This is a genomic window from uncultured Roseibium sp. (genome assembly GCF_963675095.2).
In the GTDB taxonomy this organism is placed as follows: domain Bacteria; phylum Pseudomonadota; class Alphaproteobacteria; order Rhizobiales; family Stappiaceae; genus Roseibium.
The window spans coordinates 57672-106645 of record NZ_CAXXSJ010000041.1 but is presented as its reverse complement, the minus strand read 5'-3'; the positions used below and the strand labels follow the sequence as shown (position 1 = coordinate 106645).

Annotated in this window: 54 protein-coding genes and 1 pseudogene (1 of these 55 only partly in view); 38 read left to right on the top strand and 17 right to left on the bottom strand. The window is 60.0% G+C overall.

Annotation, left to right across the window (positions count from 1 at the left end; genetic code table 11):
• Positions 1-397: PAS domain-containing protein (locus ABIN98_RS15785; protein ID WP_346911496.1), on the bottom strand; the 397-nt coding region annotated here is incomplete at its 3' end.
• A gap of 328 nt (positions 398-725) precedes the next feature.
• Between ABIN98_RS15785 and ABIN98_RS15780 the strand changes: the two genes are divergently transcribed.
• The 12 genes from ABIN98_RS15780 (at position 726) to ABIN98_RS15725 (ending at position 12597) form a co-directional block, all read left to right on the top strand.
• Positions 726-1028 carry an STAS domain-containing protein gene (locus ABIN98_RS15780; protein WP_346911494.1) on the top strand — a complete coding sequence of 101 codons (303 nt, stop codon included), beginning with the start codon at positions 726-728 and terminating at the stop codon, positions 1026-1028.
• Entirely contained in the window at positions 1029-1394 is a 366-nt protein-coding gene (locus tag ABIN98_RS15775) for a response regulator (RefSeq protein ID WP_346911492.1), read from the top strand.
• A 21-nt stretch (positions 1395-1415) separates the two neighbouring features.
• Positions 1416-3632 (top strand): chemotaxis protein CheA, encoded by a 2217-nt coding sequence (locus ABIN98_RS15770; protein ID WP_346911490.1) that lies wholly within the window; start codon positions 1416-1418, stop codon positions 3630-3632.
• Between the two features lie 13 nt (positions 3633-3645).
• Positions 3646-4167 (top strand): chemotaxis protein CheW, encoded by a 522-nt coding sequence (locus ABIN98_RS15765; RefSeq protein WP_346911488.1) that lies wholly within the window; start codon positions 3646-3648, stop codon positions 4165-4167.
• Between the two features lie 72 nt (positions 4168-4239).
• Complete coding sequence (locus tag ABIN98_RS15760; protein ID WP_346911486.1) at positions 4240-6522, top strand: methyl-accepting chemotaxis protein; 2283 nt, start codon at positions 4240-4242, stop codon at positions 6520-6522.
• Between the two features lie 66 nt (positions 6523-6588).
• Positions 6589-7455 (top strand): protein-glutamate O-methyltransferase, encoded by an 867-nt coding sequence (locus ABIN98_RS15755; RefSeq protein ID WP_346911484.1) that lies wholly within the window; start codon positions 6589-6591, stop codon positions 7453-7455.
• On the top strand, positions 7455-8096 hold the full coding sequence (locus ABIN98_RS15750) for a chemoreceptor glutamine deamidase CheD (RefSeq protein ID WP_346911482.1): 642 nt from the start codon (positions 7455-7457) through the stop codon (positions 8094-8096). The genes ABIN98_RS15755 and ABIN98_RS15750 overlap by 1 nt, the downstream gene beginning before the upstream one ends.
• Positions 8097-8107: 11 nt before the next feature.
• A complete protein-coding gene (locus ABIN98_RS15745) occupies positions 8108-9178 on the top strand; it encodes a chemotaxis response regulator protein-glutamate methylesterase (protein WP_346911480.1) in 1071 nt (356 codons plus the stop codon).
• Between the two features lie 99 nt (positions 9179-9277).
• A complete protein-coding gene (locus tag ABIN98_RS15740; RefSeq protein ID WP_346911479.1) occupies positions 9278-10417 on the top strand; it encodes a methyl-accepting chemotaxis protein in 1140 nt (379 codons plus the stop codon).
• A 15-nt stretch (positions 10418-10432) separates the two neighbouring features.
• Positions 10433-10738, top strand: coding sequence for an STAS domain-containing protein (locus ABIN98_RS15735; protein WP_346911477.1), 306 nt, complete (start codon positions 10433-10435; stop codon positions 10736-10738).
• 6 nt (positions 10739-10744) lie between these two features.
• Complete coding sequence (locus tag ABIN98_RS15730) at positions 10745-12028, top strand: fused response regulator/phosphatase (RefSeq protein WP_346911475.1); 1284 nt, start codon at positions 10745-10747, stop codon at positions 12026-12028.
• Positions 12025-12597, top strand: a complete 573-nt coding sequence (locus ABIN98_RS15725) for an ATP-binding protein (protein WP_346911473.1) — start codon at positions 12025-12027, stop codon at positions 12595-12597. Before ABIN98_RS15730 ends, ABIN98_RS15725 begins: the two co-directional genes overlap by 4 nt.
• Before the next feature lie 108 nt (positions 12598-12705).
• On the opposite strand, the gene ABIN98_RS15720 is transcribed toward ABIN98_RS15725, so the two are convergent.
• From ABIN98_RS15720 to ABIN98_RS15700, 5 genes are all read right to left on the bottom strand, one after another.
• A complete protein-coding gene (locus ABIN98_RS15720; protein ID WP_346891964.1) occupies positions 12706-13554 on the bottom strand; it encodes a class III extradiol dioxygenase family protein in 849 nt (282 codons plus the stop codon).
• Positions 13555-13566: 12 nt separating this feature from the next.
• Positions 13567-13923 carry a protocatechuate 4,5-dioxygenase subunit alpha gene (locus tag ABIN98_RS15715; RefSeq protein ID WP_346911471.1) on the bottom strand — a complete coding sequence of 119 codons (357 nt, stop codon included), beginning with the start codon at positions 13921-13923 and terminating at the stop codon, positions 13567-13569.
• A gap of 260 nt (positions 13924-14183) precedes the next feature.
• The gene (locus ABIN98_RS15710; RefSeq protein WP_346911469.1) at positions 14184-15053 is read right to left on the bottom strand and encodes an amidohydrolase family protein; all 870 of its coding nucleotides are present in this window, start codon (positions 15051-15053) and stop codon (positions 14184-14186) included.
• A 63-nt stretch (positions 15054-15116) separates the two neighbouring features.
• Complete coding sequence (locus ABIN98_RS15705; protein ID WP_346911467.1) at positions 15117-15809, bottom strand: 4-carboxy-4-hydroxy-2-oxoadipate aldolase/oxaloacetate decarboxylase; 693 nt, start codon at positions 15807-15809, stop codon at positions 15117-15119.
• The gene (locus ABIN98_RS15700; protein WP_346911466.1) at positions 15809-16543 is read right to left on the bottom strand and encodes a PIG-L deacetylase family protein; all 735 of its coding nucleotides are present in this window, start codon (positions 16541-16543) and stop codon (positions 15809-15811) included. The genes ABIN98_RS15705 and ABIN98_RS15700 overlap by 1 nt, the downstream gene beginning before the upstream one ends.
• A 154-nt stretch (positions 16544-16697) precedes the next feature.
• Here ABIN98_RS15700 and ABIN98_RS15695 point away from each other — a divergent pair, with 154 nt between their 5' ends.
• From ABIN98_RS15695 to ABIN98_RS15670, 6 genes are all read left to right on the top strand, one after another.
• A complete protein-coding gene (locus ABIN98_RS15695; protein WP_346911464.1) occupies positions 16698-17951 on the top strand; it encodes a LysR family transcriptional regulator in 1254 nt (417 codons plus the stop codon).
• Positions 17952-18386: 435 nt separating this feature from the next.
• Entirely contained in the window at positions 18387-18776 is a 390-nt protein-coding gene (gene ligA / locus ABIN98_RS15690; RefSeq protein WP_346911462.1) for a protocatechuate 4,5-dioxygenase subunit alpha, read from the top strand.
• A complete protein-coding gene (locus ABIN98_RS15685; RefSeq protein ID WP_346911460.1) occupies positions 18776-19630 on the top strand; it encodes a class III extradiol dioxygenase subunit beta in 855 nt (284 codons plus the stop codon). Before ligA ends, ABIN98_RS15685 begins: the two co-directional genes overlap by 1 nt.
• Positions 19631-19714: 84 nt before the next feature.
• Positions 19715-20659, top strand: a complete 945-nt coding sequence (locus tag ABIN98_RS15680; RefSeq protein ID WP_346911458.1) for a Gfo/Idh/MocA family oxidoreductase — start codon at positions 19715-19717, stop codon at positions 20657-20659.
• Positions 20660-20775: 116 nt separating this feature from the next.
• Positions 20776-21786, top strand: coding sequence for an aldo/keto reductase (locus ABIN98_RS15675; protein ID WP_346911456.1), 1011 nt, complete (start codon positions 20776-20778; stop codon positions 21784-21786).
• A 71-nt stretch (positions 21787-21857) separates the two neighbouring features.
• Positions 21858-22544 carry a hypothetical protein gene (locus ABIN98_RS15670; RefSeq protein ID WP_346911454.1) on the top strand — a complete coding sequence of 229 codons (687 nt, stop codon included), beginning with the start codon at positions 21858-21860 and terminating at the stop codon, positions 22542-22544.
• A 16-nt stretch (positions 22545-22560) separates the two neighbouring features.
• Here ABIN98_RS15670 and ABIN98_RS15665 read toward each other — a convergent pair whose 3' ends face one another.
• The gene (locus tag ABIN98_RS15665) at positions 22561-23463 is read right to left on the bottom strand and encodes a helix-turn-helix domain-containing protein (protein ID WP_346911452.1); all 903 of its coding nucleotides are present in this window, start codon (positions 23461-23463) and stop codon (positions 22561-22563) included.
• 125 nt (positions 23464-23588) lie between these two features.
• Here ABIN98_RS15665 and ABIN98_RS15660 point away from each other — a divergent pair, with 125 nt between their 5' ends.
• Complete coding sequence (locus ABIN98_RS15660) at positions 23589-24752, top strand: cytochrome P450 (RefSeq protein WP_346911451.1); 1164 nt, start codon at positions 23589-23591, stop codon at positions 24750-24752.
• Positions 24753-24845: 93 nt separating this feature from the next.
• Positions 24846-25169 carry a 2Fe-2S iron-sulfur cluster-binding protein gene (locus ABIN98_RS15655; protein ID WP_346911449.1) on the top strand — a complete coding sequence of 108 codons (324 nt, stop codon included), beginning with the start codon at positions 24846-24848 and terminating at the stop codon, positions 25167-25169.
• Positions 25170-25205: 36 nt separating this feature from the next.
• Here the strand turns inward: ABIN98_RS15655 and ABIN98_RS15650 are convergent, their stop codons facing one another.
• Positions 25206-26108 carry a LysR family transcriptional regulator gene (locus tag ABIN98_RS15650; RefSeq protein WP_346911447.1) on the bottom strand — a complete coding sequence of 301 codons (903 nt, stop codon included), beginning with the start codon at positions 26106-26108 and terminating at the stop codon, positions 25206-25208.
• Positions 26109-26350: 242 nt separating this feature from the next.
• On the opposite strand from ABIN98_RS15650, the gene ABIN98_RS15645 reads away from it, so the two are divergent.
• From ABIN98_RS15645 to ABIN98_RS15605, 9 genes are all read left to right on the top strand, one after another.
• Positions 26351-27160 (top strand): cyclase family protein, encoded by an 810-nt coding sequence (locus ABIN98_RS15645; RefSeq protein ID WP_346911445.1) that lies wholly within the window; start codon positions 26351-26353, stop codon positions 27158-27160.
• A gap of 33 nt (positions 27161-27193) precedes the next feature.
• Positions 27194-27985 (top strand): cyclase family protein, encoded by a 792-nt coding sequence (locus tag ABIN98_RS15640; RefSeq protein ID WP_346911444.1) that lies wholly within the window; start codon positions 27194-27196, stop codon positions 27983-27985.
• Between the two features lie 15 nt (positions 27986-28000).
• On the top strand, positions 28001-28804 hold the full coding sequence (locus tag ABIN98_RS15635) for an SDR family oxidoreductase (protein ID WP_346911442.1): 804 nt from the start codon (positions 28001-28003) through the stop codon (positions 28802-28804).
• A 3-nt stretch (positions 28805-28807) separates the two neighbouring features.
• A complete protein-coding gene (locus ABIN98_RS15630) occupies positions 28808-29737 on the top strand; it encodes a 3-hydroxyacyl-CoA dehydrogenase NAD-binding domain-containing protein (protein ID WP_346911440.1) in 930 nt (309 codons plus the stop codon).
• Positions 29737-30093: a cupin domain-containing protein gene (locus ABIN98_RS15625; protein ID WP_346911438.1), complete on the top strand. Its 357-nt coding sequence runs from the start codon at positions 29737-29739 to the stop codon at positions 30091-30093. Before ABIN98_RS15630 ends, ABIN98_RS15625 begins: the two co-directional genes overlap by 1 nt.
• 109 nt (positions 30094-30202) lie before the next feature.
• Positions 30203-31255: a TRAP transporter substrate-binding protein gene (locus ABIN98_RS15620; protein WP_346911436.1), complete on the top strand. Its 1053-nt coding sequence runs from the start codon at positions 30203-30205 to the stop codon at positions 31253-31255.
• Positions 31256-31398: 143 nt separating this feature from the next.
• On the top strand, positions 31399-31959 hold the full coding sequence (locus tag ABIN98_RS15615) for a TRAP transporter small permease (protein WP_346911434.1): 561 nt from the start codon (positions 31399-31401) through the stop codon (positions 31957-31959).
• Entirely contained in the window at positions 31952-33253 is a 1302-nt protein-coding gene (locus ABIN98_RS15610) for a TRAP transporter large permease (protein WP_346911432.1), read from the top strand. The genes ABIN98_RS15615 and ABIN98_RS15610 overlap by 8 nt, the downstream gene beginning before the upstream one ends.
• Positions 33254-33347: 94 nt before the next feature.
• Positions 33348-34943 carry a GMC family oxidoreductase N-terminal domain-containing protein gene (locus ABIN98_RS15605; RefSeq protein ID WP_346911430.1) on the top strand — a complete coding sequence of 532 codons (1596 nt, stop codon included), beginning with the start codon at positions 33348-33350 and terminating at the stop codon, positions 34941-34943.
• A gap of 18 nt (positions 34944-34961) precedes the next feature.
• On the opposite strand, the gene ABIN98_RS15600 is transcribed toward ABIN98_RS15605, so the two are convergent.
• The 5 genes from ABIN98_RS15600 to ABIN98_RS15580 form a co-directional block, all read right to left on the bottom strand.
• Positions 34962-35204, bottom strand: coding sequence for a DUF2798 domain-containing protein (locus ABIN98_RS15600; RefSeq protein WP_346911428.1), 243 nt, complete (start codon positions 35202-35204; stop codon positions 34962-34964).
• Between the two features lie 508 nt (positions 35205-35712).
• Entirely contained in the window at positions 35713-37929 is a 2217-nt protein-coding gene (locus tag ABIN98_RS15595) for an NADP-dependent isocitrate dehydrogenase (RefSeq protein WP_346911426.1), read from the bottom strand.
• A gap of 441 nt (positions 37930-38370) precedes the next feature.
• On the bottom strand, positions 38371-38601 hold the full coding sequence (locus tag ABIN98_RS15590; RefSeq protein ID WP_346911424.1) for a hypothetical protein: 231 nt from the start codon (positions 38599-38601) through the stop codon (positions 38371-38373).
• Between the two features lie 179 nt (positions 38602-38780).
• A complete protein-coding gene (locus ABIN98_RS15585) occupies positions 38781-39179 on the bottom strand; it encodes a transposase (RefSeq protein WP_346911422.1) in 399 nt (132 codons plus the stop codon).
• A gap of 140 nt (positions 39180-39319) precedes the next feature.
• Positions 39320-39499, bottom strand: coding sequence for a hypothetical protein (locus tag ABIN98_RS15580; protein ID WP_346911420.1), 180 nt, complete (start codon positions 39497-39499; stop codon positions 39320-39322).
• A gap of 53 nt (positions 39500-39552) precedes the next feature.
• On the opposite strand from ABIN98_RS15580, the gene ABIN98_RS15575 reads away from it, so the two are divergent.
• Both ABIN98_RS15575 and ABIN98_RS15570 read left to right on the top strand, forming a co-directional pair.
• On the top strand, positions 39553-39858 hold the full coding sequence (locus ABIN98_RS15575) for a hypothetical protein (RefSeq protein ID WP_346911419.1): 306 nt from the start codon (positions 39553-39555) through the stop codon (positions 39856-39858).
• 106 nt (positions 39859-39964) lie between these two features.
• Positions 39965-40501, top strand: a complete 537-nt coding sequence (locus ABIN98_RS15570) for a hypothetical protein (protein WP_346911417.1) — start codon at positions 39965-39967, stop codon at positions 40499-40501.
• An 8-nt stretch (positions 40502-40509) separates the two neighbouring features.
• On the opposite strand, the gene ABIN98_RS15565 is transcribed toward ABIN98_RS15570, so the two are convergent.
• From ABIN98_RS15565 to ABIN98_RS15550, 4 genes and pseudogenes are all read right to left on the bottom strand, one after another.
• Positions 40510-40830 carry a hypothetical protein gene (locus ABIN98_RS15565; protein ID WP_346911416.1) on the bottom strand — a complete coding sequence of 107 codons (321 nt, stop codon included), beginning with the start codon at positions 40828-40830 and terminating at the stop codon, positions 40510-40512.
• Position 40831: 1 nt separating this feature from the next.
• Positions 40832-41599 carry an integrase domain-containing protein gene (locus tag ABIN98_RS15560; protein WP_346911414.1) on the bottom strand — a complete coding sequence of 256 codons (768 nt, stop codon included), beginning with the start codon at positions 41597-41599 and terminating at the stop codon, positions 40832-40834.
• Positions 41600-41711: 112 nt separating this feature from the next.
• Positions 41712-42107 (bottom strand): annotated as a pseudogene (locus ABIN98_RS15555) (LD-carboxypeptidase); the annotation flags it as partial.
• Positions 42108-42230: 123 nt separating this feature from the next.
• On the bottom strand, positions 42231-42941 hold the full coding sequence (locus ABIN98_RS15550; protein ID WP_346911412.1) for a GntR family transcriptional regulator: 711 nt from the start codon (positions 42939-42941) through the stop codon (positions 42231-42233).
• Positions 42942-43092: 151 nt separating this feature from the next.
• Here ABIN98_RS15550 and kynU point away from each other — a divergent pair, with 151 nt between their 5' ends.
• The 7 genes from kynU to ABIN98_RS15515 form a co-directional block, all read left to right on the top strand.
• A complete protein-coding gene (kynU, locus tag ABIN98_RS15545; protein WP_346911410.1) occupies positions 43093-44313 on the top strand; it encodes a kynureninase in 1221 nt (406 codons plus the stop codon).
• A 2-nt stretch (positions 44314-44315) separates the two neighbouring features.
• Positions 44316-45161 (top strand): tryptophan 2,3-dioxygenase, encoded by an 846-nt coding sequence (kynA, locus tag ABIN98_RS15540; RefSeq protein ID WP_346911408.1) that lies wholly within the window; start codon positions 44316-44318, stop codon positions 45159-45161.
• The gene (gene kynB, locus ABIN98_RS15535) at positions 45158-45784 is read left to right on the top strand and encodes an arylformamidase (RefSeq protein WP_346911406.1); all 627 of its coding nucleotides are present in this window, start codon (positions 45158-45160) and stop codon (positions 45782-45784) included. The genes kynA and kynB overlap by 4 nt, the downstream gene beginning before the upstream one ends.
• 64 nt (positions 45785-45848) lie before the next feature.
• Positions 45849-46619: an ABC transporter ATP-binding protein gene (locus ABIN98_RS15530; RefSeq protein WP_346911405.1), complete on the top strand. Its 771-nt coding sequence runs from the start codon at positions 45849-45851 to the stop codon at positions 46617-46619.
• Positions 46616-47323, top strand: a complete 708-nt coding sequence (locus ABIN98_RS15525) for an ABC transporter ATP-binding protein (protein ID WP_346911403.1) — start codon at positions 46616-46618, stop codon at positions 47321-47323. The genes ABIN98_RS15530 and ABIN98_RS15525 overlap by 4 nt, the downstream gene beginning before the upstream one ends.
• A 9-nt stretch (positions 47324-47332) precedes the next feature.
• Entirely contained in the window at positions 47333-48205 is an 873-nt protein-coding gene (locus tag ABIN98_RS15520; RefSeq protein WP_346911401.1) for a branched-chain amino acid ABC transporter permease, read from the top strand.
• 15 nt (positions 48206-48220) lie between these two features.
• On the top strand, positions 48221-48974 hold the 5' portion of the coding sequence (locus tag ABIN98_RS15515) for a branched-chain amino acid ABC transporter permease (RefSeq protein WP_346911399.1). Its footprint extends 209 nt past the window's final position; 754 of the gene's 963 nt are visible here — the first part of the coding sequence; its start codon is at positions 48221-48223; its stop codon lies off the right edge, out of view.

Sequence of the window (48974 nt, the reverse complement as noted above, 5' to 3'; positions counted from 1 at the left end):
AAGCAGACGTTGTCCGGCTCAGCAGCCAAAGCCAGCGGCCGTCGGCATGGCGCATGCGATAAATCCAGTCGATGGGTCGCTGGATTTCTCCCGATTTCGCGAAGTCAGACAGACTGGTCAGGAACGTCTGCTGAATGCGAGGCCAGTCATCCGGATGAACCAGGTCGTGCCAGCCATCGACTTCCGTTCCGAGCGATCCGGGCATTCTGCCCAGCAGTTTGAAAAACGTGTCGGAGTAGGAACATCGGTTTTTCGCTAAATCGATTTCCCAGATGCCGATGCCGGCGGTATCGAGCGCGGCCTGCCAGCGGTTGCCGGCGATGACGGATTCGGTGTCGATGAAGTCCGGACTGGTTTCCAGGTCTTGTCCGCCAGCTTTTTCGTTCGCGTCGACCATGAATATCCCGCCAGCGCTATGTTTAACGCAATAATTCATTAATGCACTTAAAGCGTGCGTATACGCTATTTTCTGAAGGTATTCTGTGAAGAAATTGTAAAAAATTCTCTTTATTGGTGTCTATTATTATTAATTGACATTGATTTAAGGATAAATACGATAATTTACTGATGCATTGTAGAAAATAACAATGACTAAATTCGGTCATTAACACATTGTAAACCCTATAGTGTTTGTATTCGCTGAATTCCTTCTAGGGAATCTCGATGTATTTACATGGTAAATATTGACAGGTTTTCCTGGTCTCAATTCCTGGGAGGTCTCTGAATTGAGCAGCGGTTCTGACGAAAAGCCATGTGCCTATGTGTTGCCGGAGGTTCTCGATATCGGCGCGGCTTCTTCCCTAAAGGAAGGCCTGATCGAGGCCGGTTCGGCGAGCGATCTGATCGCTGTCGACGGTAGCAAGGTGGAGCGGGTCTCCACTCCGGTTGTGCAGGTTTTGGCGGCTGCCGGGCGCGACTTTACCGCTGAGGGGCGGTCCTTCCAGCTTCGCGATGCGTCCCAGCCACTGGTTTTTGCCTTTGAAGATCTCGGGCTGGCCGAAGATCTCAAGCGTTGGAGTTCTCATTAAATGGCAAAGAAGATTCTTACGGTCGATGATTCCAAGACCATGCGCGACATGGTCAGCTTCACGCTGAAGGGAGCCGGCTTCGAAGTCGTGGAAGCCGAAGACGGCGTGGATGCGCTGTCGGTTCTCGACAAGACCAAAGTCGACCTGATCATCACCGACATCAACATGCCGAATATGGACGGGGTGACCCTCGTCAAGCGGGTGCGCGGTGGCGGCGCCCATCGCTCGGTGCCTATCCTCGTGCTGACCACGGAAGGCGGTGAGCAGAAGAAAGCCGATGGACGTGCTGCCGGGGCGACCGGCTGGATCGTGAAGCCGTTTACGCCGGACAAGCTTGTCCAGGTCGTCAACAAGGTCTGCCCCTGATTGGCAACGGGATACCCCTAGATGAGCGGTGGCAAGATAACCGGCGATGAATTCGCACAGTTTCGCAAGACATTCTTCGATGAATGCGATGAACTGCTGACAAATCTGGATGAACGGCTGAGCTGTCTGCAGGAAGAAACCGCGGACAGCGAGGCGCTGAATTCGATTTTCCGCGCCGTTCATTCGATCAAGGCGGGGGCGGGTGCTTTCAATTACGCCCGTCTGGTGGCTTTTTCCCACAAGTATGAAGCGCTTCTGGACCTCCTGCGAGAGGGGCGGATCGAGCAGAGCGAACGGGTCATCACCGCGCTTGTCAATGCAGGCGACATCCTTGCGGTTCTGGTCGAGGCCGCGCAGATGGAACAGGATCTCGCCGACGACTACGGCGCGGATGTGCTCGACGAGCTGGAACAGATCATGGAAGAGGACGGGGGCGTCGAAGGCGCTTCGGCCGGTGACCAAGATCAGGCGGAAGTGGAGGTATCCAACGGCGATGACGGACCGTCCCGTTTCCGGATCAGCTTCAAGCCCCATGCGGAATTGTTCCGCCATGCGAACGAACCGCTGCTTCTGGTCCGCGAACTCAAGACCCTCGGCGATCTGACTATCACCTGCGACCTGTCGGGTCTGCCGCCGCTTCGAAGCCTGGAGCCTGAAGACGCCTATCTTTCCTGGACGTTCGAGCTGGCAACCGGCAAATCCCGGGACGATATCGCGGAAGTTTTCGAGTTCGTTGAAGACGATTGCGATCTGGAAATCACCAGGCTGGATACGGCGCCGGTCTCCGGCGATCAGGAGAAGGGTTCGCCGAACGAGGCCGAAGCCCCCGTGGAAGCATCTGACGCAGCTGCGTCTTCCGCACAAAAGACATCTGCTGTGGCCGAGCAAGCCTCTCCCAAGCCGACGGCGAAGGTGGTGCCGGCGCCGCAAAATACGAAAGGACCGGCTTCCGGAACGACGGGGGTCACCTCCATCCGGGTCGATCTCGATCGGGTCGACAGGCTGGTGAATGTTGTCGGCGAGCTGGTCATCACCCAGTCCATGCTGGCGCAGGAAGCCGCGGAGCGGAACGAGGCAGGCGGTCTCCAGGCAGCGCAGGGTCACGAGGAAATGGCGACCCTGATCCGAGAGCTGCAGGAATGCGTGATGGCGATCCGGATGCAGCCGGTCAAATCGGTCTTCGCCCGGATGCCGCGTCTGGTCCGTGAGGTTTCCGCGAAGGTCGGCAAGCAGGTCAGGCTGCTGACGACCGGCGAGCAGACCGAAGTCGACAAGACGGTGATCGAGGAACTGGCTGATCCCCTGACCCACATGATCCGCAATGCGATCGATCACGGGCTCGAGGATGGCGAAACCCGCAAGGAGAGGGGCAAGGCGCCGGTCGGCACGATCAAGCTCGCGGCCAAACATGCCGGCGGCAACATCCTGATCCAGGTGACCGATGACGGTGCCGGCATCGACCGCAGAAAGCTGTTCGACAAGGCCGTCGAGAAAGGCATTGTCGCGGCCGACGCGAAGCTGGGTGACGATGAGATCGACGACCTGATCTTTGCTCCCGGATTTTCGACAGCAAAAGCGGTGACCGATGTTTCCGGGCGGGGTGTCGGCATGGATGTGGTGCGCCGGAACATCAACAATCTCGGCGGGCGCATCAGCGTCCAGTCCGTCCTTGGCAAGGGTACCCGTTTCACGCTGACGATCCCGCTGACGCTTGCGGTGCTCGACGGCATGATGGTCGCGGTCGGCCGGGAGAAATACATCCTGCCTCTGACCAGCATCGTGGAAAGCTTCCAACCGGAACGCGGTCAGGTGCGGGCGCTGGCCGGCGGCGGCGAAGTCGTGTCGATCCGGGGAGAATTCATCCGGCTCATTTACCTGCACCGCCTGTTCAATGTCCCGGGCGCGATCACGGAGCCGTGGAACGGCCTGGTCGTGCTCCTGGAAACCGCCAACGGCGGAAAGATCGGTGTCGTGGTCGACGAACTGATCGGACAGCAGCAGGTGGTCATCAAGAGCCTGCAGGAGAACTTCGATCCCGTGCCGGGTGTCTCGGGGGCGACGATCCTCGGCAACGGCAAGGTCGCGCTCATTCTCGACATCGAGCAATTGCGGAATATGCCGGGCCGCAGCGACGGTTCGCGGCCGAACGGAAAGCATCACATACCCGAAACGTCATCACATGCGCCGGACGCCCCGCCAAACGACGGGCAGCCTGCGGCAATGGCGCAGACCGGATAGGGAAGGGGGAGAAATGGACGACCACATCGACGGAATAGACCAGGAAACCGATGCCTCCGAAGCCGCGGAAACAAACCAGCCGAATACACGGCAGTTCATCAGCTTCAGGGTCGGCGACGAGGAATTCGCCATCGACATCATGGCTGTCCGGGAAATCAAGGGATGGACGGAAACGGCACCGCTGCCGAACCAGCCCGATTACAATCTCGGCGTGATGAACCTGCGCGGAACGATCGTGCCCACCTTCGACCTGCGCCGCCGGTTCGGCATGGGCGGGACGGTGGCCACGCCCTATCACGTCGTGATCATCGCCAGCGTCAAGGAACGGACCATCGGTCTCCTGGTGGATGCGGTGTCCGATATCCTGACCGTCCATGAAGACCAGATCCGGCCGGTGCCCGACATGGAGCGCATCGCCGCGGCGGAGTTCCTCTCCGGGATCATCACCGTCGAGGAGAACATGGTCGTTCTGCTTTCACTCGAGAAACTGTTCCAGCGCGGCGACGTCACCGCGTCGGGGGACATGGCCGCTTAACCGAATTCCGGCGTCATTGCGCCGAAACGCTTCCAGAACGGGGGTTCGAAAATGCCCAGGATATTTGCCAAAATGAGCATCATGAAAAGACTCATCACCGGGTTCGCGGCGATTGCCGTGATCCTGGTCGGTTCGACCATTGCCACGGCAATCGCAAACGGAGCCCACGGGTCCGAGATCTTTGTGGATCTGGGTATCGTGGTCATCGACCTGCTTCTGGCCGGCGTCGTTGCCTATGTCACGGTGCGGTCGATCACCGGGCCACTTGGGCGCATGTCGGAAGCGATCGGGCGGATCGCGGAAGGTCAAGCGAATGTAGAGATTCCGGGCATAGACCGGACCGACGAATTCGGCGTTCTGGCCCGTCATATCCAGACCATCAAGGAACGCGGTTTCGGTTTCCAGCGGATCAAGGTCGCGCTGGACCGGTGCACGACCAACGTGATGGTCGCCGACGATAACTACAACATCGTCTATCTGAATGAATCCCTGGGCAAGATGCTGGGCGAAGTGGAAACCGAGCTGCGTCAGGAACTGCCCCAGTTCGATTCCAAGAAGCTGATCAGCGCCAACATCGACATCTTCCACAAGAACCCCGCGCATCAGCGCCGGCTTCTGGACGGTCTGGTCAAACCCTACCAGACGACGCTGAATATCGGCGATCTGATCTTCGATCTCATCGCGACGCCTGTCTTCGACGACGACGGCGCGCGTATCGGCACCGTGGTCGAATGGGCCGACCGGACCCACGAGGATGCGCGGGACCGGGAAATGAAAAAGGCCTTCGAGGACAACATGCGCATCAAGGTGGCGCTGGACAATTGCACCACCAACGTCATGGTCGCCGATAACAACTACAACATCGTCTACATGAACGACAGCGTCACGGAGATGATGAAGGAAGCGGAAGTCGATCTGCGCAAGGAACTGTCCCAGTTCGATGCCAGCAGGCTTGTCGGCACGAACATCGACGTGTTCCACAAGAACCCGGCCCATCAGCGCGGTATGCTGGAGCGGCTGTCGTCCACCTATAATACGAGCATCTCGGTCGCCGGGCGCAAGTTCGACCTGATCGCCAACCCGGTCATGGACGCGAACGGCAGCAGGCTCGGCTCTGTGGTCGAGTGGAAGGACGTCACCCAGGAACGGGCGGTTGAGACCGAAATCGACAATATGGTCACCGCGGCTGTGAACGGCAACTTTGCCGAACGGATTTCTCTGGACGGCAAGACCGGCTTCATGCGCAACCTTGCGGAAGCCATGAACCGCCTGTGCGAAACCACCGGTGAGGCACTCGATGACGTGAACACCAACCTGGAGGCCATCGCTTCCGGTGACCTGACCAAGCGGATCACGCGTTCCTACGCGGGCAGCTTCGAGGACCTGAAAAACCGCCTCAACCGGACCGCGGAGCAACTGAGCGAGATCGTCACCGAAGTCAGTGTTAGTGCAAATGAAGTCACCAACGCATCGGCCGAAATCACCTCCGGCACCAACGACCTGTCGCAGCGCACGGAGCAGCAGGCGTCCAACCTGGAGGAAACGGCGGCTTCGATGGAAGAGATCGCCTCGACGATCAAGCAGAATGCGGACAACGCCCAGCAGGCGAACCAGCTTGCGATCAGCGCCCGCACGGTTGCTTCCGATGGCGGAGAAGTGGTCGGCAAGGCGGTGACCGCCATGTCCCAGATCGAGGATTCTTCCCAGAAGATCTCCGATATCACCGGCGTCATCGACGAAATCGCCTTCCAGACCAATCTGCTGGCCCTGAACGCGGCGGTGGAAGCCGCCCGTGCCGGCGATGCGGGCAAGGGCTTTGCGGTCGTGGCCTCTGAAGTGCGCTCTCTGGCGCAGAGGTCGTCCGAAGCGGCGAAAGACATCAAGGCGCTGATCGTGGCCAGCGGGTCGCAGGTGAAGGACGGCGTGACCCTGGTCAACAACGCCGGCACGTCGCTGACGGAAATCGTGGAATCGGTGAAGCGTGTGACCGACATCGTTTCCGAAATCGCGGCCGCCAGCCGCGAGCAGGCAACAGGTGTTGAGGAAATCAACAAGGCCATCAGCCAGATGGACGAGATGACCCAGCAGAACTCGGCCCTGGTCGAGGAAAATGCCGCCGCCTGCCGGATGCTTCAGGAACAGGCTTCCAGCATGCACCAGAGGATGTCCTTTTTCCGTGCCGGTTCCACGGCAGGACTGGCGCCCAGCCGTCCCGCCGCGCAGCCGCAACGCCCCGTTGCCGTCCGGCAGGATCGGCCCATGCGGGTGGCCGGTGGCGGAGCCGCGGCAGTGGCCTCCATGCAGGCCGACCTCCAGTCCGCCTTCGAAGAAGATGACGACTGGAAGGAATTCTAAGGCCAGAGCCTAACGGCAGGCATCTCCGGCCGGCGTGGCCGGGGATGCCGTTTCATGAGGTGTCGTATGTCTGCAGTCACGGCAAGGGATGAACAGTCCGGCCAGGAATTCGCCTTCGGCGACAAGGATTTCCGGTTTCTCTCCGCAACGGTTTACGAGAAAACCGGCATCGTTCTGAAGGACCACAAGAAGAACATGGTCTATTCCCGTCTGGCGCGGCGCCTGCGGGAACTCAAGCTGAGCAGGTTTTCGGATTACTGCACCCTGCTGAAGAGCCGGGAAGGTGCCGATGAAGTCGGCTTCCTCATCAACGCGATCACCACCAACCTGACGAAATTCTTCCGCGAAATCCATCATTTCGAGCATCTGAAGGATGTGGTCATTCCCGAGGTGAGCCATATGGCGGCGTCGACCGGGCGCAACCGGCTGCGGATCTGGTCGGCGGGATGTTCCTCCGGCGAGGAACCCTATTCGATTGCGATGACCCTGACCCAGGCGATGCCTCGTTTGGCAACCTGGGATGCCAGGATCCTGGCGTCGGACCTGGATACCACGATGGTCGCCAGGGGTAAGGCTGGTGTCTATCCGGCATCGGCCATCGCCGACCTGCCCGGCGGATACCGCGGTCGCTTCTTCGGCAAGGCGCCGGGCGCCGGCGACAGTTTTCAGGTGACGGGTGGTCTCAAGGATCTGATCGCCTTCAAGCAGCTCAATCTGCTTGGTCCCTGGCCGATGCGGGGGCCGTTCGACGCGATCTTCTGCCGGAATGTCATGATCTATTTCGACGAGCCCACCAAGGCAAAGCTGATCGATCGGTTTTCCGGAATGCTGCGACCGGGCGGCTGGCTTTACATCGGCCACTCGGAAACGCTTCTCGAGGTCCAGTCCCTCTTCGAGCTGAAGGGCCGTACGGTCTACCGGAGGAGGGGATAATGCACGCTCTGAGCCAGGCCCATCGAAAAGACGCTCCGATCAATGCCCACGACGGGCCGAACGTGAGCCGAACGTTCGACGCGAAGGCCAATCTGTGGGCCGTCCGCGTGCTGCCGGGCGCGTACTACGTTACCGATGCGAAGGACGAGATGATCGTGACCGTTCTCGGGTCCTGTGTGGCGGCCTGCGTGCGTGATCCGCATACCGGTTTCGGCGGCCTGAACCATTTCATGCTGCCCAACAACCAGACGGCCGACTGGAACGGTATCAATGCCGCGCTCAGGTACGGCAATTTCGCAATGGAAGCGCTGATCAACGAGGTTCTGAAGTCGGGCTGCCGGCGCGAGGACCTGGAAATCAAACTGTTCGGCGGTGCCAATCTCAATATCGGGCCGACACTGATCGGCACCAAGAATTCCGAGTTCGCCTTGCAGTATCTCGACCAGGAAGGGCTGAGGCTGACAGCACAGGACCTGGGCGGATCCCGCGGCCGGCGGATCCACTATTTTCCGGAAACCGGAGCGGTGAAACGCCTGCTGCAGAAACCGACGGCGGAACGCAACTTCATTCGTCAGGAGCAGGAATACGTATCGACCCTGCAGGTCGAGCCTGTGGAAGGCGATATCGAACTGTTTGGCTGAGGAGCCCCTGGATGACTGTGAAACCTGTCCGTGTCCTCATCGTCGATGATTCAGCGCTGATCCGGCAAATGCTGACGGAAATGCTTTCGAGCGACCCGGGGATCGAGGTGCTTGGGGCGGTTCCCGATCCCCTTGTGGCGCGCCAGAAAATCAAGGAACTCAATCCGGACGTGATCACGCTGGATATCGAGATGCCGCGCATGGACGGTATTGCGTTCCTGAAGAAGATCATGAGCCTGCGGCCGATGCCGGTGGTCATGGTGTCGACCCTGACCCAACATGGTGCGGATGCAACGCTGCATGCGCTTGAAATCGGTGCGGTCGATTATGTCGCCAAACCGACCCAGGACATCCAGGTCGGCCTGGAAGACAAACGTGCCGAGCTGGTCGCAAAGGTGAAGGCAGCGGCCAGGGCGAATGTCATGGCCAGCGTGTCCCGGGCCCCGGCCGGACCGCGTCTCGAAATTCAGGGTCCGGGATATTCGTCGACGGAGAAGATCGTCGCGATCGGAGCCTCGACCGGCGGCGTGGAAGCCTTGACGACAGTGCTGAGCGCCCTGCCGGCGGACAGTCCGGCTATCCTGATTACACAACATATGCCGGCCAGTTTCACCTCGACCTTCGCCCGGCGTCTCGATCGCACATGCGCGATCCAGGTATCGGAAGCGCAGGATGGCGTGCGCGTGCTGCCGGGGCATGCCTATCTCGCGCCCGGGGACCGGCACCTGCGGCTGGCTCGAAGCGGCGCGAACTACATCTGCAAGGTTGGTGGACAGGAGCTGGTGTCCGGCCATTGCCCGTCCGTCGATGTTCTGTTCGATTCCGTGGCCAAGCAAGCAGGACAAAACGCGGTCGGCGTCATCCTGACCGGCATGGGCAAGGACGGCGCCATCGGCCTTCAGACTATGCGTGCGTCGGGTGCGCGGACGCTGGGTCAGGACGAGGCGTCCTGTGTTGTCTATGGAATGCCCAGGGTTGCCTTCGAGGCAGATGCCGTAGAGGTACAGTTGCCTCTTTCAAAAATATCTAGAGAAATTATTGCTATTTGTACCAATGATAATAAAGTCAGGACAAGAGTATAGTAATATATGATAGTACTTATGAATAATATTTTTCAAATATACGAATTTTAAATATCAAGAGTGTAATTTTTTCTCGTTCTTCAATTTAGGGAAGAAGTTGTGTTTGAGTTTGAGCAGATCGAAGACTTTGATCCTCCGGCTTCCGAACCGGATGCACAGCTTCCGTCTTCACGGGCCGATGCCCTGGAGCTTCTTCAAGACTGGCTCGGTTTCAGCGACGCCCAAAGAGTTGCCTTGCGCGCGCTCGTCGGGGAAATCGAGGGAGCCTGCAGTGTCATCGACACGAATATCGGCGATGTCACCGGGCGGTTTCAGAATATTGCAATCCGTTCACGCGACCAATCGCAGACGGTACAGAACCTGTCCGAAATCGCCCAGTCGGTTGAGGTCGACGGAGAAAAGGTCGCGTTGCCTGCCTTGGCCGCGGGATTGAACGATATCCTCTCGGAACTGATCGAGAAGATCGTCCACCTGTCCTCCAGAGGCATGTCGATGGTCTACAAGCTCAACGACATCAACGAGGATCTGGTCAACGTCGAAGGCAGTATCGGCAAGATCGAGAAGATCAACAGCCAGACGAACCTGCTCGCCCTCAATGCGAAAATCGAAGCCGCGCGTGCCGGGGAAGCCGGACGCGGGTTCGCTGTTGTCGCCGATGAGGTGCGTGAACTGGCCAAGACGGTGGATTCCCTTTCAAACGACCTGAAGGAGCAGATCGGCGGAATCGCTCACGGGCTGAAAGGGACCCAGGCGCTCGTCGAGGAAATCGCCCAGATGGATCTGGCGAACGAGAACCTCGAGGTCAATGCCGGGTTCACGAAGATGGTGGATTGCCTGGTCAGGCAGAACAACGAAATGTCCGAGGTGCTGCACAAAACCGCGGTCACGACCGAGGAAATCACCAACGACATTTCGGCGGCCGTCATCGGCCTGCAGTTCCACGACCGAACCACCCAGACGCTTGAAAACATCAAATGGGCGATCGAGGAAATGGCCACGGCCGCGGATGAGCTTGATGGGCAGTCCGCTGATCTGTCTCCGGACGACCGGAGAGAGACGGCAAGGGAAACGCTCGCCCATCGCATCCTCGACCAATTCCGTCTTGAGGACGTCCGGCGCCGGATGGCTGCGGAGCTTTGTCCCAACGAACCGATGGCGCCTGTGGCGGTCGCGGTGATCGAAGGCGGCGGCAGCGGGCCGACAGCACAAGATGACGATGACGAAATCGAGTTGTTCTAACAAAGAGCGGGCACAATGAAACTGAACACCAGCCTGGATGGCAATATCTTTCTGGCAAAGCTCAGTGACCGGATGGAGTTTTCCGATCACACCATGTTCCGGACCCTGATCGAGGATGTCAGCAGTTCCGGTGCAAAGAAATGTGTCTTTGACCTCTCCGACCTCAATTCGATCGATTCCTCCGGCCTGGGCATGTTCATGGTTGCCCACGACACGGCGAAAACGAACGGTTGGTCCCTGTGTCTCAAGGCGCCGAGAGGACATGTGAAAACCCTCCTCGAACTGGGCAAATTCGACAAGATCCTGGAAATCGTGGAGTAGGCGGCCGTGTCGCAGGTACCTGAGGCCGGGGTCGCAAGCGCGGTGGGCAATAGCCCCAATTATCGCGTGACATCCTCCAACCGCGTAGCCGACGCGCGGATCCTGGTTGTCGATGACAGTCCGTTGATGCTGACGGTCATTGCCCGCCATTTGCGCAACTACGGTTTTACCAATATTTCCGAAGCCGCCGACGGCCGGGAAGCCCTGGCCATTGCGCTCGAATGGCGGCCGGATATCGTGCTGACCGATCTGATCATGCCGAACATGGACGGCTTTGAATTGTGTCAGAGGCTGAGGGGCAATGCGTCCTTCAAGGATATTCCGATCCTCGTTCTGACGGGCATGGACAAGTCCGACGACCGATCCGCCGTCTTTTCGGCCGGTGCGACGGACCTGATCACCAAGCCGATCGACCGGCTTGAACTCATCGGCCGGATCCGGGTTCATCTCGACCATCTCTATCTGATCAAGCGCCTGTCGGAATTTCAGAAGAACATGGACCAGGAGCTTCGGCTTGCGCGGTCCATGCAGGAATCGCTGCTACCTTCGAAAGCGGTCATCGCGGAAATCGAGGCCGCCTACCCGGTTGCGATCGGCAGCCATTATGAAGCCTCCCAGGGCCTGGGCGGCGACCTTTGGGGGCTGGTGCCTCTGGAGAACGGCAAGTTGAAGGTGTTTAGTGCGGACTTCAGCGGACATGGCGTGGGATCTGCGCTGAATACGTTCCGGTTGCACACGTTCATGTCCAACGGTACCGGGCAGGCGGAATCTCCCGCCGCCTGGATGGCGCAGCTGAACGAATACCTGTGTTCCGTCCTGCCCATCGGCCAGTTCGCGACCATGTTCTGTGCCGTGATCGACTTCGATGCCGGTGAAGTGGTTCATGCATCGGCGGGTGTTCCCTCGCAGCTTCTGTCCGGCTCGGCCGCGCATGAGCCTTTTCACCTGATCGACGGCACCGGCTATCCTCTGGGCCTGATCGGGGATGCAACCTACGAAGAGGAACGCAGCCGGTTTGCGCCGGGAAGCGGCCTGATCATGTACAGCGATGCGTTGATCGAGACGCCGGACCCGCCCAGGCAGGTGTTTACCCCGGAAGGGTTGGCGGAGTTCGTCAACCTGAAAGGGCGCGACATGGATTGCCGTCTGATTCCGTCGGAAATCGTGTCCTACCTTCAAAGCAAGGCGAAACAGAAGCCGGATGACGATCTGACGATCATCTCATTGTTCCATCGCGCCGCCAATACGGGTGGGGACCATCTCCAGCCCGCTGACGGAGAGGCATCGTGACCACGGTTGTGAAAGTGCAGAAACCTGAAACAGGAGTGTCGTCCATGGAGGACAAGCCGGACCCGGTTGAAGCCATTCAGCAATATGTATCGCAAAACAAACCTGTCATCGGCCGGCTGGTCTCCGGAGAGTTCGAGATAACGACGCTCAACGAGGCTGAAAAGCTTTCCACCATGCTGGCGGCGAACACGCCGTTTCCCGAAAAGGCGTCGCTTGGCATCTGGGAGCTGCTTTCGAATGCGGTCGAGCACGGCAATCTGGAGATCGACCAGCAGACCAAGGCGGAGCTGGTGATGAGTGGGAAGATCGAGGACGAAATTCGGCGGCGTTTACAATCGGGGTCGTACCGCGACCGCGTCGTGCGGGTGTTCTTCAAATGCTCAGGATCGCATGTCTGGCTGAAGGTTCAGGACGAGGGCAAAGGGTTCGACTTCGAAAAGGTCCTGAACTCCGAAATGCCTCTGGATCAGCCGAACGGGCGTGGCATTCTTGTCGCAAGAAACCTGTGTTTCGACACGATCGAATACCATGGTTGCGGCAACGAAGTCGTCGCCACCATAAGACTTTGATTTCGTGAATTTTTCGATGTGGTGCCGGCGCGTTTCGCGCCGTCTCCTGATGGTGCAAAAACGCCCGGAAAGAATTCCGGGCGTTTTTCCTGTCGTAAGTCCGACGTGTCAGGCGGCGCATTCCAGCAGCAGCGTGCCGGCCGCGGTATTGGAAATCGGAATGTGATAGTTCCGCGTGATCTCCGTGACATTATCGCCGAGCGCGCCGCGCATCATCATCCACATCAGGAACTCGGTGCCCTGGGCGCCGGCCTTTTCGACCAGCTCCATGCGGGTGATCTTGGTCAACTCTTCCGGATTGTGGACGATGTTTTCCAGGCAGTACTGGTCGAACTCCTTGTTGATGAAGCCCGCCCGCTGGCCATCGAGCTGATGCGACAGACCGCCGGTGCCGAGAACGACGATCTTAGCGTCTTCCGGGAAGGACCGCAGGGCCTTGCCGAGTGCCTTGCCGAAGTTCAGCGCGCGATTCAATGTCGGGATCGGATGCTGCACGGTGTTGGCCGAAATCGGCACGCACCGCGGCATGTCCGGATGGTGCGGAGCACCGGGCCAGAACAGCTGCATCGGCACCACAAAACCGTGGTCGACGGCCAGTTCCTGGCACGAGGTGATGTCGAACTCGTCGGCCACCATGGATTCGATGATGTGCCAGGAGAGTTCCGGTGCGCCCGGGAACGGGTCGAGCGACGGCAGACCCCAGCCCTCATCCTCGTTCTTGTATTCGTGCGCCGCGCCGATGGCGAAGGTCGGCATCCGGTCGAGAAAGAAGCCGAGGCCGTGGTCATTGTAGATATTGATCACGTAGTCTGGCTTGTGTTCCTTGATCCAGGCATGGACCTTGGGATAGCCGTCGAAGAAAGGCTTCCAGTAGGGATCGTCGTAGAGCTCCTTCTGGATCGCGTTGCCGACGGCGGGAATGTGAGAGGTGGTGATGCCACCGAGAACCTTAGCCATGATCTGTCCTCCTCATGCCTGGCTGGCGAGGAATTCCTTGAATTCCTCGGTGGTTTTTCCGGTCTGCAGACCGCCAACGTCCTGCACCGACAGCTTGAAGATGCCGGCGAACTTGGCGAGGTAGTAGATGTTCCCGCCGGCTTCGATCAGTCCGAGCACGTCGCGTTTGCGGATCGCCTCTTTCTGCTGTTCGTTCAGGCCGTATTTTTCCATGAAGGCTTCTTCATCAGCCTGGAACGCTTCCCGGTTCTCGGCCTTGTTGAACGAGTAGCACATCTTGTTGAGCGCATAGCCTTTCATGGCCTGCTTGCCGTCGAAGATCGTCGTTCCCGGAATGTCGATGTGATAGTCAAATCCTGGTTGGTCCATGACCTTTTCCTCCTACACTTTCGTTATGTATACACGGGGGGGAAGAGGGGCGGATTTGACCTAAATCAAGTGGCTTGGGTGCGGGTATGAGAATGAATACCCTTTACGCAAAACTTATACCTCAATGCCGGACCCGTTTCGGCGGGAAATTGGCGGAAACTCAGGCCTCATTACCAAAAAAATTAGCCCGGATCGCAGAGCGACCGGGCTAAAATGCTTCTCGTGTTCGTTATAGCGGATACGGCGTGGGCTCCGAGGGCTCAGCCCCAGTAAAGACGCATCGGATTATCGATCAGAAGGGCCTTTTGTTGCGCTTCAGTGGGGGCGATGCGCGGAATGAAATCGACCAGCAGGCCGTCGTCCGGCACGTGGGATTTCATGTTCGGATGCGGCCAGTCGGTGCCCCAGATCACCCGGTCCGGGAAGCGCTCGACGAGCGCCTTGCCGTAGGGAACGACATCGTCATAGGGCGGGCCCGCGACGGTCAGCCGTTCCGGACAGGTGACCTTCGTCCAGATGTTCTCATTGTCCTGGAGAAGATTGATGAACCGCTGGAAATCGGGGTGATCGACACCCTTGGTCACATCCGGACGGCCCATGTGATCGACGACGATGGTGGTCGGCAGCTGTTTCAGGAACGGAACCAGATCTTCCAGGTCGGGCGCCTCGAAATAGACGACGATGTGCCAGCCGAGTGCCTTGATCTTTTCCGCGATGCCGAGAAAGACGTCCTTCGGCGTGTTGTCGACCAAGCGCTTGACGAAGTTGAAACGGACACCGCGAACGCCGGCCTCATCCATTTCCGCAAGTTCGGCTTCGGTGATGTCGGGGCCGACACTGGCAATGCCGCGGGCCTTGTCGCCGGCGGCCTTGAGCGCGTCGACCAGAGCGCGGTTGTCCTTGCCGTGACAGGTGGCCTGCACGATCACGTTGCGCTCGAAGCCGAGATAGTCGCGCAGCTCGAACAGCTTTTCCTTGGGCGCGTCGCAAGGGGTGTACTTGCGTTCGGGCGCGTATGGGAACACATCCGCCGGGCCGAAGACGTGACAATGGGCGTCAACGGCACCCGCCGGCAGCTTGAAGGCCGGCTTCGACGGGTTGGGATGGAACGGAAGATAATCTTTATCCATTGGAACGTTTGTCCTGTGATTTTTCAGATTTGAAGACGTCCGAGAAGCGAGTAGGCGCTCAACTCAGATATACTTCAATCCCTTTTCGGCGAGGCGGCCGCGCATGTTGTAGATGTCGAGACCGAGTTCGCCGGCGGCCAGGCGCTTGCGCTTATCCTCTTCGGCAGCCTCGCGGGCACGGGCCTTTTCCAGAACGGCTTCAGCCTCTTCGCGGCGAACCACGCAGACCCCGTCATCGTCGGCGACGATGATGTCGCCCGGGTTGACCAGCTGGTTGGCGCAGACCACCGGCACGTTCACCGAGCCAAGCGTTTCCTTCACCGTGCCTTGGGCGAACACCGCCTTCGACCACACCGGAAAGCCCATCTCCGTCAGGTCGCGCACGTCGCGCACGCCTGCGTCGATCACAAGGCCGATACCGCCGCGCGCCTGCATGGAGGTGGCCAGCAGGTCGCCGAAATAGCCGTCTTCGCATGGAGACGTCGGCGCCAGAACCAGCATGTCGCCGGCCTCGACCTGCTCGATCGCCACATGCACCATCCAGTTATCGCCCGGAGGCGCGGAGATGGTCACGGCGGAGCCGGCAATCCGGACGCCGGAATAGATCGGCCGCATGAAGGACGCCAGAAGGCCCTTGCGCCCTTGTGCCTCATGCACGGTCGCAACCCCGCAGGCGCCAAGGGCCGCGATCACATCCTTGTCGGCGCGCTCGATGGTCTGAACGACCACGCCCGACTGGGTTACCGCGCCGGCCATCAGAGTTCGTCCACCGTGCGCGGATAGATCGACTGGAAGCCTTCCGCATAGCGGCAGTCGCGGCCGCCGGCCTGGCCGCCGGAATTGCGGCGGAAGTGGTTGCCGCGGTTCTCGGCCACGTTCTCATAGAAGTGCCACAGGTGCTCCTGGCCCTGCATGCACTGGATCGCTGCCCACTTCTTGTCCCACACCGGGGTGATGTCCAGGAATACGTCCGGCTTCCATTCCATCTGCTCGGTCTGGTGCGGCTCGAACAGGTAGAGCTGCGGCGCGCCGAGCACCTTCTGGCCCGGGTTGTGGCCCCAGGCCTGGGCGATCATCCGGCACTCAATCGCAAATTGGGTCGTTGCCATGTGGTCGGTGTTGTAAGGATCCCACTTGGAGTGGCTCAGCATGAAGGACGGCTGGACTTCGCGGATGACGTCGACCATGCGGTCCTTGGCGTCCCGGTCCAGGTTCAAGGGATAGTCGCCGAGATCGAAGAAGCGGATGTCGGAGGCGCCAAGGGCGGCGGCCGCATTCTCGGCTTCCTTGCGCCGTTCGGTCTTGACCTTCTCCAGCGTCATGCCTTCCTGCTTCCACAGCTTCGCGCTCTCGCCGCGTTCGCCGTAGGACAGGCACACCACCGTCACGTCGTAGCCCTTGTCTTGATGCAGCGCGATCGCGCCGCCGCAACGCCACACAAAATCTGCCGAATGCGCACTGATCACCAATGCCGTTTTCTTCGATGCCATATTAAATTTTCCGCCCTGAATGTCTCGTTTTGCCCCTCGAGCGCCGAGGATTCGGGCGCACGATGCTTCAGATTTCATAAAAATCCCATTTCAAAAGGGAACGCTTGCTATAAAATTTTGCTATAACGAATTCCAAACAGGAAACGGTCACTGAATGAGATTGAAGGTTCCCAACATCCGGCATCTGAGGGTGTTCCGGCGCGTCGCGCAGTGCCACAGTGTCAGTGCGGCCGCGGAAAAGGAACATCTCTCCCAGCCGGCCGTGACCCAGGCGATTTCGAAGCTGGAAGACGAACTCGATATCCAGCTGTTCGAACGGCGTGCCGACGGCATGTTTGCCACGGATGTGGGCGGTCGCCTTCTGGAACGTGTCGAGCGTGCGCTGGACCATCTGCAGGCCGGCGCGAAGGAAGCTTCCCGGCTCGGCGCGAAGCAGAAGGAACGCGGCTTTACCCATTTCGACCGCCTGGTGACGGCGGCCCAGCTCAGGGCCCTGATCGCCATGTCGGAAGCGAATAACTTCAGTATCGCAGCTAGAAATATCGGAATTTCCCAGCCTTCGATCCATCGCGCGGCGCGCAACCTGGAGCGGCTCTCGGGGATCAAGCTGTTCAATCCGGCCCAGGAGGGGATATCGCTGACCCCGGCGGCCCAGGTTCTGGCGCAACGGACCAAGCTCGCGCTTTCCGAACTGCAACAGGGCTTCGATGAGGTCGACGACTTCCTGGGGCGGGATTCCAGCCTTATCGTTGTCGGCTCGCTGCCGCTGGCCAGAACCTATCTTCTGCCGATGGCGATCGATCGCATGGTACGGGCGCGCGACCGGGTGCAGGTGCGGGTTCTCGACGGGCTTTATGCCGAACTCCTGCAGGGCGTACGCCAGGGGGATGTCGACTTTCTCGTCGGCGCCCTGCGCAAGACGCTGCCCATAGATGACGTTGTGCAGGAGACCCTGTTCGACGATCCGCTGGCCATTGTCGTGGGGGCCAATCACCCGCTTCTGAAGAAAACAAGCGTGACCCTTGAGGATACGCTGGCCTATCCCTGGGTCGCGCCACCCAAGACGACACCCGCCGGAAGCTATCTTTTCGATACCTTGCGGATCGACGCGCTGCCCGAGACGCCGGTCAGGGCGGTGTCCAGTTCGCTCATCCTGGTGCGGGGGCTGCTGACGGCGGGGGACTACATCACGATCATCTCGCAAAGCCAGATCCGGGACGAACTGGAGCGGGATCTTCTGAAGCCGTTGCCGATCGAACTCAGCAACAATACCCGGCCGATCGGCCTGACCTACCGCGCCGACTGGCGGCCGACGGAAACGCAGAAACAGTTTCTCACTTACTTGCGCGAAATCAGCGCATCGGACCTCTCTGGAACGGTCGAGGAAGCGCTCCTATTGAAAAAATGAATAACAGCCTCTTCGATTGAATACCCGCTCGGCGTTATTGAATGATAGGAAAACAGGCTGTATCGGTCATGTATACATGCTGTTGAAGCGAAACGTGAGGAGGGGAAAGCTTCGCCGGCCGGCCGGGACGCCCGAAACCGGGCGCCTGAAAAAGGCCTGTTTCGTCCGGAGGGGTGAAGCTGATTTTATGATAAGGTGAACCATGACGCACGGCATTGGACGGGCCGCCGGAATGCGTAGACCAAAATCGACCATCGAAGCGCCTGGGCTGAATGCCAAAACGGACGTGCGCCGCGCCTGAACAGCCAGAAGAGGAAAGACCTCGGCTGTGTCATGCCGGCGTTGTCGCAATTGGAGGGTGCCGGGTTCCCGGTTTTGCCCCGTGGGGGCTACAGGAAGTTGGCAGCAAACGGAATTCACAGGAGAAACTTGGCCATGGAAAAGGAATATGAAGATATTCCTGGAACCTTCGTGTTCGATGCTGATCGGTCGCGTGAAGGCTACCATTTGAACCAGTTCTGCATCTCGCTGAGACTGCAGAAGAACCGCGACGAATTCAACGCGAACGAAGAGGCCTATCTGGATAAATTTCCGATGAAGCCGGAACAGCGTGAAGCGGTGCTGAAGCGGGACTGGAACGGGCTGCTCGAGCTGGGCGGCAACATCTACTACACCTCGAAACTTGCCGCCAATGACGGCATCAATTTCCAGAATCTCGCCGGGCTGATGACCGGCATGGGCGTGGATGCCTACCGGGACATGATGCTGCATGGCGGCCGGTCCATCGAAGGCAATCGCTACAAATCGGAATGGAGTGAAGATTAATGGCCCGTATCACCGCAGGCGTCGGTTGTTCCCACGTGCCCGCCATCGGCGTGGCCATGGACACCAAAATCACCGATCAGCCCTACTGGCAGCCCGTTTTCAAGGGCTTCGAGAAGTCGCGCGAGTGGATGAAGGAAAAGAACCCGGACGTCATCTTCCTCGTCTACAACGACCATTGCACCGCCTTCGATGCGTCGTGTATCCCGACCTTCGCACTTGGAGCTGCCGCCGAGTTCAAGCCGGCCGATGAAGGCTGGGGACCGCGTCCGGTGCCGGTGGTCAAGAACCACCAGAAGCTGGCGAGCCACATCGCCCAGTCGCTGGTCCTGGACGAGTTCGACATCACCATCATGAACGAGATGGAAGTCGACCACGGCCTGACCGTGCCGCTTTCGGTCATGTACGGCGATATGGGGCCGGACGACGAGTGGCCGGCCCTGGTCATCCCGCTCGCCGTCAACGTGGTGCAGTATCCCGCACCCACCGGCAACCGCTGCTACAACCTGGGCAAGGCGATCCGCCGCGCTGTCGAGTCCTTTGAAGAAGACCTCAACGTGGTCATCTTCGGTACCGGCGGCATGAGCCACCAGCTGCAGTACAAGCGGGCCGGCCTGATCAACGCCGAATGGGACAAGCGCTTCCTCGATCTGCTGACGGAAGACCCGGTTTATGCCAGCAAGATCCCGCATGTGGAATACCTGCGTGAAGCCGGCTCCGAAGGCGTGGAAATGGTGATGTGGCATGTCATGCGCGGTGCGCTCGACGACGAGGTCGTCGAAGTGCATCGTCACTATCATGTTCCGGCGTCCAACACGGCGGTCGGCCATATCATCCTGGAAAACAAAGCTGCCTAAAGCGAATGTCCCCAAGTTTGGGTTCAGGACCCGATCCTGACCCATTCCGGGGGCATCTCATCTCGAACGGAGAGGAATTGTCACATGAGAGTTTGTGTTGCCGGCGCCTACGGCGCATTCGGTATGAAGCATCTTGATGCCATTGCAAACATCGAAGACGTCCAGGTCACATCGGTGATGGGGCCGACCAAGGAGAAGATCGAAGCATTCGCGGCAGAACGCGGGATCGGCCATGCCGGCGCCACGCTTGAGGAATGCCTTGAGCGCGACGACGTCGATGCGGTGATCCTGGCAACCCCGACCCAGATGCACGCCGACCAGGCCGTCGCCTGCATGGAAGCCGGCAAGCATGTACTGGTCGAGATCCCGATGGCCGACAGCCTTGCCGACAGCCAGCGCGTCGTTGCCAAGCAGAAGGAAACCGGTCTGGTAGCCATGGCCGGTCAGGTCCGCCGCTTCAACCCGAGCCACCAGTGGATCCATAACAAGATCAAGGCCGGCGAGCTGAAGATCCAGCAGATGGATGTCCAGACCTACTTCTTCCGCCGGACCAACACCAACGCAAAGGGTGAGGCGCGCAGCTGGACCGACCACCTCCTTTGGCACCACGCCTGCCACACGGTCGACCTGTTCCAGTACCAGGTGGGCGAAACGGTTTCTGAAAGCTTCGGTCTCCAGGGCCCGATGCATCCGGATCTCGACATTGCCATGGACATGGCGATCGGCATGAAGACGCCGAGCGGTGCGATCTGCACCCTGTCGCTGTCGTTCAACAACGAAGGTCCCTTTGGCACCTTCTTCCGTTACATCTGCGACAACGGCACCTACCTTGCCCGTTATGACGATCTGTTCGACGGCTACGACAAGCCGATCGACCTGTCCGGCGTTGCCGTGTCCAACAACGGCATCGAGCTGATCGACCGCGAGTTCTTCTCCGCGATCAAGGAAGGCCGCGAGCCGAATGCGAGCGTTGCCCAGGTCCTTCCGGCCATGGAAACCCTCGACACGATCGAGCGCTCTTTCCGTTAAGCGGACTACCGCACATCAGGATGCCCGGGCATTTGCGCCCGGGCGTCTTTTTTTTGTAATCTCCGATCGTCAGATTTCGTCCCGCCCGCACAGTCAGATTTCACGAAAGCAGTCTCATGAAGCAACGCAAGCTTGGTCCCTTCACGGTTTCGGCAGTCGGTCTCGGCTGCATGAATTTCGCGCATGGCTACGGCAATGCCCTCAACCGGGAAGACAGTGCGACCCTTCTCCTGAAGGCGCTCGACCTTGGCTATACCCACTTCGACACCGCGACCATGTACGGCGCCGGCAAGAGTGAGGAAATCATCGGCGAGACGATCGGCGGCCGCCGGGACGAGTTTTTCCTCGCCAGCAAGTGCGGTCTCTATCCGGGCAAGGACGGCAAGCCGCGCGACATCGACGGCGATCCGAAGCGGATCAAGCAGGCCTGCGAGGATAGCCTCCGCCGCCTGAAGACCGACGTGATCGATCTCTATTACCTGCACCGGTTCGACCGCAATATACCGATCGAGGACAGCGTCGGCGCCTTTGCCGAACTGATCCAGGAAGGCAAGATCAAGACCTACGGCCTGTCGGAAATGTCGGCCGAAACGATCCGGCGCGCTCACAAGGTGCACCCGGTCACGGCCCTTCAGACCGAATATTCGCTCTGGACCCGGAACGCTGAAATCGCGGTGCTCGACACCTGCCGCGAGCTGGGCATTTCCTTCGTCGCCTTCAGCCCGCTGGCCCGTGCCTTCCTGACCGGCAAATTCGGCATGGACAATGTGCTCAATCCGAACCCCGGCGACCTGCGGCGTAACATGCCGCGCTTCGAGCCGGAGAACTATGCGCGCAATCTGAAGCTTCTCGACGATTACAAACTGGTTGCCGACGAGGTCGGTTGTTCGATGGCGGAACTGGCGCTTGCCTGGGTGCTTGCCAAGGGCGACTTCATCCACGCCATCCCGGGCACGACCAGCCTCGATCACCTGGCCGAAAACGCCCGCGGCGCGGACGTGGAAATCGATCCCTCGATCGTCGACCGCCTCGATGCGATCATCAATCAGCAGACGGTTTCCGGCCCCCGCTACAGCGCGGCCCAGCAGCCGGACATCGACACGGAACAGTTCCCGCAGGAGCATTGAACTGGTATCGTTGGTGACCGTGTCGGAAAATATCAGGTTTTTCTTTTCTCGAACGCGACACGATCAGACCAATGGATGTTGACGAATTGATGAGGGTCGCACTCGATGGAGATGCGCCCTCAAGGGAAAGAATTGACGCTCAAGATGTCCTGATACGCCGGTGGCGCGTCGGCGAAGAACTAGAGCCGCTGATTGCGCTTCTGGAATCCGAAAAGACACTTGAGCGGGAATTTGGCGCTTATTTCCTCAGGGAAATCATGGGGCCCGTGGAAGGATTGAGAGCTGCCGCCACGAAGCTCAGCGAAGACCCTCTTTCGGAATGTCGCCGTGCCTTTGTGGATTTCATGTCGGATTCGTTGTTTTACGACGATCAGATCGCAAAGGGACTGTTCGATTGCTTGTGCGATAGGGACCTCGGTGTCCGTTACTACGTAATTCTATGGGCGGTCGGGGCAAGTAACCGCCATTTCCGACATTTCTGGAAATTTTCACAGTCCGAGATCGACAAGATCGACCCCAAATTAACGGGTGCTGACAGAAACAAAAGGATCGCGGAGCAGAATGAATTTTGGAAGAATTCAAACCGCAACCGGGCGCGGCGCGGTCTGGAAATAATCAGCCGGTTACGAGCGTCGGTTCCGCTGGAAGACATCAGAGCGGACCTGCCCGGGGAAGATGATTTCGTCTACGATACTCTCAAGTTTGCAGAACCCCGTTTGCGAAATTATGTTGCGAGAAATTCTCGTATTCATGACTGATTTTTGAGTCCTCTTATTATCCGGTCTCGATCGGCGCCGTGCGGAACTGGCTCGGGGTCTTGCCCGTGCGTTTGCGGAAGAAGCGGGTGAAGTAGGCCGGGTCCTGGAAGCCGAGTTCATAGGCGACCATGGCCGAGGTGGCGTTGGTGTAGGTCAGGAGCCTCCTGGCTTCCAGCGCCACGCGGGCGTGGATGATGTCCTGGGTCGGCTTTCCGGCGAAGCTCTGGCACAGGCGGTTGAGCCTGGCCGGGCTCATGGCCAGGGCCTCGGCATAGTCTCCGATCGACCAGTGGTCGCGGTAATGATCTTCCACCAGGCTGGTGAAGCGGGCGAAGGTCTCATGCGCATAACCGCGCGCGCCGGTGGCCACGGCCACCGTTTCCGCCCGGCGGGCGACCGCCATCATCACCACCCGCAACAGCCAGTCCAGCATGGAACTGCGGCCCGGCTGGGTCTGGCTGAATTCCCGGGCCATCTGCATCAATGACGTATGAATGAAATCCGCATCGTCGGGGGCATCGGAAAAGTCCAGGATGTGCGGCTTCTTCATCAGCGCCTCGAAAAACTTCCGCGCACGGCGGAAGCGGGCGTCCAGGACGACCGTATCGGCGGCGGTGACCACGTAGCCGACGGTGCCTTCGGAAAAGGTGAAACTGTGCACCGCGCCGCCCGGGATGGTGATCGCGCACGGACCGTCCAGAGATTGCGACCGGTCCTCCAGATGCACCTGCACCGAGCCTTCGGCGACGAAGACGATCTGAAGCATGCGCCGGTGGACATGAGGGGTGATCCGCCACTCGTAGAGACGGGACCTGGTCCGGATATCCTCAATGTGGATGAACTCGGGGTCTTCTCCGGCCAGCTCTTCACCGAAGAGCGCGTAGCGGGTGACGCCGATCTGACTTACGGGTTTCTTCATATGGGGCTCGCAAAATTTGGATTAAAAGTACCAGAAATGCTGCGAATACTCCATTATATTGCGTGATTTTCGGACTTATTGTCCTGTCCAAGGCCTGAGGAGAGCCTTTGGAGGACAGAGCGACAATGTTTCAATTCAATCCCTATTCGCCGGCTGTCGATGCGGATCCGTTTCCGTTCTACAAGCGGTTGCGCGACGACTATCCGGCCTTCTGGAGCACAGAGGCCAATATGTGGGTCCTGTCGCGCCATGCGGACATCATGACCGCGCTCAACGACTGGGAAACCTATTCCTCGGCGAGCGGCAACCTGATGGACGAGTTTCCGGGCCGCGCCGGGGCGACGCTCGGGACCACCGATCCCCCCCGCCACGACCGGCTGCGCGCCCTGATCCAGAAGGCCGTGACCAAGCGGGCGCTCGACCACATCGTTGAACCGACACGGGCCGTGACCAACGCCCATCTCGATGCCATAGCGGGTGAAGAGACTTTCGATTTCGTCACCGATGTGTCGTCGAAGATCACCGTCGACCTGATGGTCTACCTGTTCAACCTGCCGAAGGAGGGACAGGACGTCATGCGCGACAAGGCGGTCCTCATGGTGCAGTCGGATCCGACCACCCGCAGCAAGGGGCCGGAGCATATGGCCGCCTACAAGTGGATGACGGAATACGCCGCCAACCTGATCGCAGAGCGCAAGAAGGCCCCGGGCGAGGATCTCATGAGCCAGTTCATCACCGCGGAAATCGACGGCGAGAAGCTGGACGACCGGGAAGTGCAGATGACGGTGACGACACTGATCATGGCCGGTATCGAATCCCTGTCCGGCTTCCTGACCATGTTCGCGCTCAATCTGGCGGACCATCCGGAAGCGCGGCGCCAGCTCGTCGCCAATCCGGAGCTGATCCCGGACGCGATGGAGGAGAGCCTGCGCTTCAACACATCTGCCCAGCGGTTCCGGCGCTGCCTGAAAAAGGATGTCGAGCTGCATGGTCAGACGCTGAAAGCGGGCGACTTCGTCTGCCTGGCCTACGGGGCCGGCAATCGGGACGAGCGCCGGTTCGAGGATCCGGACACCTATGACATCACCCGCAAGCCGAAGGGGCATCTGGGGTTCGGCGGCGGCGTGCACGCCTGCCTCGGCACGGCGATTGCCCGCCTTGCCACGAAGATCATCTTCGAGGAATTCCTGAAGCGGGTGCCGGACTATTCCCGGGTCCAGGAGCAACTGCCGTGGATGCCGTCGACCACCTTCCGCAGCCCGACCCGGCTCGATCTGAAAATCGGCTGACGACGGGAAGCCTGCCGGCGGCATTTCCCTCTGCCGCCGGCATTTTCAAAAGAAAGACAGACGGCCCCATCGCATTAAAAGGAGGAAACATCCATGTCCAAAGTGACCTATGTCGAACATGACGGCACGGCGACCGAGATCGACCTGCAGGACGGCTGGACCCTGATGCAGGGCGCGACCATGAACGGAATCGACGGCATCGAGGGCGAATGCGGCGGCTCCTGTTCCTGCGCCACCTGCCATTGCTACGTTGAAGAGGGCAAGCTCGGCCTGTTGCCGCCCATGGGCGAGATCGAGGACGAGATGCTGGACTGCGTGGTCTCCGAACGGCGCCCGAATTCCCGTCTTTCCTGCCAGATCAAGATGAGCCCGGCTCTGGCCGGTATTGTCGTGGAGCTGCCGGAGGCGCAGAGCTGATCCCGCAATGCCCTCCGCTCAAATCTTGCTCGCCCCTCACGCCGGCAGGGCAGGTTCGAAGGCGGTGCGCATGGACTTGATGAACTGTTCCAGGGCGGGCATGCGGTGCTCGCTCTGGCGATAGATGATCCCGGCCGGCGTTTCCCAGAAGGTGCCCTTGAGCGGCAGCGGCACGACGCCGAATTTCTCCGCATGGGGCAGCAGGGACTTGGGGATGTGGCACAGGTAATCGCCGAGATTGAGCAGGTCGAACATCGCCGGTGTGGAGGATGTCTCCAGGGCGATCTGTGGTGGCTGCAAATCGTAGGCCGCGAAATAGGACAGGATCCGCCCGGTGCCGACCTGGTCCTTGGCGAGCGCGATCCACGGGTATCCGGCCAGATCCTTCGCCTCGATGTCGGACTTTCCGGCGAGCGGATGTTTTTCCGAGGCGACGACGATGTGCTCGATGTTGACCAGGGCTTCCTTTACGAGATCCGGTTGGTTGGGAAAGTCCAGTGACGCGCAGACCAGATCGAATTCGCCACGCTGCAACTGGGGAATGAGCGTGTCGATCACGCCGCTTTCCATGTAGATGCGCACTTCCGGGCGCTGCTTCTGGTAGCCGGCGACGATGGCCGGCAGGTAGCGGGTGATCCAGACCGGTCCGGCGCCGATCCGGATCTGACCTTCCTTGCCGCCGCGCATGGCCTCGATCTCGGCGACCGCATGGCGGTATTCGATATCCATCAGGCGAACCCTGCGGGCGAGCACCTCGCCGTAGCGGGTCGGCGTTACACCCGAAGCAATCCGGTCGAACAGCTTGACACCGAACTCCTGTTCCAGGGTCTGCAGGCTTTTTGTCAGGGCGGGCTGGCTGATGCGATGGGCAGCGGCCGCAGCGCTGAGGCTGCGGGCGTCGTAAACCGCGAGAAAGTGGCGCAACAGGCGGGAGTGCATGGGTCGGTCCTGATGTCGAAAATCGGCGAAATTACCTCAAACTATAACCAATGCGTATGAAATACGAGAGAATATGCGGCTTTTTGGTATTCCAATTAGTTATATGAAGTCGTTCCTTTTGTATTGGTCAGCCACGGCAAAGACGCTCACACTCTTCCCATAACAAAAAGGCGCAGGGCCAAAGCCCGCGCCGGTTGCAGCACCCGAACAGGGTGCTCCGCAGGGAGGATATTGAAGCGGTCATGACTTTTCCAAGCGATCCCGCGACCGGTCTGCAGTTCGTCGAACTCAGCCACGAATGGGGGCACGGCACCCCGTCGATGCCGGGCGACGACGACGTCATCCTGTACCGGTCCGTCAAGCATGCCCAGCACGGCGTGATGGCGCACCGCATTCGCATGGTGATGCATTCCGGCACCCACATGAATGCGCCGATCCACCTGATCCAGAAGGGCATCGGCATCGGCGAGGTTCCGCTGGACCAGCTGTTCGGCAACGGCGTCGTGCTGTCGATCCCCAAGGCTCAGTGGGGTCTGGTCGAGCCGGCCGATCTTGAAAGCGCCTCCCCGAAGATCCAGGAAGGCGACTTCGTCGTCATCGTCACCGGCTGGCATGAAAACTATTCGGATGCTCTTGAGTATTTCGGCGATGCGCCCGGCCTGTCGAAGGCGGCGGCCGACTGGCTGATCGCGAAGAAAGTCAAGCTGGTCGCAATCGACACGCCGCAGATCGATCATCCGCTGGCAACCTCGCTCGCCGAACACCGCGGCGGGCCGCTGATGAACCGTCTGGCCGGCAAATACCGCTCCGAGACCGGGCGGGATCCGAAGGCGGATTTTCCCGACTGGAATATCGCGCACAAGACGCTGCTGTCCGCAGGCATCCCGACGATTGAAAACGTCGGCGGGGATGTGGCCGCGGTGGCGGGAAAACGCGCCACGTTCCACGCGGCGCCCTGGAACTGGCACGAGGGCGACGCCTGCCCCGTGCGCTTCGTCGCCATGCTCGACCCGACCGGTGCGTGCCGCGTCGAATCCGGTACCGGCGAATAGTCCCAGCGAACGATACTTCCAGGAATAAGACCTATGACCTTGCAGTTTTACGATCTGTCCAATCGTTGGGGCCACGGCATGCCCCAGTGGCCCTCAAGCCCCGGCATCAACGTTAGCGTGCGCAAGTTCCATGCGCGCCATGGCGTCTACCAGACCGAGTTCGAGGGCATCATGCACCGCGGTACCCATATGGATGCGCCGCTGCATGTGACCGAGAACACGCCCGACCTCATGGGCTATCACATGTCCCAGTTCTTCGGCACCGGCGTCGCCGTCTCGATCCCGAAGGGGAAATGGGAGGTGATCACCGCCGAGGATCTCGAGAACGCCCGTCCGAAGATCCGGGAAGGCGACATCGTGATGATCAACACCGGCATGCATCACAAGTTCGGCGACACCGACGAGTATTACGCCTATTCGCCGGGCCTCTATAAGGACGGTGCGGAGTGGCTTGTCGAGAAGAAGGTCAAGCTGGTCGGGGTCGACGTTCAGGCCAATGACCACCCGATGGCGACCAAGCTGGTCGATCACGGTCCGGGTCCGACCCACCCCCATCTGATCCAGGAATACAAGGATTATACCGGCCGGGACGTGAAGGACGATTTCCCCTACTGGGAGGCGGCCCACAAGGTGCTGATGGTCAAGGGCGGTATTCCGGGCGTGGAATGTGTCGGCGGCGATCTGGAGAAGGTCACCGGCAAGCGCTGCACCTTCATGTGCTTCCCGTGGCGCTGGCCGGGTGGCGAGGGCTGCGGCGTGCGCATCCTGGCGGTGATCGATCCGGACCAGAGCTTCCGGTTCGAGACCGGCAACGTGAACGGTTGAGGCAGGGAGAGCCCCATGATTTCCGAAACCCTGCGCAATCCCCTGTCCATGTTCGACACCAAGGACAAGGTCGCGATCATCACCGGCGCGTCCGGGGCCTTCGGCCGCGCCTGTGCCCTGACGCTCGGGTCCATGGGCGGCAAGCTCCTGCTGGTCTCCGGATCGAAGGCCGAGCTTGAAGAGGTTCTCCAGGAAGTGAAGGATGTCGGCGGCGAGGCCCGGATCCTCGTGCGTCGGCCGGACACGCTGGAAGATGCCGAAGCGATCCGCGATGCCGCGCTCGAGGCCTATGGCCGGATCGACCAGCTGGTGATTGCCTCCGGCTACAACAAGGCGGGCTTCATCCAGGATCTTCCGGTGGAGGACTGGGAAGCGGTCATGAACGCCAACGTGCGCGGTCCGTGGCTGATGGCCAAGGTCGTCGGCACCTATTGGATCGAGAACGAGATCAAGGGCAAGATGCTGATGATGTCGTCCGTTCGCGGCCGGCACGGCAACTACTCCGGCTACACCGGCTACTGCACCTCGAAAGGCGCGACCGACGCGCTGACCCGGGTGCTGGCGACCGAATGGGCCAAATACGGCATCACCGTCAACGCCATCGCGCCGACCGTGTTCCGCTCCAAGCTGACCGCGTGGATGTGGAGCGAGGACGAGGTCGGCCAGGCGACCCGCAAACGCTCCCTGTCCCGCATTCCGCTCGGCCGGCTCGGCGAAGCGGAGGATCTCATGGGGATGGCGCTTTATCTGCTGACACCTGCATCCGATTTCTGCACCGGACAGGTTATGTATGTGGATGGTGGATACACAGCAGGATAAGCGATGACGGAACATCTGAAGACAGCGGTGATCGGTGCGGGCCTCATGGGTCATGGCATTGCCTGGCTCCTGGCCGAGGCCGGACATGAGGTCAAGGTCTATGACAGCTCGCAGGAGGCGCTCGACAGCCTGCAATCCCGGCTGGCCGGGATAGAGAAGATGTTCGGTGCAGGGCCGGAAGTCCGTGCCCGCGTGACCGGTGTCGCTTCTCTGGCCGATGCGGTCAGGGACGCGTCCTTTCTGGTCGAGGCGGTGATCGAGAACGTTCCGCTGAAGCAGTCTATCTTCGAGGAGCTGGAAGGTTATGTCTCGCCGGAGTGCATCATGGCCTCCAACACGTCCTCGATCCCGACCCGGATCATCGCGGAAAAGGTGAAGACCAAGCACCGGGTGGTCGGGACCCATTTTTGGAACCCGCCGCATCTGGTGCCGCTGGTCGAAGTCGTCCAGATGGCGGAGGAGAACCTGCCCGCCGTTGAACGGACGATCCAGATCCTGGCCGACGCGGGGCGCAAGCCGGTGCATGCCAGGAAGGACGTTCCGGGCTTCATCGGCAATCGGCTGCAGCACGCGCTGAAGCGCGAGGCGATCGCCATGGTCGCGAACGGGGTCTGCGATGCGGAGACCATCGACGACGTGGTCAAATACGGCTTCGGCCGACGCATGGCGGTGCTTGGACCGATGGAACAGTCCGATCTGGTCGGGCTTGACCTGACCCGGGCGATCCACGAGACGATCATGCCGGATCTCGACAACACGGCCGTGCCGCATCCCTATCTGGTCGAATGCTGCGAGGCCGGCAAGCTGGGCATGAAGTCCGGCGAAGGGTTCCGCAAATGGACGCCGGAGTCTGCCGACGCGGTCAGGGCGCAGCTGCGCGATTTTCTGGCCGAACAGGCCCGCGACGGCAAGACGCAGAAAGGGGAGGGCTGATGCACGTCACCCGCATTGAGAATGCGAAGCCTTACGAGGCGCCCGGCCATTTCGACATGGTGGGCTTGCGGCTTCAGGGCTTCGATGCCTCGCCAAGCGAGAACTTCTGGACCGGCCTGTCGCATTTCCTGCCGGGCGGCGGCGCCGGGTCGAGCGCGTCACCGGTCGAGAAAGTCTATGTGGTCCTGAGCGGAGAGATCACGGTGATCACCGATGACGGGGAAACTGTTCTCGGACCAATGGATTCCTGCCTGCTTGCCGCAGGTGAGAGGCGGGAGATCATCAACAGGAGCAACGCGCCCGCATCCATGCTTGTGCTGATGTCCTACCCGGACAAGGCGGGAAGCGGGCGTTGACGCAACGGTTCTGGCGGATTCCGATTGATTGAAGGGAATGTGCTAGTTACAAATGAAACCAAATACAAAAACAGAAACAGAAATAAACTGATCGATTGGGAGGAAAACAATGATCAGCAAATTCAAGACAGTTCTGAAAAGCTCGATTTTCGGAATTGCGGCCGTGTCGGCCGTCGCTGCTATGGGTTTCGGCGGGACCGCCGCGGCCCAGGACAAGATCAAGATCAAGCTTGCGCATTTCCTGCCGACGGCGAACGGCATGCACAAGGACTTCATGGAGCCCTGGGCCCGGGACCTGGAAGCCTGCACCGACGGTCAGGTGGAAGTGACGATCTATCCGGGCGGCACCCAGCTCGGCAACATTGCCAAGCTGCATGACGAGGTCCGGGCCGGGATTGTCGACATCGCCCATGGCCTGTCCGGTATTCCCGGCGGCCGCTTCGAGCGCACCCGCATCATCGATCTGCCGTTCACGGCAAAATCGGCCGATGCCGCGACCCGCACGCTCTGGTCACTCTACCCGGACTATCTGGCTGAAGAGTATGACGGCCTGAAGGTTCTGGCGCTCCACGCGCACAATCCCGGCCAGATCCACACCACCACCAAGAAGGTGGCGACCATGGACGACATGAAGGGGCTGCGCATCCGCTTCCCGTCCGGTGCGGTCAAGTCGATGCTGGAAGCCCTGGGCGCGACGCCGCAGGGCATGCCGCCGGGCGCCGTTTATGAAAACGCCGAAAAGGGCGTGATCGATGGCGCTGCCTTCACTTGGGACACGATGGCGTCGTTCAAGCTTGCCGAAGTCATGAAGCATCACCTGGATGCCAAGGCCTATGTGGTCTCGTTCTGGTTCGCGGCCAATGAAAAGAAATACAATTCCTGGCCGCAGAACGTGCGCGACTGCGTCGACAAGCTGTCGGGCGACAACCTGATCCCGAAATTCGGTCCCTGGTGGAACGACTGGGACAAGGCCGGCTATGAGGCGGTTCAGGGTCCGGACCACGAGATCATCACGCTCAGCGATGAGCAGCGGGCGGAATGGGCGGCAGCCCTGCAGCCGATGACCGATGCCTATCTGGCCGACCTGGAAGGCAAGGGCATCGCCAATGCGCGCAAAATCCACGACAAGATGCTGGAACTCGCCGCGAAGTACGCCGAGTAGCAGCGGCTCGGCGACTGATAAACTGTGCTCAGCGGGCCACCCGCTCGCTGGGCGTCTTTTTCGCCGGTGATCCCCGGCAGACTTGATTTGCGGAAGCGGCCTGATCGCTTTCCGGCTCCGTTCTTTCCCGGACCAGGGTTCCCATGACGAAGCTTGCGAATTTATACAGCTGGACAGTCGGCCTTCTGATGCGGATTGCGGTGGTGATTGCCTTTGTCAGCATCTGCGTCGCCGTCGCCATCACGCTGGTCGATATCGTTCTGCGCTCCATGAGCCGCCTTTCCGTCGCGCTGACCGGTGAAGGCCTCACCTGGGCGGTGCCCGGTCTTGTGGACTTGACCCAGCTTCTGGTGATGATTGCCGCCTCCATGGCGATCGCGGTCGCGTTTCACCGGGGCGCCCATGTGGCGATCGATCTGATCGACAACATGTTCCCGCCGCTGATGCGCAAGTTCAACGCATTGCTCGCCGTCGTGATCGCCGTCTGGTTCCTGGGCGCCTGCCTTTGGTACGGCATCGGCGAAATGCAGGGGCAGCTTGAACTGAACACGGCTTCGTCGACCTTGAGTATTTCCTATCTCTGGTACTGGTTGCCGCTGATTGCAGGAATGGCCCTGTCGGTGCTGGGGGCTTTGGACGCCTTCCTGGGCAGCCTGTTCGGACACCGGCCGGTGTCTTCCGAAGCGGAGCATTACGATGTCTGATCCGCTGATCGGTGTGGCCGGCTTTGCCGTTTCCCTGCTTCTCGTCGCCCTGCGTGTTCCGATCGCCCTTGCCATGGCCGTGACCGGCGTCGTCGGCTTCGGGATCATCAACGGCTTTTCGACCATCGGCTTCATCCTGGGGTCGGGGCCGTTTGAATCCATGTTCCCCTATTCGCTGTCGGTCATCCCGCTGTTCCTGCTGATGGGGGTCTTCGCCTCTCATTCGCGCATGTCGTCAGACCTGTTCGGCGCGGCCAATGCGCTGGTCGGGCACTTGCGCGGTGGACTGGCGATTGCTTCGATTGGTGCCTGTGCCGGTTTCGGTGCGATCTGCGGATCGAGCCTTGCCACGGTCGCCACCATGGGGCGGGTCGCCCTGCCGGAAATGCGGCGGGCTGGTTATGACGACCAGCTGTCGGCGTCGAGCATCGCTGCAGCGGGTACGCTCGGCGTGCTGATCCCGCCGAGCATCCTGCTGGTGATCTACGGGCTTTTGACCGAGCAATCGATCGGCCAGCTGTTTTCTGCCGCCATCATCCCGGGCCTGCTGGCGACCTTGCTCTATTCCCTTGCGGTGACACTCGCCGTGCGGCTTCGCCCGGACCTGGTCCAGGTGTCCAAACGCAGGCCCTGGGCAGAGCGGTTGCCGGAGCTTCGCTCCGCATGGCCGGCGGCGCTGCTGTTCATTGCCGTGATCGGCGGTATCCAGGTTGGCCTGTTTTCGCCGACGGAAGCGGCTGCCGTCGGGGCGGGAGGTGCGATCCTGATCGCCGCCATCCGCCGGGTGTTGACGCGCCGGGTCGTCGCCTCGGCCATGTGGGAAACAGTCAGCATGACCGGCATGATCTTCTTCATCATGGCTGGCGCGGGCCTCTTCAACTATTTCATCGAGACCACGGGCCTGCCCCAGTTCCTGATTAGCCTGATCGAGGCGTCCGCCCTGCCGCCTTTGGCGGTGCTGTTCCTGATCATGCTCTTCTATATCCTGCTCGGCTGTTTCATGGATGCGCTCTCCATGATCCTCTTGACCGTGCCCTTCATCTATCCGGTGATCGTCGCCATGGGCTTCGACCCGATCTGGTTCGGGATCCTGATCGTGACCGTTGCCGAACTGGGCCTGATCACGCCGCCGATCGGCATGAACCTGTTCGTCATCCAGGGGATCGCACCGGACATCCCGTCGTCCAAGATCGTGCGCGGCATGGTACCGTTCCTGTTTGCCGACTGTGTCCGGCTGGTAGTTCTGATCGCCTTCCCCGGCCTGGTTCTGTGGCTGCCCAGCGTGTTTTTCTAGGCGGGGTTCCGCACTGGTTGCACTGGTAACTTAACATGTTAAACTAATTGCCGGGAGGCGATTGGAGGATGGCCTCCCCTTGGGGAGGACAGGCATGAGTGAATACGACTACGTCATCGCCGGCGGAGGATCGTCCGGGTGCGTGCTGGCCGCAAGGCTTTCCGAAGACCCGGGCAACCGGGTGCTGCTGATCGAAAGCGGGCGCAAGGATACCAACAGGTTCATCCATATCCCGGCCACCTTCTTCAAGGTGATCGAGGGCGGTACGGACGTTCATTTCTATCAGTCGGACCCGGACAAGGGGCTGAACGGACGCCGCAACATCGTTCCCCAGGGCAACGTCATCGGCGGCGGATCATCGGTCAACGCCATGGTCTATATCCGCGGTAACCGGTCCGACTACGACACCTGGGCCCAGATGGGCTGCCGCAACTGGTCCTATGACAAGGTGCTTCCCGTCTTCCGCGATCTGGAAAGCAACCAGCGGCTTTCGGATGAGTTTCACGGCAGTGACGGTCCGCTGACGGTGTCGGACCGGCGCTATGGCCACCCCTTGTCCTGGGCCTTCATTCGCGCCGCCCAGGAAGCCGGTCTGCCCTATCGGGAAGACTTCAACGGTAGCCAACAGGACGGCGTCGGCTTCTATCAGTGCACCACCTCCAACGGTCGGCGCTGGAGCGCGGCGGAAGCCTTCCTGCGCAAGGCCGAGGGCCGACCCAACCTGACCATCCGGACGGAAACCCGTGTCCAGAAGGTGTTGTTTGAAGGCAATCGTGCGACCGGCGTGTTGCTGGACGGCGACGAGGTCGTCCAGGCGAAGCGGGAGGTGATCCTGACGGCAGGCGCCATTGCCACGCCGAAGATCCTCCAGCTTTCCGGCGTCGGCAACGGTGATGAATTGCGGGAACTCGGCATCGATATGGTCGCGGACCTGCCGGGTGTCGGCGAGAACTACCAGGACCATCTGGAGGCCACCGTCCAGGCGGAGGTGAAGGACCCGATTTCCCTGCTTGGCCAGGACAAGGGTCTCGCCGGTGCGAAGCACATGCTGCAATACCTGCTGACCCGGACCGGGCTGCTGACAAGTACTGTGGTGGAATCGGGCGGCTTTGCCGATACCGCGGGCAAGGGGCAGCCGGATGTCCAGTTCCATGTGCTGCCGACCTTCAACGGCTTCGCCGAGAGGGAAGTGGCGCCGGGACACGGGATTTCCATCGGACCATGCTTCCTGCGGCCGCAGTCGCGCGGCACGGTGAAGTTGCGTTCCGCCGATCCGAAAGACCCCGCGCTGTTGACCCCGAACTCGCTATCAGCGCCCGAAGACGTCGAAACCCTGGTGCGTGGCGTGGAGCTTGCCATCAGGATCACCGAGCAGCCGTCGCTGGCGCGGATCATCAAGCGCCGCGTACTGCCGGAGCCGGGCGTGGAGAAGGATCCGGACGCTTTACGCGACTATGTGCGTCAGGTCGCCAAGACGGTGTTCCATCCCTCAGGCACGGCGAAGATGGGCCCTGCCACCGACCGCATGGCCGTCGTCGGCGAGGACCTGAAGGTGCATGGACTTGAGGGCCTGCGTGTCGCCGACAATTCCATCATGCCGTCGCTGGTGTCGGGCAACACCAATGCTCCGGCGATGATGATCGGAGAACGGGCGGCCCGGTTCGTGACCGCCAAGGACGCTCTGGCCTGAAAGGCGCGGGCCTTCTGGTCAGGCCCGGCCTTCCGGCAGAAGCTTCAGGACGAGCATGGCGGTCTTGAAGCCGATTGGGCCGACGACCATCGAAAGGCAGAAGGCGATCGGCCAGGCGGTGAGGAAGGATCTGGCCCAGTCCATTTGCCAGGTCTCCGACAGGCCGCCGTGGAGATAGCCCATGATCCCGGTCATCAGGAAAGCCATCAGGGCGGAGATGAAGAACTGGGCGAGAAAAACGAGTTTTTTGCTGGTGTACATGCGCATTCCAAAAAAGGGGGACGGCTGCGCATTTCGCAAAAAGACACAGCAGCCCCGGTTTCGGGTCTGCCGTGGGTTCGAAAATCGACTAATTCCCGCATGCACGGGGGCCGGAATAACCAAACCGGCCTCTCATTTTTCGGCTCCCTGCCGATTAGCTTTTCCGGATGCGCCCGTCAAGGTTTTCGAAAAAGGGTGGACCGGTCGTTCAGCATTTGGAGTGGACTAAAGCCATGCCCCTTGCACCCGTCTCCCCCCTTGAGGGGGAGATGTCCGCGATAGCGGACAGAGGGGGGTGAACGGCGGTGCCGCAAACAAAGAAGCGCTTGAGTGTGGGGCGCTGCTGCTACCCCCCTCTGTCACCTGCGGTGACATCTCCCCCTCAAGGGGGGAGACGGGTGGATGCGGTACGGCATTGCCTGCTTCAGATGATCTTTTCCGGCGGAATGTCAGCAAAAAGGGGCGGTCGATGACCGCCCCTTGACGCTTTGTGCCGTTGTAAACCCGATCAGCCGATGATGCCGTTGAGCGTGGCGCTCGGGCGCATGGCGGCGGTGACCTTGTCGGCCGGGGCGTGGTAGTAGCCGCCGGTGTCGACCGGCTTGCCCTGGACGCCGTTGAGTTCGGCCACGATCTTGTCCTCGTTGGCGGTCAGCGCTTCCGCGATCGGCGTGAAATGCGCCTTGAGCTCAGCGTCCTTGTCCTGGGCTGCCAGTGCTTGGGCCCAGTAAAGGGCGATGTAGAAATGGCTGCCGCGGTTGTCGAGACCGCCGACGCGGCGGCTCGGGGACTTGTCGTTGTCGAGCAGCTTTTCAATCGCCGTGTCGAGCGCGTCAGCCAGGACCTGGGCCTTGGCGTTGCCCTTGACGTTGGCGAGATGTTCGAGCGAGGCGCCGAGCGCGCAGAACTCGCCGAGCGAATCCCAGCGCAGGTAGTTTTCTTCCATCAGCTGCTGCACGTGCTTGGGTGCGGAGCCGCCGGCACCGGTTTCGAACAGGCCGCCGCCGGCCATGAGCGGCACGATGGAGAGCATCTTGGCCGAGGTGCCCACTTCCAGGATCGGATAGAGGTCGGTCAGATAATCGCGCAGTACGTTGCCGGTGATGGAGATTGTGTCTTCGCCGCGGGCGATGCGTTCGGTCGTGTAACGGGCGGCATCGGACGGCGCCATGATCTGGAGATCGAGGCCGGAGGTGTCGTGCTCGGGCAGGTAGGTCTCGACCTTCTTGATAAGTTCCGCGTCATGGGCGCGGTTCTTGTCGAGCCAGAAAATGCCCGGCATGCCGGACAGGCGGGCGCGGGTGACGCCGAGCTTGACCCAGTCGCGGATCGGGGCGTCCTTGGTCAGGCAGGCGCGCCAGATGTCGCCGCCTTCCACCTTGTGCTCGATCAGCGTGGTGCCGGCGGCATCGACGATGCGCATGGTGCCGTCGGCCGGTGCCTTGAATGTCTGCGGGTGGGAGCCGTACTCTTCCGCCTTCTGGGCCATCAGGCCGACGTTCGGCACGGTGCCCATTTTCGACGGGTCGAGCGCGCCGTTCTTCTTGCAGAACTCGATGACCGCGTCATAGACGCCGGCATAAGACGAGTCCGGGATGACGCATTTGGCGTCGGCTTCCTTGCCGTCCGGGCCCCAGCCCTTGCCGCCGGCGCGGATCAGGGCGGGCATGGAGGCGTCGATGATCACGTCGGAGGAGACATGCAGGTTGGTGGTGCCCTTGTCGGAGTTCACCATGTACATGGCCGGACCGTTTTCGAGTGCGGCCTTGATGTCGGCCTGGATCTCGGCGGCCTTGTCGGCGGGCAGGGCGGCGACCTTGGCTTCCAGATCGGCGATGCCCAGATCCGGGTTAACGCCGGCGGCCGCCAGGGTGTCGGCGTGCTTGGCGAAGACGTCCTTCAGGAAGACGCTGACCACGTGACCGAAGATGATCGGGTCGGAGACCTTCATCATGGTCGCCTTGAGGTGGACAGAGAAGAGCACGCCCTTGGCCTTGGCGTCGGCGATTTCCTTTTCCAGGAAGGTCCGCAGGGCCTTGGCGCTCATGAAGGTGCCGTCGACCACGTCGCCTTCGTCGAGCTTCAGGTTGTCCTTCAGGACCGTGACGGCGCCGTCGGTGCCGACGAATTCGATTTTCGCGGTTCCTGCGGAAGCCGCACTTACGGTGACGGACTTTTCGTTGCTGGCGAAGTCGTCATGACCCATGGTCGAAACATGGGTTCCGGAGGTCGGAAGCCATGCGCCCATGGAGTGCGGGTTCTTCTTGGCGTATTCCTTGACGGCCTTGGGCGCGCGGCGGTCGGAGTTGCCCTCGCGCAGCACCGGGTTCACGGCCGAGCCCTTGATGGCGTCATAGGTGGCCTTGACCGCCTTTTCCTCGTCGGTCGCAGGGTTGTCCGGATAGGACGGGATGGCATAGCCCTGGGCCTGCAGCTCCTTGATCGCGGCGTTGAGCTGCGGCTGGGAGGCGGAGATGTTCGGCAGCTTGATCACGTTGGCGTCCGGCTGGGTCACCAGCTTGCCGAGTTCGGCCAGGTCGTCCGACTGCTTCTGGGCGTCGGTCAGATATTGCGGGAAATTCGCCAGGATACGGCCGGCCAGGGAAATGTCCTTGGTGCCGACGGTGATCCCTGCCTCTTTGGTGAAGGCGCGGATGATCGGCAGCAGCGATGCGCTGGCCAGTTCCGGTGCTTCGTCGACCTTGGTGTAGATGATGTCGGCCATGACTTTTACATTTCCCAGTGTTCAAGATGCGGTCGGAGAAGGCTTGAAATGAACCTTCGGAGATGGACTGTCCGTTGCGTATACGATTGTACGCAATCAAATGCTAGCTCTTCGAAAGGAGCAGGCGACAGGAGTCCGCGAGAGTTCTAGCAAAGCCAGTCAAAAAGGCAAACGACACAATGAAGAAAGGCCGCTCGGATCGACCGGTTTGTTTGTCTCCCCTCGGGACTTGTAACCGCTTCACGTTCAACACGGTGCAGGCATTCCGATGCAAAAGGTGAGGCGCTGGAGGACATCCTCGAGCTGAATTGTACCGGATGCGGACGACGCACTCTAATCTGTTTCCGCGGTTGAAATCTCATCCAAATGCCGCATACCCCAGCGAACGACCCCTCCGAGAAAGATGTAGCGATGCGGCCTCGGCAGGAGCGTTGCAACCTGTCAGGCAAAGATCGTAAGTCCAAGCGAGACAAACGCACCCATCCAAGCATAGAGACGCGCTTTCGGGCCGTTGTCGGTAAACCAGTGGAGGACATCCTGTCCGCTCCAGTCGAGGACATCCTGTCCGCTCCAGTCGAGGGTCGGAAACGAAGTTCCCAGCACTGCGAAGCTGCTGACATGGAAGGAAGCGGTCGTAAGTATGTTGAGCAGCAACAGCCTCGATTGTTTCATGACTTGTCGCTCCTTTCTGCTCTGTTCTGTTGACAAAGCCTAGGGTCGTGACCCTAGGCGGTGTGGACGGATTTGATCAAAATGAATGCAGCGGCGATTGCAACGATGGAGCGGAAGTTTCTGGCGGTTTTCTCGCAACACAAGGCGACGTGTTTAAGGCGTTTGAGCTTTCCCATCCTTTATTCGATGCGTGCGCGGCTCTGGTAGAGCGCGTTGCCGAAGTGCCTGGGAATGTCGCGCCGGTTTGATTTATAAGGAATGACCGGGACGGCCCCGGCCTTTCGCGCAGCCTCTCGATTAGCATTGCTATCATAGCCCTTGTCGGCGCCGATGACCCGGCGGTTGATCTCGGGGCCGGGTTCCATGAGATCCGTAAATTGCATGCTGTTAGAGGTTTCGCCACCGATCAGCTTAAACCCAAGCGGCAGGCCGTTCCGATCCGTTTTCAGATTGATTTTGGTGCCGAAGCCGCCGCGCGACCGCCTGAGCGCTTGACTTTCCTGCCCCTTTTGGCGCCTGCCGCAGAAACATGGGCGCGAATGACGGTGCTGTCGAACATGGCAATCGATGCGCGCCAACGCCTTTGAAGCACGCGTCGCCGAGCGGGCAACGCAACTCGAAAACTACTGGTTGGTATTGAAAATCGAGGATCATCGAGAAAGAGGCGGCATACAGATTGCCGCCTTTGCCAGTCTCCTGAAGGGCCTTTGGCGCTTGTTCACTCCAACCTATCGCTGAGGATTGCCGAAAACAGGCTTTCATAAGCCTCGTTCTTGAAGCGGCTCGTTGCAGGAACCTGACCGTAATGCGGGTCCCCGTATTGAAGGATGAAGCGTTCCGTTTTGCCTGCCTTGTCAACGGGAACGCAGTCGTCTCCCTCCCGTTTGTAGGTTTCCATCGTAGTCACCTGTTTGACGAACAGATCACGATAACCACTGGGTCGACGCGCTTTTGGAGCGCGCCTATGCAGACCCGCATGAGGCCAATGAAAGGATGGTTGAGTATGCCGAACGCCACGGCGAAAGAGACCTCTTTGTGGCCTTACGCGAATGCCCGGAACTGTTTGGCGAGTTTCCGAGAGACAAGGCCCGTTTTGATGATGCGTATGAGGCACGCAAAGAGCTGCCGGTGACTTTTGAAGAATACAGGAAGCGGCGCGACGAATCCGATGACATCCAACGCACGTTGAACACCATGCGACGGGAACGTGAGTGGCAAGACCCTCAACGTGAGGATGACCTGTCCCCTACGCGGTGAGCGTTCTTAGTTGTGGTTCAAGCTACGAAATAGATTTGAATGCCGACTTAGTTTGTTGTAATTTTGTCACAAAATGATCTGGTGGCCGTTTAAAAGGAACATCTATATGAGGTTTTTAGCCGCGCTTTTTGGATTTTTTGCTCTTTTTTCTTCTGCAAACGCGCAGACCGCAGAAGAAACAGTACTTTATTTAATGACGGGAGTAGAAGACGGAAATAAGTATCGGAATATGACTCAGTTTGGATGCTCTATTGCAGAAAAAGCGGGCGATAATAGCGTTATAGTAAACATTCATCAGTTTGAATGCAAAGAACCTGCAGATATTAAATTTAAGATAATTCTCAATAACGTTGATAAATGCGACATAGAAATTACGATTGAGCAATCAAGCGCAAGTAACGATAAAGTTTCGTCAGCAAATATTTTAGTAAATATGAGTAAGCTGAGAGGTATTGACTACTTAGACGGTAGAGGACTTGTGAGATTTGTAGGGTCTAAAATAACTTGTGAAGAATCGAATGGCGGTGAAATATGCAGTCAGATGGAAGACGAGTTTATTTTTATAAATTCTGGAGAAAAAGATAGAACAATGAACGCCTTTAATTATTATAGAGAGAAATACTGTTCTGGCAGTGCGTTCTAGAATATTACTTATTCACATCGACTCCAGCTCACGCGCAGGTACTTTTCTGACTCGCCGTCTGGTTTATGGCGCGTTTTCCATTCGGCCAGAAAACCGGCCTTTTCAAACTCGGCAATCGCCGCTTTCGCGGTCAGGGTGTCGGACAAGTCCATGGGCTTGGGTGGCTCAAAAATGGCTACGCTCTGGCCGTCCATTGCGGCGGCCGATAGCACAGCGTCAATGTTCTGCTGGCTGAAAAGATGCCCGGCTACGCCTTCACGGGTGAGATTGGTGCGCTCCCGCTGGATGGTGAACGCATCAGCCCCGAGAATGGATTTTGTCACGCTCATATCACGCCGCCTTCCTGTTGCGCGGCGCGTGACGGCGGCCGAGGTAGGTATCGGTGACATCGAGGCGGCCGTGTCCCAGCTCATGCGAAATCTCCATGCGGGCGGCACGGTCGCGGGCCTCTTGGGCGGGTGTCATCCTGTCCACGGTCGGGCCACCGGCCGCAGGGCATGACCAGCCGGTAAGTTGCTTGTAGCGCCATTGCGCATAGGCATGGCGATAGCCGTGCGCGTTGCTGATACCGGCTTTCAAAAGGTGGTTTTCGTAGCCCTTCAAGGCTTGGTAGTAATTCCGCCCCTGCACTATTAGGGAACCATCCCCCACGGTCGCCTTCAGCTCGTCGATCAAGGCGCGTTGCTTGGGGTGGGTGATGGGAATTTCACGGTATCGGCCGCCCTTACACCAGCTTGCCTTCAGGGCGATGCGGTCGCCCCGGTCAGCAAGGCCCGGCCGGAATTTCAAGGCCTCCTCCCTGCGCATGCCGAAGGCGGCTTCGAGCTTCAGCGCCAATTGCACCCGCTGGTCAGGGATGCGGTCGAGCGCCTTGCCTTCGAGGCGCTTGGCCTTGTTGCCCGAAAATCGGCCGCGCTCCGCAAGGCAGAACGTGTCATTTGTTTTCGGTAGCAGGCCCGGTTTGCCAACCTGAAAACTCCACCAACGCAGCCACGTGAGCCGGTTGCGCACGGTCTGGTCGGACAGACCGGCCGTTTTCCAGCGGCTTGCAAGGGCGTTGACGTGCTTGCCCTTGATGCTCCGTTTCGACACTTTCATCAGCCTTCAGAACTATATCACTTGATCCGATGAGTAATTCGCGTAGTGGAGTGCCTTTGGGATGACACTGTGGCTCCCAGTCCTCAACTGATACTGCTCCATGGATACCGCCGCCGATCCCCCGTTTGGCAAGTGCCAGGTGGATTGCCGTGATGTCGCTGAATCCAACCAGAAATTTAGGGTCCTTTTTCGCGGCATCGAAATCAATTCGTTCTGCAATGCGATACGATCCTTTGCCTCCACGCGTAGTAAAAATTGCACGCACCGCCTCATCTCTGAATGCAGCGTTGAGATCATCAAGTCGTTGCTCATCGGTGCCTGCGAGATAGTTCAGCTTTTCAAATGCGTGTTGGCCGAAATCGACTTCGAAGCCCCAGCTGCGCAATAACTCTGCCGCTTCTTCGATGTCCTCACGATTGGGTGTCCCGGCAGGTGATACAAAGCGGATTTTGTCGCCGAATTTGAGGGGTGCAGGGTGTGCATGTCGGGCTATCGAATCTTTATTCATAGTCAATGATGGCATGAAACGGATGCATCAAAAAGCAAGGGGGCGGAGCGGAACGCGGGTCACTGAAATTGGCTTGATAACATGGCGTCGGCGACGCAATAGGGGGACTGGACGACTTTGGATTTACGCACCGCTTTCCGGCCAAAGCGTCTCGTAGACCGCCAGGGTAAAACCGATGTGTTCTTCCAGAAGACATGTCGCGGCGACCGGATCGCGGGCAAGGGCCGCATCCATAAGCTGGGTATGATGGGCGATCCCCAGCGTCTTGTCGAAAACGTCCCGGATCGGTTTGCCCTGTTTGCCTCGAAGCTGCTCCGCAACATCGGAGCCGTTCAGGATAAAACGGTGATGACGATGAAGCTGGTCCCCGGTCTGTTGGGCCAGGTGCGTCAGCCAGGGAGCGTCGGCCGCCGAAAGCAGGGCCGCATGAAAGGCGTCGTGCCGTTCTTCCCAGAGGATGCCATCGGCCGTCACAGCTCCGGGCGTGGGGGGAGAGGCCTGTGCCAGCAGGTAATGGGCTGCAACGAGATCCGCTTCCCATTTGTCGCCGCCGCGGGCGATGGAGCGGGTGAAGAGTGTGGTCTCGACGGCGGTCCGTGCTAGCTGAAGATCCTTCAGGCCCGCGACGGAAACTGGGGCGACGCGATATCCCTTGTTCTTTTCGAAGGTCACCAGGCTTTCTGCTTCCATCCGTGACAGCGCCTCGCGCAGGGGCGTCCAGCCGAAGCCGAAGCGGGCTTTCAGGCTGGAGATCGCCAATGGCGCACCCGGCGCGATATCGCAGTCCAGAAGCGCGCGGCGCAGGGTTTCATAGGCGGAGTTCGTCTGGGACATCTATTCCTGATGCTGCGGTCGTTAAAATATCAAATCAATCAGATTATATATAATCACTTGAGCTTCGTCATCTCTCTTGTTACCGTCCCGATCCATTGGAGAATTTGTGCGGCTGCAGGGAGCGGCCCCGGTTTTGGAAAGCAAACTGAGAATGGCTGTCACCCATCCCCTCGACGAAAACGATCCGCTGGCTGCAAAGCGCGCCGCCTTTTCGCTGCCGGAGGGCGTGATCTATCTGGACGGCAATTCGCTCGGTGTTTTGCCTGCCCATGTGCCGGACCGGATGCAGCAGGTGATCTGCAAGCAATGGGGCGAGAGCCTTATTCGTGGCTGGAACGATCATGACTGGATCGATCTGCCGCAGCGGGTCGGCGACCGGATCGCCCGGCTGATCGGCGCCGAACCGGGCACGGTGGTGGCGGCGGACAGCACATCCATCAACGTTTTCAAGGTGTTGGCGGCCGCGCTGGCGTTGCGCCCGGAAAGAAAAGTGATCCTGTCCGACAACGGCAATTTCCCGACCGATCTTTATGTGGCGAGCGGCTTGAAGGAGCTGCTCGACCGGGGCCACGAACTTCGGATCGTCGCACCGGAAGACGTCGAGGCCGCGATCGGTGAGGATCTAGCGGTCCTGATGCTGACGGAAGTCGACTACAAGACCGGCCGCAAGCACGACATGAAGGCGCTGACGGGAAAGGCCCATGCGGCCGGTGCTCTCGCGATCTGGGATCTGGCCCATTCCGCAGGTGCTTTGCCGGTCGATCTTTCATGCGCCGGGGCCGATTTCGCCGTCGGCTGCGGCTACAAGTATCTGAACGGCGGTCCGGGCGCTCCGGCCTTTCTTTATGCTGCGCCGCAGCATCAGACGAAAGTCCGGCCGCCGCTGACCGGGTGGATGGGGCATGAAGCGCCGTTCGCCTTCGATCTCGACTATCGTCCGGACACTGGCATCGGCCGCATGCGGGTCGGCACGCCGCCGGTCCTGTCGCTCTCCGCCCTCGATGCGGCGCTCGACGTCTTCGATGATGTGGACATGAACGAACTGCGCCGGAAGTCGGTGTCCTTATGCGAACTCTTCCTGTCGGAAGTGGAGGCGCGTTGTCCGGACCTGGTGCTGGCGAGCCCGCGCGATCCGGAAGGCCGCGGCAGCCAGATCTCGTTTCGCTTCGACAATGGCTACGCCCTGATGCAGGCGCTGATCGCCCATGGGGTTATCGGCGACTTCCGCGCGCCGGAGACAGTGCGCTTCGGTTTCACACCGCTTTACCTGTCCCATGCCGACGTGATGCGCGCGGTGGATATTCTGGAGACAATCCTGAACGAGCGCCTGTGGGAACGGGATGAATTCAAGAAGAAGCAGAAGGTAACCTGACAATGAGCGAGCCGCATACCCCTTACGATCCGGCCGCCGACGGGGCGCAGATGGCCTTTGACGGGCGCATGTCCTACGGCGATTATCTCGCCCTCGACAAGGTGCTGACCGCCCAGTCGCCTCTGTCGGAGGCCCATGACGAGCTCCTGTTCATCGTTCAGCACCAGACCTCCGAACTTTGGATGAAGCTGGCCCTGCACGAGATGACGGCGGCGAAGGCTGCGGTCGCCTCCGGTAACCTGCCGCCGGCCTTCAAGATGCTGACCCGGACCGCGCGCATCTTCGACCAGCTCAACTCAAGCTGGGACGTGCTGCGCACCATGACGCCGAGCGATTACACGACCTTTCGCGAGGCGTTGGGCCAATCTTCCGGCTTCCAGTCCTACCAGTACCGGGCCATTGAATTCCTGGCCGGCAACAAGAATGCCGCCATGCTGCGCCCGCATGCCCATGTGCCGGAAGTCCATGACTGGCTGACGAAGTTGCAGCGCGAGACCAGCCTGTACGACGAAGCGATCGCCTTGCTGGCCCGGTCCGGGTTCAAGATCGATGCCGACCATCTGTCACGCAATCCGGCGGAGCCCTATCAGGCGAATGAAAGCGTTCATGACGCATGGATCGAAGTTTACAAGGACCCGCAGGCGCACTGGCCGCTTTATGAGCTCGCCGAAAAGCTGGTCGATTTCGAGGACTACTTCCGGCGCTGGCGCTTCAACCACGTGACCACGGTCGAACGGGTGATCGGCTTCAAGCGCGGTACCGGCGGTACCAGCGGGGTCACCTATTTGCGCCGCATGCTGGATGTGGTTCTCTTTCCCGAAATCTGGGCACTGAGAGCGGATCTTTGACGACGCTGATCGACATCACCCCGCCGGTATGGGCCGGAATGGCGTTTTTTCCAGGCGATGCGCCGTGCCGGACGGGACAGACCTTCGCCATCGGACCGGGGTGTCCGGTCAATGTGGCGCAGGTTTCCATGTCCACCCACTGCGGCGCCCATGCGGATGCGCCGCTGCACTACGACCCGGACGGCGCGTCCATCGACCAGCTCGATCTGTCCGATTATCTGGGACCGGCCCGTTTGATCGATGCGCGCGGAACGGGGGCGCTGTGCCGACCGGAGGATATCGCCGGACAGCTGGAAAACGCGCCGCCGCGCATCCTGCTCAGGCTCGTGGATTGCCTCGATCCGATGGTCTGGCCGGCGGGATTTCGCACCCTGGCGCCGGAAACGATGACGCTTCTGGCGGAAACCGGGGTAAAACTGATTGGCGTCGACGTACCGTCGGTGGACCCGGAAACCTCCAAGGATTTACCGTCGCATATGGTGGCACGGCGCCACGACATGCGGATTCTGGAGAATCTGGCGCTTTATTGTGCCGAACCGGGGGATTATGAATTGATTGCGCTGCCAATGAAGCTAGAAGGGCTCGATGCAGCGCCGGTGCGGGCTGTCCTGCGGAAACCGTAGGCTGTCCGGCTTGCAGACGGGGTAAAACAAAAGATCGCCACAAGATTGGCGGCGAGGAGCCTATATGCTGGAACTCAACCAGCTTGTCATGAACTTCAGCGGTTTCAAGGCCGTGAACGGATGTTCCTTCAATGTCGAGGAAGGAAGCATTACCGGACTGATCGGACCGAACGGAGCGGGCAAGACGACCCTCTTCAACATGATCGCCGGAGCCCTGGAGCCGACCAGCGGAACCATCAAGTTCCTGAACGAAGACGTGACGGGACTTTCAAGCGACGCGCTTTTTCATAAAGGCCTTGTGCGCACCTTTCAGATCCCGCACGAATTTCATCGCCTCACCACCCTGGAAAACCTGATGATGGTGCCGCCGCGCCAGGTCGGCGAGGGGCTGTTCGCCAACTGGTTCAGATGGGGGCGGGTCAGGGAGAACGAGGCGGAGGTCGAGAAAAAAGCCTACGACACCCTCGAATTCCTGGAATTGTCGCACGTCGCGCACCTGCGCGCGGGTAATCTGTCCGGCGGTCAGAAGAAGCTGCTCGAGCTGGGCCGGACCATGATGACTGACGCCAGGCTGGTGCTGCTTGACGAGCCGGCGGCGGGCGTCAACCGAACGCTGCTCAGGAAGCTGGAGGAAAAGATCCAGATTCTCAACAAGGAGCGCGGCTACACCTTCATCCTGATCGAACACGATATGGAGATGATCGAAAAGCTCTGCGACCCGGTTGTCTGCATGGCGGAAGGCGCCGTTCTGATCCAGGGCGATTTCCAGACCGTGCGCTCCGACACCCGTGTGCTCGAGGCCTATCTCGGCGAGACCGTGGGAGATGCCGCGTGAAAATTCTTCTTTCGATGAATGGCGTCACCGGCGGTTATGGGGATTCCGACATTCTCCAGGATGTCTCGATCCAGGTGGATGAAAAGGAAATCGTGGTCATCGTCGGTCCGAACGGCGCAGGCAAGTCCACGGCCATGAAAGCGGTTTTCGGTCTTTTGAAGGTCCGCGGCGGCTCGATCATCTTCGACGACGAGCATATTACCGGCTGGGCACCGAACCGGATCGTCCAGCGCGGCATCTGTTACGTGCCGCAGGTGGACAATATCTTTCGCGAGATGACGATCCACGAGAACCTGGAAATGGGCGCCTTCCTGAAGAAGGGCGATCTGTCGGCTGCCTATGACCGGGTCTACGAATTGTTCCCGGATCTCAAGGAACGGCGGAAGACGCCAGCTGGAACGCTCTCGGGCGGTCAGCGCCAGATGGTTGCCATGGGCCGGGCGTTGATGCTGGATCCGAAACTGCTGCTCCTGGACGAGCCGACCGCCGGCCTGTCGCCGCGCTACATGGAGCAGATCTTCCAGATCTGCCGGGACGTGCGCGATACCGGTGTTGCCATTCTCCTGGTGGAGCAGCACGCCAAGCAGGCGCTGGCCTTCGCCGACCGCGGCTATGTGCTAGCTGCCGGGCAGAACCGGCACGAAGGCACGGGCGCCCATCTCCTCGCCGACCGTGAGGTCGCCGAAATGTTCCTCGGCGGGTGAGGAAACGATATGAGCTTGTTGGATTTTCTGAACTACTATTTCATCCCGGGCCTCGTTCTCGGGTCGATCTATGCGCTGGGCGCGGTCGGCATCACGCTGATCTTTGCGATCCTGCGTTATGCGCATCTGGCCCATGGCGACCTGGCGACGCTCGGCGCCTTTTTGGCCTTTGCCGTCGTGACCGGTTTCGGTCTGCCGCCGCTTGCCGCCCTGCCGATCGCCATGATCCTGACGGCGGGCGTCGCCGTTGGTATCGACAAGGTGTTTTACGAGCATCTGCGCGAGCGGCCGAAGATCGTCACGGTGATGGCTTCGCTCGGCATCGCGCTGATGGTGCGCTCCGTCGTTCAGGTGGTCTGGGGCGTTGACTCCGAAAGCTACGTCCGGGGCATCGTCCGGCCGGAAAACTATTTCGGCCTTCGGATCAAGGATCGCGAAATCTACACGGTGCTGTTCATGCTGGCTCTCGTCGGCGGTCTGCAGCTGTTCCTGGCCCGCTCCAAATGGGGCAAGGCCATGCGCGCCATGTCGGACAATCCGAACCTGGCGCTCCTGTCAGGGATCGACAACAAGAAGGTGGTCATCCTCACCTGGGTGATTGCCGGCGGATTGTGTGCCGCCTCGGGCGTGTTCTTAGGCATCAACACCGAGCTCAAGTCCATGATGGGCTGGCACATGCTGCTGCCGATGTTCGCCGCAGCGATCCTCGGCGGGGTCGGGCGTGTGGAAGGCGCGGTGATCGGCGGATTGATCGTCGGCATCGCGGAGGAGCTGTCCGTTCTGGTTCTGCCGAGCGAATACAAGGCGGCCATGGCGTTCGCTATTCTCCTATTCATGCTGCTGGTGCGCCCGACCGGGCTGCTGCGCGGCAAGGTTCTCTAGAGCGAGGTTACGATCATGGAACTTATCGGTCTCGCCAACTACGCCCTCTTCATGGGCATCTTCATCGGCATCTATGCGCTCCTGGCGCTGGGCCTGAACATCCAGTGGGGCTTTGCCGGTCTCTTCAACGCCGGCATCGCCGGTTTCTTCGCCGTCGGTGCCTATACCTCGGCGATCCTGACGAGCCCTTACGCGGAAGGACGGCTCGGCGGGTTCGAGCTGCCTTTTTTCGTGGGCTGGATCGGCGCGATGATTGCCGCAGCGCTGATCGCCTGGCCGATCGGGAAAATATGCCTGCGCTTCCGCTCCGATTATCTGGCGATCGCGACGATCGGTGTTGCGGAAATCATCCGTCTCGTTATCAAGTCGGAGGCTGAGCTGACCAACAGCGCACGCGGGATTACCAACATTCCACGTCCCTACGGCGATCTGCCTTACGTTGAATCGCAAATGGCCTATCTGGCGATCGTCGCTCTTGTCCTTTTCGGCGCCTATCTGTTGGTGGAGCGGCAGTTCAACGCGCCCTGGGGCCGGATGATGCGGGCGATCCGCGACAACGAGTTGGCCGCACGCGCCATGGGCAAGAACGTCGAGTACCGGCGTTTGGAAGCCTTTATCTTCGGCTCGGCCCTGATGGGGCTGGGTGGCGCGCTTTTTGCCCATTTCAACCGTTCCATCACCCCGGAAGCCATCGATCCGATGGTTGCGACCTTCCTCGTCTGGATCATGCTGATCCTCGGGGGATCGGGCAACAACCGGGGCGCGATCC

Coding starts and splice junctions, on each gene's coding strand:
- ABIN98_RS15775 (WP_346911492.1), top strand. CDS start 1,029: ATGGCAAAGAAGATTCTTACGGTCGATGATTCCAAGACCATGCGCGAC.
- ABIN98_RS15770 (WP_346911490.1), top strand. CDS start 1,416: ATGAGCGGTGGCAAGATAACCGGCGATGAATTCGCACAGTTTCGCAAG.
- ABIN98_RS15765 (WP_346911488.1), top strand. CDS start 3,646: ATGGACGACCACATCGACGGAATAGACCAGGAAACCGATGCCTCCGAA.
- ABIN98_RS15760 (WP_346911486.1), top strand. CDS start 4,240: ATGAGCATCATGAAAAGACTCATCACCGGGTTCGCGGCGATTGCCGTG.
- ABIN98_RS15755 (WP_346911484.1), top strand. CDS start 6,589: ATGTCTGCAGTCACGGCAAGGGATGAACAGTCCGGCCAGGAATTCGCC.
- ABIN98_RS15750 (WP_346911482.1), top strand. CDS start 7,455: ATGCACGCTCTGAGCCAGGCCCATCGAAAAGACGCTCCGATCAATGCC.
- ABIN98_RS15745 (WP_346911480.1), top strand. CDS start 8,108: ATGACTGTGAAACCTGTCCGTGTCCTCATCGTCGATGATTCAGCGCTG.
- ABIN98_RS15735 (WP_346911477.1), top strand. CDS start 10,433: ATGAAACTGAACACCAGCCTGGATGGCAATATCTTTCTGGCAAAGCTC.
- ABIN98_RS15720 (WP_346891964.1), bottom strand. CDS start 13,554: ATGGCTAAGGTTCTCGGTGGCATCACCACCTCTCACATTCCCGCCGTC.
- ABIN98_RS15715 (WP_346911471.1), bottom strand. CDS start 13,923: ATGGACCAACCAGGATTTGACTATCACATCGACATTCCGGGAACGACG.
- ABIN98_RS15710 (WP_346911469.1), bottom strand. CDS start 15,053: ATGGATAAAGATTATCTTCCGTTCCATCCCAACCCGTCGAAGCCGGCC.
- ABIN98_RS15705 (WP_346911467.1), bottom strand. CDS start 15,809: ATGGCCGGCGCGGTAACCCAGTCGGGCGTGGTCGTTCAGACCATCGAG.
- ABIN98_RS15700 (WP_346911466.1), bottom strand. CDS start 16,543: ATGGCATCGAAGAAAACGGCATTGGTGATCAGTGCGCATTCGGCAGAT.
- ABIN98_RS15695 (WP_346911464.1), top strand. CDS start 16,698: ATGAGATTGAAGGTTCCCAACATCCGGCATCTGAGGGTGTTCCGGCGC.
- ligA (WP_346911462.1), top strand. CDS start 18,387: ATGGAAAAGGAATATGAAGATATTCCTGGAACCTTCGTGTTCGATGCT.
- ABIN98_RS15685 (WP_346911460.1), top strand. CDS start 18,776: ATGGCCCGTATCACCGCAGGCGTCGGTTGTTCCCACGTGCCCGCCATC.
- ABIN98_RS15680 (WP_346911458.1), top strand. CDS start 19,715: ATGAGAGTTTGTGTTGCCGGCGCCTACGGCGCATTCGGTATGAAGCAT.
- ABIN98_RS15675 (WP_346911456.1), top strand. CDS start 20,776: ATGAAGCAACGCAAGCTTGGTCCCTTCACGGTTTCGGCAGTCGGTCTC.
- ABIN98_RS15670 (WP_346911454.1), top strand. CDS start 21,858: ATGGATGTTGACGAATTGATGAGGGTCGCACTCGATGGAGATGCGCCC.
- ABIN98_RS15665 (WP_346911452.1), bottom strand. CDS start 23,463: ATGAAGAAACCCGTAAGTCAGATCGGCGTCACCCGCTACGCGCTCTTC.
- ABIN98_RS15660 (WP_346911451.1), top strand. CDS start 23,589: ATGTTTCAATTCAATCCCTATTCGCCGGCTGTCGATGCGGATCCGTTT.
- ABIN98_RS15655 (WP_346911449.1), top strand. CDS start 24,846: ATGTCCAAAGTGACCTATGTCGAACATGACGGCACGGCGACCGAGATC.
- ABIN98_RS15650 (WP_346911447.1), bottom strand. CDS start 26,108: ATGCACTCCCGCCTGTTGCGCCACTTTCTCGCGGTTTACGACGCCCGC.
- ABIN98_RS15645 (WP_346911445.1), top strand. CDS start 26,351: ATGACTTTTCCAAGCGATCCCGCGACCGGTCTGCAGTTCGTCGAACTC.
- ABIN98_RS15640 (WP_346911444.1), top strand. CDS start 27,194: ATGACCTTGCAGTTTTACGATCTGTCCAATCGTTGGGGCCACGGCATG.
- ABIN98_RS15635 (WP_346911442.1), top strand. CDS start 28,001: ATGATTTCCGAAACCCTGCGCAATCCCCTGTCCATGTTCGACACCAAG.
- ABIN98_RS15630 (WP_346911440.1), top strand. CDS start 28,808: ATGACGGAACATCTGAAGACAGCGGTGATCGGTGCGGGCCTCATGGGT.
- ABIN98_RS15625 (WP_346911438.1), top strand. CDS start 29,737: ATGCACGTCACCCGCATTGAGAATGCGAAGCCTTACGAGGCGCCCGGC.
- ABIN98_RS15620 (WP_346911436.1), top strand. CDS start 30,203: ATGATCAGCAAATTCAAGACAGTTCTGAAAAGCTCGATTTTCGGAATT.
- ABIN98_RS15615 (WP_346911434.1), top strand. CDS start 31,399: ATGACGAAGCTTGCGAATTTATACAGCTGGACAGTCGGCCTTCTGATG.
- ABIN98_RS15610 (WP_346911432.1), top strand. CDS start 31,952: ATGTCTGATCCGCTGATCGGTGTGGCCGGCTTTGCCGTTTCCCTGCTT.
- ABIN98_RS15605 (WP_346911430.1), top strand. CDS start 33,348: ATGAGTGAATACGACTACGTCATCGCCGGCGGAGGATCGTCCGGGTGC.
- ABIN98_RS15600 (WP_346911428.1), bottom strand. CDS start 35,204: ATGTACACCAGCAAAAAACTCGTTTTTCTCGCCCAGTTCTTCATCTCC.
- ABIN98_RS15595 (WP_346911426.1), bottom strand. CDS start 37,929: ATGGCCGACATCATCTACACCAAGGTCGACGAAGCACCGGAACTGGCC.
- ABIN98_RS15590 (WP_346911424.1), bottom strand. CDS start 38,601: ATGAAACAATCGAGGCTGTTGCTGCTCAACATACTTACGACCGCTTCC.
- ABIN98_RS15580 (WP_346911420.1), bottom strand. CDS start 39,499: ATGGAAACCTACAAACGGGAGGGAGACGACTGCGTTCCCGTTGACAAG.
- ABIN98_RS15570 (WP_346911417.1), top strand. CDS start 39,965: ATGAGGTTTTTAGCCGCGCTTTTTGGATTTTTTGCTCTTTTTTCTTCT.
- ABIN98_RS15565 (WP_346911416.1), bottom strand. CDS start 40,830: ATGAGCGTGACAAAATCCATTCTCGGGGCTGATGCGTTCACCATCCAG.
- ABIN98_RS15560 (WP_346911414.1), bottom strand. CDS start 41,599: ATGAAAGTGTCGAAACGGAGCATCAAGGGCAAGCACGTCAACGCCCTT.
- ABIN98_RS15550 (WP_346911412.1), bottom strand. CDS start 42,941: ATGTCCCAGACGAACTCCGCCTATGAAACCCTGCGCCGCGCGCTTCTG.
- kynU (WP_346911410.1), top strand. CDS start 43,093: ATGGCTGTCACCCATCCCCTCGACGAAAACGATCCGCTGGCTGCAAAG.
- kynA (WP_346911408.1), top strand. CDS start 44,316: ATGAGCGAGCCGCATACCCCTTACGATCCGGCCGCCGACGGGGCGCAG.
- ABIN98_RS15530 (WP_346911405.1), top strand. CDS start 45,849: ATGCTGGAACTCAACCAGCTTGTCATGAACTTCAGCGGTTTCAAGGCC.
- ABIN98_RS15520 (WP_346911401.1), top strand. CDS start 47,333: ATGAGCTTGTTGGATTTTCTGAACTACTATTTCATCCCGGGCCTCGTT.